Consider the following 57,671-nt stretch of genomic DNA (forward strand, 5'->3'; position numbering starts at 1 on the left):
TATTTTTTTCCCAAATACCGTTCAATTGTCTTCGCCTTTGCGGGCGATTCGACAATCACCAAATAATCCGCCATTCATACTCCTCCTCATAGAGGTCTCTTCAAATTGTGTAAAGAATCACCTGATGCAAAATGTATAACAGTTTTTGGCTGATTGCAAGGCTTTTCGTCGAACCGCCACTTTTCAGCTTCTCAATTGGCGGTATTCTTCCAGCACTTGAGCCCCATTCCAGACAGGTTTTGCGCCTTCCGCAATTAATTTATGCGGACCGGCAGAAAGCGGGGAAAAGATATCCCCAGGGACAGCGAATATATCCTTTCCATGGTCCAATGCGTGCTCAATGGTGCTCCACGTCCCGCTTTTTACTTCTGCCTGTGTGACGATGACCCCTTTTGACAACCCACTGATGATGCGGTTGCGCATCGGGAAATTCCATTTTCTAGGGGGCATATATGGTGGGTATTCACTGATCAGCAATTGAGTTTCTTCTATTATAAAGGACAGCTCATCGTTCACTTTCGGATAGCGATGCAAAAAACCGCTCCCAATAACAGCAATGGTTTTGCCGCCGGAATCAATAGCGCATCGATGCGCCATCGCATCCGCTCCTTTCGCCAATCCGCTAACAATGACGAAGCCTTCTGCCAATAAAGGGGGAAGCAATTGCTGAATAATCGATTGCGAATAGCTTCCGGCTTTTCGCGAACCAATGACCGCTATTTTTTCAGGTGCATCCAGCAAAGCAGAGTCGCCTTTCAAGTAAAGTACAGCGGGCGGATCGATCAAATCGTGCAAAGAGGATGGATAAAGGGGATCGCGATAAACAAGAGGGCGGATTTGCTGTTGGCTGTAGATTTTCAGAAATGGGGTATTTGCATAATGGAGGTAGGAGCGCTTCAAGGCATTCGCTTTCTCCAAGGGGATTTGCATCGTTTCTGCAAGGTCGACAGGGCTTCGAAGATGTAAGTATTCGAGGTTCGGGTCACCTTTCATCAGCATGGATAAACGGTTCAAAGGCTTCGGGTACACATAATGCAGGGCAAGCAAACGTTGAGTGAATTCATCGTTCATAACAGTCCTCCTCCAGTAAAGGTCAGCGCAAAGAAGCTGCGTCTACACTTATCATAGAGCTCCAGGTACAATCCGTAAATATATTTAAAAACGGATTTGCCCTTTATTACGATGTGTATAATGTTTTTGGTAATGTTCATGGAATTGCTCGACTGCTTTCAATTCCACTTCTCCCTGGGCTTCTTTTTCAAATGCTTGAAAAATAATACGGACGAAATTTCCCCGGCGCTCATCGCGCAATTCATCATCCGCCATCATTTCACGGAAGACTCCGACTTCAATTTCTTTCAACACCCCGGCAAAATACGAACTGTGGTGAATCAATTCAAAGACACTGTCTGGCGCATCAGCCTGTAATTCCTCGTAGCAAATACACCACACCGCCAATTGTTTCTCAAGCAGCCTGGCTTCGCGCAGCAACGGGTTCGATTGGGGCAATACATCCTTTAATATGCCGTTCGAAAAATCAAGGTACCAAAACAAGAACTTGAGCAGGCCTTGCTGGCTGCTTTTTGCGCCTTTTACCAGATCCTGCAAGCGGCCCAGCGCTTCATGGCGGTCAAAGCGTCGATATTCTTCGGTGAGACACTGCTGAAAAATGCCGTTCACCAGCTTTTCATTGTCTATAGCTGAAAGCGGATCTCTTCCCAATACTTCCAAATGATAAAACCCCATCACGCCTGGCAGGAACGGCACTACGAATTCATCCATGATGGTCTGTTCTTCGAGTTCCTGCTTCTTGCTTTTCGTTCTTTTGTTCGCCATCTTGACCCCAGATGCTGCAGCGATTGCCCCTGCCGCTATCCCTAAAACCCATTCTGCTTCCATTCCGTGCCCTCCTACTTACGCATCATACTATTCCTTTCATTATAGAGGAGGATGGGCCAAAACCGCTGTAAATTCGCTTGAATTCTTTTTGATTGCCAAAAAAAATCCCCGAAGCATCGGAAAAGATGCTTCGGGGATCCGTGTATTAATGTGTTTTACAAGCGTCGTAAAGGCCTTTTTCTTTGATCACGTTGATCAAAGTTTCGCCAATAACTGAAGGTGTATCTGCAACTTCGATTCCAGCAGCGTTCATCGCTTTAATCTTGTCTGCAGCTGTTCCTTTGCCTCCAGAAATGATCGCACCGGCGTGGCCCATGCGTTTTCCTTCTGGAGCCGTTTGGCCACCGATAAAGCCGACAACAGGTTTCGTCATGTTCGCTTTAACCCATTCTGCCGCTTCTTCTTCAGCGGTCCCGCCGATTTCACCGATCATGACAACTGCGTACGTGTCTTCATCTTCGTTGAATTCTTTCAATACATCGATGAAGTTCGTGCCGTTAACCGGGTCTCCGCCGATCCCGACAGCCGTTGACTGGCCGATACCTTCTTCAGACAATTGGTGAGTCGCTTCATACGTCAAAGTACCAGAGCGTGAAACAACGCCGACGTGTCCTTTTTTGTGAATGTAGCCAGGCATGATGCCGATCTTACATTCGTCCGGAGTGATAACACCCGGGCAGTTTGGTCCGACAAGACGTGTTTTCTTGCCTTCCATATAACGCTTCACTTTGACCATATCCAATACTGGAATGTGCTCAGTGATGCAGATTGCCATATCCAACTCAGCTTCTGTTGCTTCAAGAATTGCATCAGCAGCAAAAGGAGCCGGTACATAAATTACAGATACATTGGCACCTGTAGCTTCTACGGCATCTTGAACTGTATTGAATACAGGTACGCCTTCAACTTCAGTTCCGCCTTTGCCTGGTGTTACACCCGCAACGATTTTCGTTCCGTATTCAAGCATTTGCTTTGTATGGAAAAGGGCAGTTGACCCTGTAATTCCCTGTACAAGCACTTTAGTGTCTTTATTAATGTATACGCTCATTATTGTCCCTGCCCTTCTTTAGCCTACAAGTTCTACGATCTGTTTCGCGCCATCTGCCATAGTGCCAGCAGCTACGATGTTCAGACCTGATTCGTTCAGCAGTTTTTTACCGATTTCTACGTTTGTTCCTTCAAGACGGACGACTAATGGCACTTCCAGGCTAACTTCTTTCGCTGCTTGGATAACACCTTCCGCAATGATGTCACACTTCATGATTCCGCCGAAAATGTTAACGAAGATTCCTTTGACATTCTTATCAGAAAGAATGATTTTGAATGCTTCCGTTACTTTCTCAGCGGTGGCACCGCCCCCAACGTCAAGGAAGTTAGCGGGTGAGCCGCCGTAATAGTTAATCGTATCCATTGTTGCCATAGCAAGGCCGGCACCGTTAACCATACAGCCGATGTTTCCATCCAAAGAAATATAGCTCAAGTCATACTTGGAAGCTTCGATTTCTTTTGCATCTTCTTCATCGTAATCGCGCATCTCCATGATGTCCTGATGACGGTATAGTGCGTTGGCATCGAAGTTGAACTTCGCGTCCAAAGCCACTACTTGTCCGTCGCCTGTAACGACCAATGGATTGATTTCAACGATTGCTGCGTCTTTTTCCACATAAGCCTGGTAAAGGCCTAGCATCAATTTCGCTGCTTTGTTGACAAGTTTAGCTGGGATGTTCATGTTGAACGCCATGCGACGAGCCTGGAAACCAGTCAAACCAACAACAGGATCGATTGCTTCGTAGAAGATTCGCTCCGGTGTGTTTGCTGCTACTTCTTCAATGTCCATGCCGCCTTCTTCAGATCCCATCAAGTTGACTAGGGACGTTTCACGGTCAAGAACTAATCCAAGATAGTATTCCTTCTCGATGTTGCTGCCCGCTTCGATGTAAAGGCGTTTAACTTCTTTGCCTTCTGGGCCTGTTTGATGCGTTACAAGGACCTTGCCAAGCAATTCCTTCGCATATTCACGCACTTCGTCCAAGCTTTTCGCCAGCTTGACGCCGCCTGCCTTGCCTCGTCCACCTGCGTGGATTTGAGCTTTAACAACGACAACATCCGAACCAAGTTCTTTCGCTGCTTTAACTGCTTCTTCAGGTGAAAAAGCAACATGGCCTTCTGGAACTGATACGCCATATTGTTTCAGGACCTGTTTTCCCTGATATTCATGGATATTCATCTGTCATCCTCCAATCAAACATCTGTCTCATAATTTTATTGCCTCTACCATTGTATTAAAGTTGTCATGGAATGTCCACAGCTGACAGCCACTCTGCATAAAACTTCGAATTTTCCGTCTCTTATTATTTTTGGACCATCGATTTCACTGGCTCGAAAGTCTTGCGGTGGATGGGGCAAGGGCCGTGTGCTTCGAGTGCCGCCAAATGATCTTTTGTGCCATATCCTGAATGCTTTGAGAAGCCGTACTGGGGATACAGGCCTGCGTATTCGTCCATTAAATCATCTCTCCTAGTCTTTGCGAGAATTGATGCAGCGGCAATGCATAGGCTCTTTGCGTCGCCTTTAATGATCGCTTCAGACGGCATGGGGACCGTTAGTTTCATCGCATCCGCCAACACGACATCAGGAGCCGCAGCCAAACTGTTGGCCGCGGCTTCCATCGATTGTTTCGTCGCCTGGTAAATATTCAGCCGGTCGATGGCTTCAGGCGGCTGGATATGGACCGACCAGCTGATGGCTTGCTCTTTGATAAGCAGCGCCAATTCATTGCGCTTTGCTTTCGCTATTATTTTCGAATCGTCCAATCCGATGAATGCGCTGCAGTCTTCCGGCAAGATAACGGCCGCCGTTACGACTGGTCCAGCGAGCGGGCCACGCCCCGCCTCATCGATGCCACAGACGAGTGAATCTATCTGTTGCTTAAATTGTCGATCGAAGTCTTGTTTTTCTTCCAATTTCCGCAGCATGACAAGCCTTTTATCGTAACGGCGATGCCAGGAGGCGAGCAATTGCTGGACGCTTTTGCGTGAATCGCTTTTTAACTCCTCCATCCACGGCTGGAAGGTTTCTGCCTGCAGTAATTTTTCTTTGATTGATGCTGTCGTTTCCATGTCGCCACTTCCTTTTCACAAAGAAATAGCGGGCCCTGTTGGAGGACCCGCTGTCTTATGCTAATTCGTCTTGTTCTGTAATCATTTCATCGCGGTAATCGAATGTAATGCGCCCAAGATGCTGGTTGCGGATATCACGCACGATGATCTCGGCTGTCATTTCATAATCAACCTCGTTATCCGGGCCGATCATATAACGTTTTTTTCCGATGTGATCAAAGGTCTTCACCAAATCTTCATCGATATGGTCAATGCCGTAGCGTTCCATCAAACGGTCCGGATAGCGCTCTTCCAGAAATTTCAGCGCATAGATCGCCAGTTCCTGCATTTGAATGACCGAATCCTTGATTGCTCCAGTGACCGCAAGTTTTTGCCCGGTTTCCTGGTCTTCAAATTTCGGCCAGAGAATGCCTGGCGTGTCGAGCAACTCGATTTCTTTGCCGACTTTAATCCATTGCTGGGCTTTCGTGACCCCCGGCATGTTACCTGTTTTCGCCAAACTTTTTTTCGCCAGTCGGTTGATCAATGTCGATTTCCCAACGTTCGGGATGCCGACAATCATGGCACGGATGGCGCGCGGCTTAATACCTTTCGCTTCCATGCGGTCCCATTTTTCTTTAAGGATCTCTTTCGAGGCTTTGGTGACAGTCTGCAGCCCTTTTCCTTCTAAGGAATTAATCGCCACTGCACGGGTTCCTTCATTTTCGAAATGCTGGATCCATTTTTTTGTTTCCCGCTCATCTGCCATATCCATTTTATTAAGGATAATAAGCCGCGGTTTTTGCTGGATCACTTGGTCGATCATCGGATTGCGCGATGACAGCGGCAATCGTGCATCCACCAATTCAAAGATGATATCCACCAACTTCAGTTTTTCTGTTACTTCCCGGCGCGCTTTCGCCATATGGCCAGGAAACCATTGAATCGTCATGCCATCACTCCTTAATTTACAATGCCGGCTTCATCGACCGGCCAAAAAACAAAATTCGTATTGCCAATTACTTCATCAATCGATACCAGCCCGATGTGGCGACTGTCCTTGCTCGCCCGGCGGTTATCTCCCATGACGAAAACATAGCCGTCCGGAATCGTAGAATAGCTGGTAATATCCTCGAGCGTAAAATCTTCTGTCAAGGTACCGGTGATACCTGTCTTGTATTGATCGAGATAAGGTTCTTCTACTGCTTCTCCATTTATTAATAGCTGGTCTTCCTCATAGGCAACATGGTCGCCTGGTAAGCCGATGACCCGCTTGATATAGTCTTTTTGTTCCGGTGCATGAAACACGATGATATCGAACCGATCCGGCTCGCCGATATCGTAGCCGATTTTATTGACGATCATCCGGTCTCCGTGTTCAAGAGTGGGCATCATCGATTCGCCATCCACCACTATAGGCGTGAATAAGAAAAATCGAATAATTGCTGCAAGGCCGAACGCGATCAACAGAGCTTTGGACCATTCCCATACTTCATTTTTCTTTTTCCCTTCAGCTTCCATGCATGTTCCTCCCCGCGCTTAATGCCCTAATTGTACAGCGAAACAAGGTGTTTAGCAAAGAAAAGAACAGCGCCATCACAGCTTTTGACGATTAAAAAAGCATAATAAAAGGCCCAGGCAATCAGCCCAGGCCTTTTGAATGCAAAAGAAGAAGGCGATAAGCCTTCTCCTATCCTTGCAATATTAACGGATTTCTTTGATACGTGCTGCTTTACCGCGTAGGTTGCGCAAGTAGTACAATTTAGCACGACGTACTTTACCACGGCGAGTAACTTCAAGCTGAGCGATTTTCGGCGTGTGTACTGGGAATGTACGTTCCACACCTACACCGTAGGAGATTTTACGAACAGTGAATGATTCACTGATTCCGCCTCCGCGACGGCTGATAACGACTCCTTCGTATACCTGGATACGTTCGCGAGTTCCCTCGACAACTTTCACGTGAACGCGAACAGTGTCTCCTGGACGGAACGCTGGGTGATCCGCACGAAGTTGTTCTTTAGTGATTTCAGTAATGATGTTTTGCATGTTTTTTCTCTCCTTCTACAGATGCTCTTGCAGTTACTGCCTGTTGCAGCGGAACACCGTGATTCGTGTACTTTGCATAAAAGTACATTCTCCATGTTATCACTTTGCACCTATATCTGCAAGAGCTATCTTGATTTATTTTTTTGCTTGTAAGCGAGCCAATATGTTTTTCTGCTTGTCGCTCAGTTCGACATGGTCGAGCAAGTCCGGGCGGCGTTCAAGCGTGCGCTTCAGGCCTTGTTCTTCCCGCCACTCTTCGATTTTTGCATGATTCCCTGAAGTCAATACAGCTGGAACCGGCATATTTCTAAAGTTAGCGGGCCGCGTATAATGAGGGTGCTCCAAGAGGCCAGTCGAAAAGGAATCACGGACTGGGGAATCGCTATTGCCGAGCACACCGGGGAGCAGCCTTACGACGCTGTCGATCACCGTCATGGCCGCCAGCTCCCCGCCGGTCAACACAAAATCGCCAATGGAAATCTCGTCGGTGACCAAATGTTCACGGATGCGTTCATCATATCCTTCGTAATGGCCGCAAATGAACACCAGTTCCTCTTCACGGGCAAGCTCTTCCGCTTTTTGCTGCGTAAAGCGCTCGCCTTGCGGGCACATCAAAATGACACGCGGTTTCTTGCCATCGGTTGTGATGCTCTCAACTGCATTGAAAACCGGTTCAGGCTTCAGCACCATGCCGGCGCCCCCGCCGAACGGGTAATCATCCACTTGGCGCTTATTGTCGGCAAATTCGCGGATGTCGACAACTCCTAAAGTGACCGCGCCTTTGTCCTGCGCTTTTCTCATGATCGAATGCTGGAACACCCCTTCGAACATCGGCGGAAAAAGAGACAACACCTGGATGTTCATCATGATAACAAGCCATCCAATACATCGATGGTGATTTTCTTTTCATCGATGTCGACGTCCTTGACCACGTCTTCGATATAAGGGATATAATGCTTTTTGCCTTTTGCCGGCGTTACTTCCCAGACGTCGTTCGCGCCGGTCTCCAAAATTTCGGTCACTTCGCCAATCTCCTGGCCTTCGATAGAAAACACTTGGCAGCCGAGAATTTCATGATGGTAAAAAGCGCCTTCTTCCAAATCGCCGAGATCGTGTTCAGCGATCTTCAGATAACCTTCCTTGAACGGTTCGACATCATTGATGTTCGGATACCCTTCAAAAGATAAAAGATTGAAGTTTTTATGGGTGCGATGGCTCGCCACTTTCACCATGATCGGCTTTTTCGCACCGGCGGTAAACAAGCCGAGCTTATTGCCGATCGCAAACCGTTCTTCCGGAAAATCGGTACGGGACATCACGCGCACTTCACCGCGGATCCCGTGAGTATTGACTATTTTTCCTACGTTAAACCATTCCACGCATAAACACCCTTCCTGTATTTTTTCCTGAAAAAAAAGGAAGGAACCGGGGCTCCTTCCTTTTCAATCCACAATATCAAGGTACGTTTTCTTCTTATGATAATTTCCTGCTGCTGAATAGACGACAGAGCGTACAGCTTTCGCTACACGTCCTTGCTTGCCGATCACTTTCCCTGTATCGCTTTGATGCACGGAAAGCTTGTAGACGACTCGGTTAGTGTTTTCGTCTTTTTCAATACGAACTGCTTCCGGATAATCAACTAACGGCTTGACGATCGTTTCAATCAGCTGCTCCATAAGAACGCTCCCTTACTTGTTTAGTTTTTCGTTATGGAATTTCTCCATAATGCCATTCTGAGAGAACAAGTTACGAACTGTGTCAGATGGTTTAGCGCCATCATGAAGCCATTTCAACGCCAATTCTTCGTCGATTTTAACTTCAGCTGGAACTGTCAGCGGGTTGTAAGTACCTACTGTTTTGATTTGACGGCCGTCACGTGGAGCACGTGAATCAGCGACTACGATACGGTAAAAAGGAGATTTTTTAGCTCCCATACGTTTTAAGCGAATTTTTACTGCCATTTTATAAAGCACCTCCGAATAGTTTCACACAAGATATTATATTAGCAAGCTTTAAAAGGTTTGTAAAGTATTTTTTCTTAACACTACCAAATTTACTTGAAAAGCGAGTCCAGGCCTGGCATCGACATCTTTTTCTTGCCTTTTTTGCCGGCCATTCCGGACATTTGTTTCATCATTTTCTTCATGTCTTCGAACTGCTTGAGCAGCCTATTGACATCTTGGATGGACGTTCCGGAACCGCGGGCAATCCGTTTTTTCCGGTTGGCATTAATGATTTCGGGAGTCGTCTTCTCCTGGATTGTCATCGAGCGGATAATCGCTTCGACACGCCCCATTTGGCTCTCGTCCACTTTGGCATTTTCGAGGCCTTTGATTTTGTTGGCACCTGGGAGCATCTTCAAAATTTCATCGAGCGGCCCCATTTGCTTCACTTGATCCAATTGCTCCAGGAAATCGTCGAACGTAAACGATGACGTGCGGAACTTCTCTTCCAATTCCTTTGCCTTCGCTTCATCGACGTTGGTTTGTGCTTTTTCGATCAAGGACAACATATCGCCCATGCCAAGTATGCGGGATGCCATGCGTTCTGGATGGAATGGTTCAAGCGCATCCATCTTCTCGCCTGTCCCGATATACTTGATCGGCTTTTCCGTGACGGCGCGGATTGATAATGCTGCACCCCCGCGCGTGTCGCCGTCAAGCTTGGTCAGGACGACGCCAGTGATGCCGATTGCGTCATCAAAGCTTTGCGCTACATTGACCGCATCCTGGCCGGTCATCGAATCGACGACAAGGAAAATTTCATCCGGCTCTTTGATCGACCGGATGTCTTTCAGTTCCTGCATCAATTGCTCATCGACATGCAACCGTCCTGCCGTATCAATAATGACTGTATCGAGATGCTCCGCTTTCGCGTATTCAATCGCTTCACGGGCGATATCAACCGGATTCGCGTCCGTCCCTTTCGAGAACACCGGCAATGATAATTGTTTGCCGATCGTCTCAAGCTGATTGATTGCAGCCGGGCGGTAGACGTCCGCTGCAACTAGCAATGGCTTGCGATTATTCTTCTTGCGCAGCACGCCTGCAAGCTTACCGGTAGTTGTGGTCTTACCGGCCCCTTGCAAGCCGACCATCATGATAACCGTTGGCTGTCGCGTCGAAAAGTCAATTTTGCTTTGCTCTCCGCCCATCAACTCTGTCAGTTCATCTTTGACGATTTTTACGACTTGCTGCCCTGGCGTCAAGCTTTCCATAACTTCGAGGCCAACCGCGCGTTCACTGACTTTCTTAATGAACGACTTGATCACTTTCAAATTGACGTCCGCTTCAATCAAGGCAAAGCGGACTTCGCGCATCATCTCTTTTACGTCTGCTTCGGACAATTTCCCTTTGCCTTTGATTTTGGTCATCGTTCCTTGCAGGCGTTCAGATAATCCTTCAAATGCCACTATATACCGCCTCCTAGTCCCATTCCTTCAACTCGTCCAAAAATTTCTGGACATTGTCATCTGTGAATGGCTGTTTTTCAAAAGTCGAGACGAGTTGCTGACGCCGCTGAAACTTTTCGAACAGCTGCAACTTCTCCTCGTATTCTTCTAGCATCGCTTCGGTTCGGCGGATATTATCGTACACCGCTTGGCGCGTAATTTCATACTCTTCGGCAATTTCACCGAGCGAATGGTCATCCAGGTAATACAAGCTCATATAGCTGCGCTGTTTGGGCGTTAGCAACTCCTGATAGAAATCAAAAAGATAATTCATTCTTGTCGTTTTTTCCAGTCCCATCAATGACGCTCACCCCATTCATACTCCTGTATACCATACTGAATCCCGAAGCCTCCGTCAAGTAATTTTACTTGTCTGAGTTCATTTCTTCCTGCTCTTCCTGGTCCAAGCCTTCGGCAAATAAACCGTAGACGTATTTCTGCGGGTCGAACGGTTGTAGGTCATCGAGTTTTTCGCCGAGCCCCACAAATTTCACCGGGATATTTAGTTTGTTGCGGATCGCCAGCACAATACCGCCTTTTGCCGTCCCGTCAAGCTTCGTCAAGACGATGCCTGTCACTTCCGTCACTTCTTTGAAAGTTTGGGCTTGGATCATGGCGTTTTGCCCTGTCGTTGCATCGAGTGCGAGCAACACTTCATGAGGCGCACCTGGAATTTCACGTGCAATGACGCGGTGGACTTTTTGCAATTCGTTCATCAAATTGACTTTGTTCTGCAAGCGGCCCGCCGTATCGCAGATCAAGACGTCGATATTGCGTGATTTTGCGGCACGCACGGCATCGTACATGACAGCCGCCGGGTCTGAGCCTTCACTTTGCTTGATGGTTTCAACGCCAACGCGCTGTCCCCACACGTCAAGCTGGTCAATTGCTCCGGCGCGGAATGTGTCACCTGCTGCGAGCATAACGGACTTGCCTTCGTTTTTCAGGCGCTGAGCCAATTTCCCGATGGTGGTCGTTTTTCCGACGCCATTGACGCCGACCATTAAAATGACGGTAGGCCCTGTTTCGGCAAAGGTCAATTCGCTCAATTCCTGATCGCCTGCCTCGTAGATTTCAACAAGCTTTTCAGAAATGACCGACTGCACATTGGATGTATCTTTGACATTCTGGCGCTGCACTTCGTAACGCAATTCTTCCATCAGTTCGATGACCGTCTCAAAGCCGACGTCTGCCTGCAGCAGTACTTCTTCCAGTTCTTCAAAAAAGTCTTCATCAACTTTGCGGTAACGGGCGACCAAATCGTTAATCTTCGACGTGAAGCCGGTCCGCGTTTTGCTCAAGCCTTCGCGGTATTTTTCTGTTGATTGTTCCTCTTCTACATTATTGCTGAATTTATCTTTTAACTTTTTAAAGAAACTCATAGACTCACTCCTTATTTGATGTCTTCTTGCAGTTTCACGGAAACCAGTTTGGAAATGCCGGATTCCTGCATCGTGATACCGTACAGCACATCGGCACCTTCCATCGTTCCTTTGCGGTGGGTAATGACGATAAACTGTGTGTCTTCGCTGAATTTTTTCAAGTACTGACTGTAACGCACGACATTGGATTCATCAAGCGCCGCTTCGACTTCATCAAGAACACAGAACGGCACAGGGCGCACTTTCAAGATGGCGAACAATAACGCAATCGCCGTGAGCGCCCGCTCCCCGCCAGATAACAGACTCAAATTCTGCAGCTTCTTGCCTGGTGGCTGGGCGATGATGTCGACGCCCGTCATCAGCAGATCAGACGGCTTTGTCAACACTAAATCTGCAGAACCCCCGCCAAACAATTCGCGGAAGACATGACGGAAATGGCTGCGGATGGCATGGAAGGTTTCGTCGAAACGCAAGGTCATTTCTTCGTCCATTTCTTCGATCAAAGTGCGCAGCGTATCTTTCGCTTCGTTCAAGTCATCACGTTGCTCGGTCAAGAAACGGTGGCGCTCTGCTACATGTTCATATTCCTCAATTGCGCCGATGTTGACGCTGCCAAGTTCTTCAATCGACTGTTTAAGTAGTTTCACTTGTCTCCTGACAGTCGCTTCATCTTTTTCGAGCGGATAGCTGTTGGCCATTGCAAGGTCCATTTCGTAATGTTCCTCGAGCTGCACAAGAAGTCCCTGCAATTGAACTTCAAGACGCGTTGTCTTCACTTCGCAAATGCGGACAGCTTCAGTGAAGCCTTTATGGATACGACTTTGTTCACGTAGCTGCTGCTCTTCTGCGTCAAGTGTATGCTGTAGCTTTTGGCGTTCTTGGCGGGAGGCATCGACAGTTTTATTGGCCGATTGCCGAGCATCGGACCATTTTCGGATTTCCGCTTCGATTTCTTCATCCGAAAAGCTTTTGGACGCTTCTTCCGATTGAATCCACTCGAGTTCACGTTCAAGCTCCCCAAGCCGGTTGAAACTGGCATTGTGGCGTTCCAATAATTCATCCACTTGCGAAGTGAGCTGTTGGATGCGCTCTTTACGGACTGCCATGTCTGATTTAAATTCCGCGAGTGTCGCCAGCAATTCGCCTCGAGCTGTTTCTTTTTGCTGCTTGAAGCCGGTTAATTTCTCGATTTCGCCATTCAATTCTTCTAGTTCGCTTGCGATAGCGTCCATGCGCTCAGCTGCCTCTTGCCTCCGTGAAGCAAGTCCGGAAAGATCCTGCTTTGTTTGCTGTTCAGCACGGAACACAGCAAAGCGGCTGTCGGTCGTTTTCCACACCGCTTCGATTTCGCGCAGATGCATCGCGCTTTCCGCTTCAAGTTCACGGTAGCGCTCTCCATCTGTGCGAAGCTGCTCCAATTGTTCTTTCGCAATTTCTGCACGCGATTGCAATTCACGGACTTTCTGTTCGGCTTCTTCAATGGTGCCTTGAAGTTCAGCTGCCTGTTGTTGCAATTGTTCCAGTTCTGCCTTTCTCGTAAAGAACGATGCCTGATTCTTTGTCGCACCGCCTGTCATGGATCCGCCGGCATTGATGACGTCCCCTTCCAAGGTCACAATGCGATACCTATGGCCGATCGCTTTGGCTATCGCTGTCGCGCCATCGAGATCTTTTGCCACAAGGACATTGCCGAGCAGGTTCTGGAAAATCATCGCGTATTGTTCGTCATAGCTAACGAGCTGTGCTGCGATATCCACAAATGCCGGATGTGCCGAAACCGATTGCACCACTTGCTGGGAGATTTGCCTCGGCTTCATAACTGTCATCGGCAGGAATGTGGAACGCCCTGCGCGTTTTGTTCTTAAAAAGCGGATCGCTTCACTGGCACTTTTTTCATCGCTTGTGACGATATGCTGGCTGGATGCGCCGAATGCTGTTTCAATCGCCTTAGCGTAAGGCTTCTGGACATCTGCAAGTTCTGCCACAGCTCCGATGATGCCGTTGAGTTCGTTGCGCTCCCTTGCTTGCAACACTTCACGCACCCCATGGAAGAACCCCGAATAATCCGCTTCTAAATCCTGCAAGGTCTCAATGCGTGCTGATAGCTGTTTATGGGATTGGTATGCTTGGAACAATAAAGATTTCTTGTGATCATAATCCGCTGCCAATTGCTTTGCTCCGGCTTCTTGTTCTTTAAAATGCTGGCGTTTTTTGTCAAGGTCCTCACGAATTTCTTCGTAAGCTTTTTGCGCTTGCTGTTTCTCTTTCAACAGGCGGGCAAGTTCTTTTTCAAATGATGCTTCTTGCGCGGCGATTCGGCCACTCGATTCCGTCATTTGCTGTTGCTGGAAATCGATGTTTTTCAGTTCGTTCTTCAAACCTGCCTGCTCGTTCATCAATTCGATATAGAGGGATTTCTTTGCTTCAATTTCATTATCGATATCGGCAGGCGTCAAATTCAATTGCCCTTCTAGCTGCTGAATCGACTTGCGGGTCTTCTGCTGATCCATTTTCTGCTGTTCGAGAGAAGCGCCTTGTTCCGCATGGCGCTGTTCAAGCTTGGCAGTTTCTTCGCGCTCAGCCTTGATAGACTCTTCCAATGCATGGCGCTGGCGGTCTGCATTATGCTTTTTCTCGGACATCAGCAATTTGCGGCCTTCCCATTTTTCGAACTCTGAGCTAGCTTCGACCAATGCCGCTTGTGCCGCGTCGATTTTTTGATCCAGCACATGCACCGATCGCTTCGAAGCGGTGATCAATTGTTCCGTTTCCGCGATTTCACCCGCTAGCCGTTGTTCTTGCGCGGCGTGCTGCACGGCCTCTTGCGACAACTCCGAAAGCTGTGCCTTTAATCCTTTTGCATCGTGTGCCAACAGTGCAATATCTGCGTCTTTTAATTGTGCGCTCATGTCAAGATAATCACGGGCTACGGACGCCTGCATCTGTAGCGGCTCCATTCGCCCGTCGAGTTCATGCAGGATATCGAGCACGCGGTTCAAGTTTTCATCTGTTTCGTTCAACTTAAATTCAGCTTTCCGTTTGCGCTGTTTGTATTTCAATACACCAGCCGCTTCTTCAAAAATGGAACGCCGCTCGTCCGCCTTGCTATTGAGAATTTCATCTACTCGACCTTGGGAAATGATGGAAAAAGCTTCTTTCCCCAGTCCCGAATCCATAAACATATCGGTGATATCTTTTAATCGACACGGCTGCTTATTCAGAAGATAGGCACTTTCCCCACTGCGAAAAACCCTTCTCGTTACGCTGATTTCGCTGTAATCGAGAGGGGCTTCGCCGTCCGTATTATCCAAAATTAATGTGACTTCCGCAAAATTAAGCGCTTTTCTTGAATCGCTTCCGGCAAAAATCACATCCTCCATTTTTGCCCCGCGCAGCGATTTCGCGGATTGCTCGCCGAGGACCCAACGGATCGCATCGGTTACATTGCTTTTGCCGCTGCCATTCGGCCCGACCACGGCTGTGACGCCAGGGACAAAATCGATGCCGACACGGTCGGCGAACGATTTAAACCCGATTACTTCCAATCTTTTCAAAAACATGTTCAATCCTCCGCTGTTTCCTGCAATTTAAGGATGGCAAGCTGCGCTGCCTTCTGCTCCGCTTCTTTTTTGGAGCGCCCGTCTCCTAAGCCCAGTTCCTGGTCACCCAAAGAAACGCGCGTTACAAAAATACGGCTATGTGCAGGACCCTTTTCTTCGATGATTTCATAATTCAAGGTACCGGTATTTTTTTGCTGTACCAGCTCCTGCAACTGGCTTTTATAATCCATCGCATGAGAAAAAGCACCGACTTCCACTTTCGGGAAGAGCACTACCTCTAAAAAGGATACAACCTTTTCCAACCCCTGATCCAAATAAAGCGCACCGACAAAGGATTCAAAGACATCCGCAAGAAGCGCCGGGCGTGTTCTGCCCCCTGTCAATTCCTCGCCTTTGCCGAGCAGAATGTATTTGCCAAAATCCAGCTCATTGGCGAAAAGGACAAGAGACGGCTCACAGACGATCGATGCGCGCAGTTTAGTCAGTTCGCCTTCAGCCATTTCGGGATATTTCATATAGAGGAAATGCGATACCGACAATTCCAGTACGGCGTCGCCTAGAAATTCCAGACGTTCATTGTCTGTGAATTGCCTTCTTCGATGCTCATTCACATAAGATGAATGCGTAAATGCCTGCTGCAGAAGGGCAGGTTGTTCAAACTTGACGTCCAGCTCTTGTTGCAATTGTTCAAATGCCTGTTTTGCGCTTTCTTTCAGCGCCAGTTGTTTGGTATGTTTCGGTTTTCGTTTCATCGCCATTTTTATCTGCCTTCCTCTACTGTTCTCTTGTTGATTTTACCTGTTTTTCAGGCATTGTGCAAAAAGAGAATTGACGCACAGCTAGGCTGTGCGTCAATTTTTTGTACTATCAAGCTGGGACGGATCCCGTTTATTCAACTTAAGCTTGTTTTTTTTCGATGTAAGTTACTGCGTCGCCTACTGTTGCCATTCCTTCTGCATCTTCATCAGAGATTTCCATATCGAATTCGTCTTCTAGCTCCATGACCAATTCAACTACATCCAATGAGTCCGCTCCAAGGTCGTTTGTGAAAGATGCTTCAGGTTTCACTTCGCTTTCTTCCACACCAAGACGATCTACGATTACTTTGGTTACACGTTCCAATACTGTTGACAATGCCGTCACCTCCCCTCAAATGAGTATACATAATTATGAACTACATGACCATGCCGCCATCCAGATGCAAAGTCTGGCCGGTTACATAATTTGCTTCGTCCGAAGCCAGGAACAACGCCGCATTCGCCACATCTTCCGGTGCGCCAAAACGGGCGAGCGGAATTTGGGCAAGCATGCTTGACTGCACGTCGTCACCGAGCTTTTCAGTCATGTCGGTCGTGATGAATCCAGGAGCTACTGCGTTCGCGGTAATACCTCGGCTCGCAAGTTCTCTCGCTGTGGTCTTCGTCAAACCGATGACACCCGCTTTCGCTGCTACGTAATTCGCTTGTCCTGCATTGCCCATGACGCCGACAATCGAGGCAATATTAACGATGCGTCCAGCGCGCTGTTTCATCATTTGACGCGTCACAGCTTTCGTGCACAGGAAAACGCCTTTCAAATTGGTATTGATCACGTCATCCCATTCGTCTTCTTTCATGCGCATCATTAAGTTGTCGCGCGTGATGCCGGCATTATTGATAAGGATGTCGATCGAGCCGAATTCCTCCATCGCCGCATCCGCCATCGCTTTCACCGCATCGGCATCTGCGACATTGGCTTTGACGGCAATGGCTTTGCCACCCGCTTGTTCGATCTCAGCTACGACGGCTTCCGCCTTGTCCTGGCTGCCGCTATAATTGACGACGATATTTGCGCCTTCTTCAGCAAAGCGCCGGGCGATAGCTGCGCCGATCCCGCGAGATGCCCCTGTAACGATGGCTGTTTTTCCAGTTAATTTGCTCATGTTGTCAACTCCTCTACCGCTTTTTCGAATGACGCCAGGTCATGGACCGGAATGACAGTGACTGAACGATCGATTTTCTTCACCAAGCCGCTCAGCACTTTGCCAGGGCCTACTTCGATAAAGGTAGTGACGCCAAGGTCGATCATCTTCCGCACCGATTGCTCCCATAGAACTGGCGAGTACAATTGGTGGATCAACATGTCCTGCAATTGCGTCGCGTTTGTTTCCGGTTCGGCTCTAAAATTTGTTACGACGGGAACTTTTGCATTGAGCAAGAATGAATCACTTAGCACTTTTGCCAAGTCATGTGACGCGGAACGCATCAATTCTGAATGGAACGGGCCGCTGACGTCGAGCGGAATGGCACGTTTTGCGCCGCGCTCTTTTGCCAGTTCACACGCTTTTTCCACTCCCGCTTTCGTTCCGGAAATAACGATTTGCCCCGGGCAGTTCAAGTTTGCCAATTGAACGACTCCCGCGCTATTGGTCGCGTCATCCGTCACTTCTTCCAATTTGTCTGCATCCATGCCCAAAATGGCGGCCATTGCGCCTTCACCTGCAGGCACTGCTTCATTCATGAACAATCCACGCTTATGGACAACTTCCACCGCTTTCGGAAATTCCAGGACATTCGAAGCGACAAGGGCACTGTATTCACCAAGGCTATGCCCAGCTGTATAATCCGGTCGGATACCTGCACGGATCAATCGTTCCGTGATCATTGAGCTGACAGTTAAAAGCGCCGGTTGTGCGTGATAAGTCAAGGTCAATTCTTCCTGCGGGCCTTCGAGCATCAATTTCGACAAACCCATTCCAAGCACTTGGTCTGCGCTTTCGTAAAATTGGCGGCTTTTGTCGTCTTCCAGAAAGCTTTCGCCCATGCCCACTGCCTGTGAGCCTTGCCCAGGATAAATAAATGCGATTTGCTTTCTCATGACGATTGTTCCTCCTTCAAGGTACTGTAAATCTTGCCGGCAACGTCGTGCTCGACCATTGTCCGCGCCTGGCGGATGGCGTTATAAAATGCAGTGCCATTAGATGAACCGTGCGCTTTGATGACCGGCGCCTTTAGCCCGAATAATCCTGCGCCGCCGTACTCGCTGTAATCCAGCATGCCTTTTAACGCGCTCAAATCATTTTTCACGAGCATCGCCGCTATTTTAGTTTTAGTCGAAGCCATAAAGACATCTTTGATCATCGCGAATACATTCATCGCCGTCCCTTCGATCGTCTTCAAGACCATATTGCCGGTAAAGCCGTCAGTGACCACTACATCAGCAGCGCCGTTCAGCAAGTCGCGCGACTCTACGTTTCCAATGAAGTTCACTGGCGCTTCTTTAAGCAACGGAAATGCCGCTTTGGTCAGTTCATTGCCTTTTTTCTCTTCTGTTCCAATATTCAGCAAGCCGACTGTCGGATTGCTGATGCCTCTCACTTTTTCGGCATAAATGCTGCCCATGATGGCGTATTGCACAAGATGCTCCGGCTTGGCATCGGCATTTGCGCCGAGGTCCAGCATGAGGAAGCCTTTCCCGTCCATTGTCGGCAAGGTCGGCGCAAGCGCCGGACGGTCGACACCGTCGATGCGGCCGACAATAAATAAGCCGGCTGACATAAGGGCTCCTGTATTGCCTGCAGAAACCGCCGCGTCTGCAGCCCCTTCTTTGACCGCTTCAGCCATGCGGACCATGGATGCATCTTTTTTGCGGCGCACTGAACGGACCGGGTCGTCTTCCGATTCGATTACTTCAGCGCACTGGATAATGGTCAAACGGTCTTGCGGTTTTATGTATTCGGTGATTTTATCCTGTTGCCCGTAAAGCACAATCTCTACGTCGTTAAATGCTTCGAGCGCTTGTTTGACACCATCGATAATTTCCTTCGGGGCGTTGTCCCCGCCCATTGCATCAATCGCTATTTTCACGAATTGTCACCTTCACTTTGTTCAGTCATGCGGTACATTTCAAATGTCCCGATAAAAACTACTGCCTGGTCCACCGTCGACACCACTTTGACGAATGCGCGATGCTTTTGCGGCTGCCTGTCGGTCACTTGCGCTTTCGCAACGACCCGTTGTCCAGCTTTAACCGGCTTCAAAAATTGCAATTCCGATTTCACCGTCAACGCCAATTCTTCATTCATCACTGCCACTGCCAAGGAATTTGCCTGCGCAAACAAATGATGCCCCCTGGCAATTCTATTGCGCTGGAAAACATGTTCCGGTTTGACATCAAAAATCGAAATGGCTTTATTGTCCAATTCTATATCGATAATCTCGCCGATCACTTCGTCAATCGGCAGAGATTTCACTTCATCGTCAAAAGTCTTCTCGGCAACATGCTTTATGCGCTCCCTCAGTTCAGGAATCGAAAGCTCCATTCTGTCAAGACGGATTGTCTGGACACTGACGCCAAACTCTGCCGACAATTCTTCATCGGTCACGAACGGGTTGTCTTTGATTGAGGATTTCAGCGCAGCCTGCCGCTCTTTTTTAGGTTTTCTCACTATGTCACCGCCCGCTATTAGCACTTGGTACTAATATGAGTATATAAACAACAAAAAAAGAATGCAAGGAAAATCGGTCTCCCTGCATTCTAATCTAGTCTTCCGCCTTCAAGAATGCCTGAATCTTCGAGCATCGCCCGCAGGCATTTCGTTTCATCCGAGACCCAAAACGATTCACTTGCGATCAATGCTTCCGCGTCTTTTCTCGCCGCTTCCAGCGCACGGTAATCATGGACCAGATCCGCCATGCGGAATTCCGGAATGCCGCTTTGCTTGCGGCCGAAGAAATCGCCAGGCCCGCGCAGCTCGAGATCCTTTTCGGCAAGGATAAAGCCGTCATTCGTTTCCGTCATCGAATTCATGCGCTCTTTACCAATTTCCGTCTTCGGATCTGCTAGTAGCACGCAATAGGACTGCTCGCTGCCACGCCCAACGCGTCCGCGCAATTGATGGAGTTGGGATAAACCGAAGCGCTCAGCATCATAAATCAGCATGAATGACGCATTCGGGACGTTCACGCCGACTTCAACAACGGTCGTCGACACGAGCACTGCAATTTCTCCTTCCGCAAATTCGCGCATTGTCTGCTCTTTCTCATCTGGATGGAGGCGGCCATGCATTAACCCCACGGTATGGCGGCTTTCAAAATACATCGTCAATTGCTGGTAAAGTTCCACTGCATTTTGGTATTCCAATGTTTCGGATTCTTCAATCAGCGGAGCAATGACATATGCTTGGCGACCAGCCTGCAATTCTTTTTCCATACGGCCAATGATTTTTCCGAACATTTCTTTTTTCATCCAATAGGTTTCGATTTCTTTTCGCCCAGCCGGCATTTCGTCGATAATCGAAACGTCCATTTCACCGAAAGCGGAAATCGCAAGTGTCCGTGGAATCGGCGTCGCGGTCATGAACAAGACATCTGGGTTCAAGGCCTTATCTTTCAAAACACGCCGTTGATCCACGCCGAAGCGATGTTGTTCATCGGTAATGACCAACCCTAAACTTTTGAACAACACTTCTGGCTGGATCAACGCATGGGTTCCGATCAAAATGTCGATTTCGCCATCTACTAAGCGCTTCAACACTTCCTTGCGCCGCTTTCCCTTGACTGATCCTGTCAATAAAGCGACGCTGACATCAAAGGGCCGGAACCATTCCTCGAGTGTATTGGCATGCTGCTCGGCAAGGATCTCGGTCGGTGCCATAAGAGCCCCTTGTTTGCCTGCCGTCACAGCGGCATATAAAGCAATCGCAGCCACGACCGTTTTGCCGGAACCGACATCCCCTTGCAATAAGCGGTTCATCCGGAACGGCTCTTTCATATCACGGCAGATTTCATTGACGACACGTTTTTGCGCACTGGTCAAATCGAATGGCAAGGCATCGATGAATGCTTTCAAACGCACAAGATCGTAATCGATGAATGAACCGCCTTCCGCTTCACGGTTTTTCTTGCGCAACGCTTGCATCTTCAATTGAAACTGCAAGAGCTCTTCGTAGACAAAACGCCGGCGAGCTTGTTTGAGTGATGCCGCATCTTCTGGAAAATGGACAGTCTCAAGCGCTTGTTCAAACGGCAGCAATTGGTATTCCGCCCGGAGAGAAGCGGGCAAACAATCCTGCAAGCCGCCTTTCGTCGCATCCAACGCCTGGCGCATCAACTTTCGAAAAGTCTTCTGGTGCATCGAGCCCTTCAAGCTATAAACCGGCTCGAAATCCGCACCGTCAGTACGTGGCCCAATTGAATGGCTGGAGACGGTGATCAATTGACGGCCACGGTCCCATTTGCCTGTCAAGGTGACGACAGCACCGATTTGCAGTTTGGCTTTCACATAATGTTGGTTGAAGAACACCGCTTTGACGAGGTGGCGCCCGACGAGCACTGTCACGGTCGTCCGCGATTTATTTTTCCCTAAAAAAAGGACGGAAGGCTCATTTTCGACCCTTCCCTCCACCGTTACCCGTTCATTATGGGGCGTTTCAGCCAGATCCTTGAGCTGAAAATCCTCGTGGCGATACGGAAAGGTCATGATCAAGTCTTCTAGACTTTCGATTTTCATGTCCCGCAAGGTTTCAGCCGCTTGCTTCCCGACCCCTTTCAATGAAGAGACGGGTGCTTTATTGTCCACTGCCGACTACCGAGCCACCGAAGATTTTCGATTCAAGCCATTTGCCAGTCGGCGTCGCGGCCAATCCACCTTTTGCCGTTTCACGGAACGCGCTAGGCATTGCTTGCCCGATTTCGAACATCGCGCTGATGACTTCGTCGCACGGGATTCGGCTGGTTACGCCAGCGAGCGCCATATCGGCAGCAACTACCGCATTGGATGCACCCATCGCATTGCGTTTCACGCATGGCACTTCCACGAGCCCCGCCACAGGGTCGCAGACTAGACCGAGCATATTTTTCAAGGTAATAGCGAAAGCTTCAGAACTTTGCTGAGGCGTGCCACCGGCCATCTCGATGATTGCGGCAGATGCCATTGCCGCTGCAGAGCCAACTTCCGCCTGGCACCCACCAGCTGCTCCTGAAATCGAGGCATTATTGGCAACGACAAAACCGAAGGCGCCGGATGTAAATAGATAGCGAATCATCTGTTCGCGCGTCGGATTCAATTTATTCTTCACGGCAAACAATGTTCCGGGCACCACACCTGCAGATCCTGCGGTCGGTGTCGCACATATCGTGCCCATCGCTGCGTTCACTTCATTGGTCGCAACAGCTTTGCTGACGGCATCAAGCAGAAGATCTCCGGATAGGCTATTGCCTTGCTGCATGTATTTTTGAAGCAACACTGCGTCGCCTCCGGTCAAACCGGAAACCGAATGAACGCCTTGCAAGCCTTTCTCAACCGCTTCTTCCATGACGGTCAAATTGCGCTCCATCTGTTGCATGATATCTTCCCGCGAACGATCTGTGATGAGCATCTCCTGCTCGATCATGATCTCGGAAATGAGCTTGCCCTCTTTCTCCGCTCGTTCGACGAGCTCCCTTACATTTCGGAATAGAACATCCATTTCTCTTACCTCCAGTTTAGTCGGCGATGCGCGTGACTTGCGTAATATTCGGCAACTCGCGCAATTCGCCCATCACTTCTTGATCGACTGTCTGATCGACTTCGATGACCATCAACGCCATATCCCCGCGTTCTTTGCGGGAAACTTCCATATGGCCGATGTTGATGTCGTATTTATATAAACAATTCGCTACATTTGCGATACAGCCGGAGCGGTCGTCATGGACGACGAGAATCGCCGGGTGGTTGCCGGATAGCCTGAGTGGGAACCCGTTCAGTTCCGTAATTTCGATCTTGCCGCCGCCGATGGAAATCCCCATCATCGACATTTCGGATTTTTCATCTCCGATGACGATGCGCGCCGTATTCGGATGATCGACATTTCCTGTTTCTGCGATGAATTCATAGCTCATGCCGAGCTTTTCCGCTTCTTCAAAAGCGGTTTTGATGCGTTCATCGAAGGTATCATAATCCAATAAACCACCGACGATCGCAACGTCCGTCGAGTGTCCTTTATAAGTCTCGGCAAAAGAACCGTATAAATGAATCCTAGCCCATTTCGGCTGACGGCCAAATAAATCCCGTGCCACCCTGCCGATGCGTGCGGCCCCCGCTGTATGCGAAGATGATGGCCCAATCATTACCGGGCCGATTATATCAAAAACAGATTTGAACTTCATGCTCAAACCCCTCACTTTCCGTGTCGTATAATTTCATTTTACATGAAAAGCACCGTGGAAACAAAGATAATAAAGCGCATACATTGTTTTAATCGTGGGCTTTTCCAACTACTCATCAAAGCTTTTCTTGTTAGGAGCCATTTTGCACTTTTCTATTGTGGAAAAATAAAAAAGCGGAAGCCCGGTGTCTTGTTCCCGGACCTCCGCCTAACATTATTCAACTGCGAGAATATATGGATAAAGCGGCTGCTTGCCGTTGTGGATTTCCACTTCGACGTCGCCGTTCAAAGATTCGATGAATGAACCGAGCTTTTCGGCATCCGCCTCACTGACATCCTCGCCAAAGAGGATCGTGACAATCTCTGCATCAGCATCGACCAGCTTTTTGCATAATTCTTCTGTGACTTTTTCAAGGCTTTCATCCGACACGACAATCTTGCCTTCTGAAATTCCCATGAAATCGTCTTTCTTGATGGAGACGCCGTCAATCGATGTATCGCGCACTGCAAAAGTCACCGACCCCGACTTGACGTGCTTGATTGCATCCCCCATCGCTTGTTGGTTGTCTGCGACGGCGGCTTCCGGATTGAAAGCGAGAAGTGCCGACATGCCTTGCGGGACATCTTTTGTCGGAACGACGGCTGCTTCGATATCAAGAAGCTCTGCAGCTTGTTCCGCTGCCATGATAATGTTTTTATTGTTCGGCAAAATCAGCACGCGCTCTGCGCCGATCGAACGGACCGCATTGACGATATCTTCCGTTGACGGGTTCATCGTCTGGCCGCCTTCGATGACGTAGGAAGCGCCGATCGAACGGAGCAATTCCGCTACGCCTTCGCCCATCGCGACCGTGACGATCGCATATGGATGCTTCGCTTCTTCAACTGCCGCAGTCTTTTTATGGCCTTCGCCGACAATATCGGTATGCTGCTGGCGCATGTTTTCGATCTTCATGCTGATCAGGCTTCCGTATTCCTGGCCGTATGTAAGGACTTTCCCAGGCTCTTCGGAGTGGATATGGATTTTCGCGATTTCATCATCTGAAATGACCAGAAGTGAATCACCGTAAGCGCTCAAATCTGTCCGGAACGCCGCTTCGTTGAACGAGCGTTTATCGTCTTCGAATTTGACCATGAATTCCGTGCAATAGCCGAATTCGATATCTTCCGTGTTCATGAAGCCAGCGATGTTCTTATGATGCTCAGCGCTGACCAGATCATCCATCGAATTGTCGATATGCTTCTCAGGCAATGCTTCGCCTTTCAATGAGGCAAGGAAGCCTTCATAGACATAGACGAGGCCTTGCCCGCCGCTGTCGACGACTCCAACTTCCTTTAGCACTGGCAATAGGTCCGGTGTTCTTTCAAGCGATGCTTTCGCTTCAGTGACGACTGCTTCGAACAATACAATGATATCGTCCTCACTGTCTGCCAGGCTCATGCCTTTAGCTGCTGCGTCTTTAGCAACCGTCAAAATGGTGCCTTCAACCGGTTTCATAACAGCTTTATAGGCGGTCTCAACGCCATGTTGCAGCGCTTCCGCCAATTTTTTTGCTGATAGTTCAGGTTCATCAGCGATGAATTTTCCGAATCCACGGAACAATTGGGATAAAATGACGCCCGAGTTGCCGCGTGCTCCCATCAGCAGGCCTTTCGATAAAGCGCTTGCTGTTTTCCCGATATGTTCTTGGGCATGGGCCTCTGTTTCTTTAGCGCCCGATGTCATCGATAAATTCATGTTCGTCCCAGTATCGCCGTCCGGCACCGGGAAGACGTTCAATGCATCTACATAATCCGCATTCTGGTATAGATGGTGCGAACCCATCTGCACCATCTCAGCGAATTTCACTCCGTTTAATGACTTCATAACCGATTTTTCCTCCTCTTACGGGTTCGTCACACGAACGCCCTGGACATAAATGTTTACCGCTTTAACCGGCATGCCCAATGTTTTTGTAATTGTATATTTTACTTTGGATTGGACTTGATACGCCACTTCCGAAATTTTCGTTCCGTAGCTGATGATTACGTACATATCAATGACCAAATCGCCATCTTCCTGGCGCACAAGGACTCCTTTGGCAAAGTTTTCTTTGCGGAGAATGTCCGTGAGGCCATCGCGGATCTGGTGTTTGGTTGCCATCCCTACGATGCCGTAGCATTCGATTGCAGCGCCGCCGGCTATTTGGGCTATCACATCATTGGAAATATCGATTTGACCATATTCATTGTTCAACTCAATCGACATTAAAATTCCTCCTCGAGTCCTATTTCACTCTTTTCATTCTACATGAAAGCCCTTTATAAGAAAAGCCAACGTTTTAGCCTGTAAAGGTTTTTTTCTTGAAAGGCTGTGAATTTCACTTGCGCCTGTCTTTTTTCTATGGTAAATTATTAAAGTATGTGAAACGAAAAACGAACTGAAATTCTATTATAATTTTCAGCTTCACTTGTGAGGAGGGACTTACATGCCAAAAGTATGTGCAGTATCTGGACGTAAAGCTCGTGCAGGAAACAGCCGTTCACACGCGTTGAACTCGACAAAACGTACATGGGGAGCAAACCTTCAAAAAGTTCGCATCCTTGTAGACGGCAAGCCGAAACGTGTATGGGTTTCCGCGAGAGCATTGAAATCAGGAAAAGTTGAGCGCGTCTAAACCGCTCATGAATAATGCCAGGTCTGACATTCGTCAGCCTGGCATTTTTTCGTGCGTTCAATCTGAACTTTCGATGACGATTAAATGGCCGCCCGTGAATTCAAGCTTGGCATCGTCCAGCAATTCATTGCTGATAAAGCGTGTCGAGCCGAACGGAATCCGCTCCTCTGTCACTGGATATTTAACCCCATCTATCGTGAAGCCGCCCACTTCTTCTGCGAACGGATAAAAGGAAACGTATTTGAAAGCTTGATCGGCTTCCAGGCGATATGTTCCAGGATCCATGAAACGGATGCGGTTCTGCTTATTCACGATCATGAAATCGATTTTCGGATAGCTTCTTTGGTAGGCAAAGACGATGTGCAAGGCGGCCATATAATGGTCGAGCCTGCCACCGGTCACGCCGGTGACGATGACAGTGTCCGGGTTGTATTGCATCGCTTTATTCAACGCCAATTCTGTATCCGATTCATCTTTTTCCGCCGGCGACCGTTCAAGTGACGGAAAAGCCGAGCGGATTTTTGCATACTCGTTGTCTGTCACCGAATCAAAATCCCCGACTGCTTCCACCGGTTCGATTCCCAAACTGAGCAATGTCATCACCCCTGCATCCACTCCGATATACGATGCCCCTTCATATGAAGAAAGGTCCGGCAATTCGTCTGCCGGACCTCCTGCTGTAACTACCACAATCACGAGATAACTCCTTGCCCCGCTTTTTTGATTGCCTGCAGAGCTTGTGTGCGGTCTTGTTTGCCAAAAATGGCAGAACCGGCCACAAAAATATTCGCCCCTGCTTGAGCGCACGGAACAATCGTTTCTTCATTGATGCCGCCGTCGATCTGGATATCGACAGACAAGCCCTTTTCGTTAATCAGTTGCGACAATGCCGCAACTTTCGGCACCACCGAATGGATGAACTTCTGTCCGCCAAAGCCAGGGTTAACGGTCATAAACAGCACTAAGTCGATATCTTCAAGAACATGCTGAATCGTTTCGATCGGTGTGTGCGGGTTCAAGACGACACCAGGCTTGACGCCGAACGAACGAATCAATTGGATGGTGCGGTGAAGATGTGGGCATGCTTCAACATGAACGGTAATATAATCCGCTCCTGCCTTGGCAAAATCCTCGATATAACGGTCCGGATTCTCAATCATCAAATGGACATCGAGTGGAAGCTCTGTCAATGGGCGCAGAGCACTGACCACAATCGGCCCCATTGTGATATTCGGGACAAAGTGGCCGTCCATGACATCAATATGGATCCAATCCGCTCCAGCTTTCTCTACTTCCTGTACTTCTTGACCCAGTTTTGCAAAATCTGCTGCTAAAATAGACGGTGCGATTTTAATCATGTGAATACCTCGGCTTTCGATTCATTATTTCTTCCAAAAATTTCAAGTAATGCTTATAGCGATATTCCGGGATATCCCCTGCCTGCACCGCTTTTTTAATGGCACATTTCGGTTCGTTTAAATGCAGACATTCGCGGAATTTACAGCCGCCTGCGCGCTCCTCCATTTCCGGGAAGCATGCTGACAATTGTTCTTTCTCCAGCTGTTCAAAATCAAACGAGCTGAATCCCGGTGTATCCGCCAACAAGCCGCCGTTCACTTCAATCAATTCCACATGGCGCGTCGTATGCTTACCACGGTTTAAGGCTTGCGAAATGTCATCGGTCTTTAGCTTCAACGACGGCAAAATGGTATTCAGTAAAGTTGACTTGCCGACACCCGATTGTCCTGCCAGAACACTCGTTTTGCCTTCAAGCACCGGTATTAGCCGTGCCTGCAAGCTCGGATCGTCTATAAACGATTCAATGACCTCGTAGCCGATTGTCCGGTACTCATCCGCATAACGGTCTAGCGCTGTTCGCTCTGATTCGGACATTAAGTCGGTTTTTGTCAGGCAAATAACCGGTTGAATATCGAACGATTCAACCGCTACGAGAAAACGGTCCAAAAGCAATGGATGAAAATCAGGCTGCTTCGCTGAAAATACTAAAATTGCCTGGTCGATATTGGCGATTGGCGGACGCACTAGTTCGTTTTTGCGCTCTTCGATATCGAGTATCGTTCCTTCTCGGTCATTATCCGCTTTATACTCGACGAAATCCCCAACAAGCGGCGTGATTTGGCGGTTGCGGAAAACACCCCGGCCACGGCATTGCACATAACGATGCCCATCTTCATCCAATACATAATAGAATCCGCTCAAGGCTTTTCTGATCTGACCTTTCGGCATAGCACCACCCCTTATCCTTTATTGAAATTTCCTTAATCTGCGTTCTCGTAGTCCACTGTCTTTTCCAGGATAATCGTTGCATCCCTGACAATCCGATAAGAAGCACTGCCACCTTCGACAATCTGCATTTCAAGCTGATGTTCGGTCGTTTCTGTGATGGTGAATTCCTCGACTGGTTCGACCATAGTTTGGTTCTGGTCCTGAATATAGACGCGGATTGTCTGCTCGACTGGGTCTTCGCCTTCTTCTGCAGGCTCTGACGGCTCGTAAGGAATTTCCACGGTTTCGACGTAAGTGTTCACCGGAAGTTCCGCACTGCCAGAAGACAACACGACTTCAATCGTGCTTCCGACTTCGAGCATCTCCCCGCCAGCGACATTCTGTGACAGCACTAATCCTGCTTCCACAGTATCGGATTCTTCTTCACGGACGATGCGGATATTGAATCCTGATGAACGGGCGTATTCGTTCAATTCGGCTTCGCCGTAGCCGCTCAAATCTTCCACTTCGCGCATGTCCGGCCCTTTGCTGACAACAAATTCAATCTCCGTTTCACTGATGACAACTTCGGTTCCCGCTTCAGGAACTTGGCTCAAGATCGTGCCGGGCGCTTCATCGGAAAATTCCTCACGCACATCCGGCGAAGGAAAATTCGTTCCGTCTAGCATACGCTGTGCCTGTTCAAACGAGTCGCCGACATAATCACCAAACTCGGTTGTTTCTTTGCCCATGCTAATGAACAAGCTGATGCTTGACTCTGGATCTCGCATTTTCCCTGCTTCTGGGATGGTGCGGATCACATGATTGTCATCAACTTCTTCTGAGAATTGTTCCGATTCTTCCTCAACGACAAAACCTGCAGCGGTTAGCTCTTCGTGTGCTGCTTCCCGTTCCATGCCGGATACGTCTGGGACAGCTACTTGCCGCGGCTGAAACAATTCAGGAAAAGCAAATGCCAGAATCAAGCCAATTAATACCAAAGCTGCAATAATCGCCAAGACGATCGGTATCTTCTTGCGTTTTTTCTTATCAGCCGGCTTTTTCGGCGCTTGTTGATTTTCTTTAATCGGCAGCGCCATCGTTTTAGTCGCATCTGCCTGTTCGTATGTGCCCGAATCTTTGATGGCCGGCATTGCCCGGGTCTCCCCTTCATCTACAGGCACCGCAAATTTCGGTTCGCTCAGACGTTCTGGTGTCAAGGCTGTCGCAAGGTCTTGTGCCATTTCATCGGCTGATGCATAGCGATACTGCGGATTTTTGGCGGTTGCTTTCAACACGATATTTTCCAAGCTTTGCGGCAGGTCGGGAACGCTAGCCTTTAAAGAAGGCGTATCCGTCTGCAAATGCTTCAAAGCGATCGCTACAGCCGACTCCCCTGAAAACGGAAGCTTTCCCGTCAACAATTCGTACATGACAATGCCCAGCGAGTAAATATCGGACTTTTTATTGGCCATGCCACCTCTTGCCTGCTCTGGCGATAGGTAATGCACGGTGCCGAGCACGGAATTGGTCTGCGTATAGGAAGTAGCGCTCAATGCCATGGCTATACCGAAATCGGAAATTTTAACATTACCATCTTCATCAACCAGCACATTTTGCGGCTTGATATCCCGGTGGACGATATGATTGTGATGGGCATGTGCGAGAGCCGTAGCCAATTGCGACATGATTTCCACTGCACGTTCCGGTTCAACTGGGGAATGTTTGATGATATATTCCTTTAATGTATCGCCCGGTACATATTCCATAACGAGATATGGCAAGTCATTGTCTTCCCCAACATCGAAAATACTGACGATGTTCGGGTGCCCAAGGCTTGTCGAGGACAATGCCTCACGCTTGAAGCGGCGCCGCAATTCTTCTTCATTGTTGAAGTCATAGCGCAGTACTTTAATGGCGACATCACGATCTAGAATCATATCATGTGCTAAATAGACATTGGACATCCCTCCGCTGCCGATCGCTTCAAGTACTTTATAGCGGCCATTGATTCGTTTTCCGATTAACATCGCTACACCTCCTCACCAAGCGCCGTCAACAATACAAATGATATATTGTCTTCTCCGCCGAGGTCATTGGCCAGCGCAATCAAGGCTTTGCCTTTTTGGGAAAGTGAAGCTTTCGAACGTACAATCGACGACATTTCCCGCTCGCTCAACTTATTGCTCAAGCCGTCTGTGCAAATCAGGAAGTAGGAAGTACCCGCGAGAGAAAAATGATGCATTTCCCGCTCGATGTCCGGCTCCGTGCCAAGTGAGCGCAGGATCCAGTTTTTCTTCGGATGGTCTTCCGCCTGCTGTTGGGTAATTTCCCCGTTATCGACGAGCACGTTGACATAGGAATGATCCCGCGTCACTTGCGCCATCGACGGGCCGATGACATACGCACGGCTGTCGCCGATATGGCACAGCACGCAATCATCCTCTTCAATCAATGCTGCGATCAGAGTCGTTCCCATCCCTTTGCATTCGCTATGGGTGATGGAATGTTCATAAACAAGCCGGTTGACTTGCAACACTTGGCCAGATAGCCAAGCTGTCTTTTCTTCTGTCGTCTCGAACGTTTTTTCGTCCGCTTCCATGAACCTTCTGCCGAGTTCATCAACCGCCATCCGGCTCGCAACGTCTCCTGCATTATGGCCGCCCATGCCGTCTGCGACAAGGGCGAGCAATAATCCACCAGGGCGTTTGAGCACAGCGACGCGGTCTTCATTGACTTCCCTTTTTCTACCGGTATCGCTTTCAATTACATACTGAAACAATAGTGGACACCCCGTTTTTTAGCTTTCGGCACGCGTGCCGTCGGTTTTTCTGAAGCTTGCGATAAAAAATCCGTCACTCCCGAAATCCTGCGGGAATACCTGGACGAAGCCCTGGCCTTTGCTTTTGAAAGCGGCAGGCAATTCAGCAGGGATCTGTTCCATTTGCGGATGTGTATTCATGAATTTCTCGGCAGTTCCGCGGTTCTCTTCGGTATCGACCGTACACGTGCTGTAGACGAGAATGCCGCCTGGCTTCAACAACTTCACCGCTTCATCGAGAAGCGCAAGTTGAATCGTCTGCAAGCGCCCGAAATCACCTGGCGTTTTCGTGTATTTGATATCCGGCTTGCGCTTGATGACGCCGAGCCCACTGCAAGGTGCATCCACCAGGATCCGGTCAAATTTTTCTTCGCCGAAACGTTCGCTGCTTTCCCGGCCGTCTCCCACTGTGGTCTCAATGGTCTGGTGGCCCAAGCGTTTTGCGGTTTCTTCAATCAATTTGACTTTATGGGCGTGCAAATCCATCGCCAGTACCGCCCCATGTCCTTCAAGCTTTTCGGCGATGTGGGTCGTCTTCCCGCCAGGCGCCGCGCACATGTCCAGCACTTTCATGCCGGGTTCGACTTGCAATGCGTAAGCTGGCAGCATCGAACTTTCGTCTTGTATAGTGATAAAGCCTTTTTCAAAGGTTTGCGTGCGCACCGGCTGCCCACCCGTGACGATAAGGCATTCCGGGATGATCTTGCTCGGTTCAGCATTCAGTCCTTCCGACTCAAGCATTTCAATCACTTCATCAGGACTCGCCTGGACGGTATTGACGCGCACCGTCTGAAGTGGCGCTTTGTTATTCTCAAGTGCCATTTCACGCGCTTTTTGCATACCGAATTGTTCAGACCAGCGCTTGATCATCCATGCAGGGTGGCTTGTTTCGATGGAAATCTTTTCGATCGGATCGGCGATTTCATTAAATGAACGCACGCCAGATCGTTGGACGGAGCGCAAAATACCGTTGACAACAGACGCAATGCCCCCGTGTCCGCGCCGTTTGGCGATTTCCACCGCTTCGTTGATAACGGCATGGAAAGGGATGCGGTCCAGATAAACGATCTGATAGAGCGATAAGCGCAGAAGCGTCCGCACCCATGGGTCGAGTTTGCCTTTAATATACGGTTCTAAATAATAATCCAAGGTCATTTGATGCTGCAGCGTACCATAAGTGATTTCCGTCAATAAACCCTTATTTTTGGCGGAAATGCCATAGCTGTCCATTGTCGTATTCAATAAGAGGTTGCTATATGCCTGTTTGTTTTCCACGGCATAGAGAATCGACAACGCCGCATCTCTTACATTGCCGTGGATTTTTTTGTTTTTCATTCGAATCGGTCCCCTGCCTGTAATTTCGGCCCACGAAGATGATCTTCAGCCGTCATGCGTTTTTTCCCGGCCGGCTGCAATTCCTTGATGGCAAGTGTGCCTTCGCCGGTTTGGACGATAATGGCATCCTTTGTCAATTCGACGATTTCACCCGGCGCGCCGGTTTTTTTGCTGTCGGCGATTTCCGCCCACCACACTTTAACATTGGCGTCTTCCAACGTAGTGAACGCGACCGGCCATGGATGCAACCCGCGCACTTGGTTATAGATATCGTGTGCGGATTTGTTCCAATCGATGCGTTCCTGTTCTCTTGAAATATTGCGCGCAAACGTGACGTGCTCCTCGTCCTGCGGAATCCGCGGATTGGTCCCGTCAATGATCGACGGCAAGGTTTCTTTCAATAATTCCATTCCTGCCGCACTCAATTTTTCGAACATACTGCCTGTATGGTCCGTTTCTTCGATTGGCACCGATTTTTGCGAAATGATATCCCCCGCATCCAAACGGTCTACCATGTACATGATCGTCACACCGGTTTCTGTTTTGCCATCGATGATTGCCTGGTGGATCGGCGCACCGCCTCGGTATTCTGGAAGCAGCGAAGCATGTACATTGATAGCACCGAGTTTCGGGGCTTCGAGTATGGCGGTTGGCAAAATCTGGCCGAAAGCTGCCGTCACGATCAAGTCTGGCTGCAGGTCAAGAATTTTTTGCGCTTGTTCGGGATCTTTCAGTTTTTCCGGTTGGTATACCGGCAAGCCGAGTTCTAACGCTTGTTCTTTCACCGGCGTCGGCGTCAGGATTTTCTTCCTGCCGACAGGGCGGTCTGGCTGTGTGACGACCGAAACGATGTCGTATCCTTCTTCTGCAAGCATCTTCAGGATTGGAGCCGAAAATGCAGGCGTTCCCATGAAAACAATTTTGGTCAAAGCAAATCCTCCTCTTCCTGCTGGCGGATCATTTCATCCAATTCTTCCTGAGTGACATATTTCTCGATTTTGCTCGTGAACAGCACGCCGTCCAAATGGTCCATTTCGTGAAGGATGGCGCGTGCTTCGTAGCCTTCCGCCTCCAGCTCATACCAGGAGCCATCGCGTTCCTGGGCTTTAATTTTAATGTGGCCGTGGCGTTCGACTTCACCAAAAATACCCGGGAAGCTTAAGCAGCCTTCGATATCCGTCTCTTTTCCTTCAAACAGTGCGAGTTCCGGGTTGATCATTTCGATCGGCTCTTGCCCTTCCTGAAAATCAACAATCGCGACGCGCTTCAAAACGCCTACCTGCGGCGCAGCAATGCCGACGCCGTCCGCCTCGATCATCGTCTCGTGCATATCATCCAACAAGACAGCAAGCTCGCGGTCAAATTCGGTGACCGTCTTGCACGGGGTTTCTAATACTTCATTGGGGTGTTTCACTATTTCACGGATTGCCATTTCTATTCCTCATTTCTGTTACATGACTGCTGTCGGATTCATGTCGATGGACAAAGTCGCACCCGTTTTGATCCAGTCGCTACGGTAAATTTTAATCAATTGCTGCAGTACTTCAGCCAGCTTCGGTTCATTTTTGTATTTTATCAAACATTGATAGCGATATCTATTGTTCACACGGGCGATGAGCGATGCGGAAGGCCCGATAATAATGGTTTTTGGCGACAATCGGTGGCGCAGATATTCGGTCATCTGCTCGGCATAGCCAGACACCGTCATCAAATCCTCATGGGTAAACTGGATATTGACGACATAGTAGTATGGAGGATATCCGCTAGCCCGCCGCATGGCCATTTCTTGCTCATAGAACGGTTCGTATAATTGGTCTTTGGCTAGCGTGATCGCATAATGCTCTGGCGTATAAGTCTGTACGTACACTTCTCCTGGCAGTACATCGCGCCCTGCACGCCCGCTCACTTGTGTCAATAATTGATAGGTTTTCTCGGCTGCGCGGAAATCCGGCAAATGCAAAGTCGTATCCGCCGACAAGACTCCGACCAATGTGATATTCGGAAAATCAAGGCCTTTGGCGATCATTTGCGTACCGAGGAGAATATCGGCTTTGCCCTCGCCGAACGCTGACAAGATCTTTTCATGCGCGCCTTTATTGCGGGTCGTATCGACATCCATCCGTAAGACACGGGCATCCGGCACGAGCTTCGCCAGTTCCTCTTCGACTTTTTGGGTTCCTGTGCCAAAAAAGCGAATGTGGTCGCTTTCACATTCCGGGCAGGTTGTCGGCACGGGTTCATCATAGCCGCAATAATGGCATTTCATACGTTCGCTCGCTCGGTGATAAGTTAGCGAAATATCGCAGTTCGGGCATTGCAAAACGGTTCCGCAATCGCGGCATAAGACGAATGACGAGTAGCCGCGTTTGTTCAAAAACAGCACAACTTGCTCTTTGCGTGCCAGGCGCTCGCGTATCGCTTCTGCCAATTCCACGGAAAACATCGACCGGTTGCCGGTCCGCAGCTCTTCGCGCATATCGACAATATGAACTTCAGGCAATGGCTGGTTTTTCGCCCGGTTTTTCAAAGCGAGTAATTCATAAACGCCTTTTTGGGCGCGCGCATAAGATTCCAGCGATGGCGTCGCGCTCCCAAGAATAACGGGGCATTGATGTTGCTGGCTGCGCCAAATCGCCACATCGCGTGCGTGATAGCGGGGCGAGTCGTCTTGTTTATAGCTCGATTCGTGCTCTTCGTCGAGGATGATCAAGCCGAGATTTTGAAACGGCGCAAAAATTGCAGAACGCGCCCCTACGACGACTTTCACTTCCGCACGTTGGATTTTTCGCCATTCATCGTATTTTTCCCCGGCCGATAAGCCGCTATGCAGAACTGCGACCAAATCGCCGAAACGTTCCTTGAAGCGGATCGTCATCTGCGGCGTCAAGGAAATTTCCGGAACGAGCATGATCGCTTCCTTGCCATCTTCAAGCACTTGGGCGATCGTCTGTAAATAGATCTCCGTTTTCCCGCTGCCAGTAATGCCATGGAGCAAGAAGGTCTTTTCTGTATTGAGCGAGGATTGGATGGCATTGAATGCAGTCTGCTGCTCGGCCGTCAAATCCAAAGCATGCTTTTGTTCAATAGCTGTTAAGAGGGACGGATCCCTGTACGATTCCATCGACGAAAAACTGGCCATGCCTTTTTCCGCCAGTGCGTTGACCGTCGGAAGCGATACGCCCGCTAGTTTTTGCAGTTGCGAGGATTCAAAGCTTTGGCCAGCGTGTTTCTGGAAAAACTCCTGAAGCTTCAATTGCTGTTTGGCATTTGCTCTTATGGAAATTTCTTCTATATTCTCTAAAGAATCTGTAATATGGACCATCCGCACTTTTTTCACGCCGGTTTTTTGCTGGATATTTGTCTCCGCCAATACGGTGCCTTTGTCCATTTCCTTTTTCATCAGACCGTATACGGCTTCCGCTTCCTGTGCACGGACAAAGTCACGCGTGCCGAAATACGGATGCAGCTCTTTCGGCAGCTCTTCAATAGGCGCATTCAACACGAACCGCTTCTCGTATTTGGCGCGAAGTGCTGCTGGCACCATGACTTGCAAAGCATCGATTTCAAAACACACCGTATGGCGTTTCATCCACTGTGCAAGCTCGAGCATTTCACCATTCAATACGGGGACGACATCCATCAATTCATGGATCGGCTTCAGCCGTTTCGGGTCAAATTCGGATGTTTCTTTGATAGCTGTAATAAAGCCGAGCACTTTGCGGTTGCCAAAAGGCACTTTGACACGCATGCCCGGCTCAGTTAGTGCTTGGAATTTTTCCGGCACTGCATAATCGAACGGCCGGTCAATCGGATGTGCGGCAACATCGACGATGACTTCGGCAATCATTTTGCAAATTCCTTTTCGGTAATGAGTGTCAGCAACTCGAGTGCAAGCGCTTTTTTCGGCATGACCGGGAAGGTCTTTTCGAATGCCTCGCGACCGTATACCGTCACCGCATTCGTGTCATGGTCAAAACCAGCTTGGTCTGCGCTGACGTCATTAGCGATGATGTAATCGGCGTTTTTCCGCTCGAGTTTGGCTTTGGCGTATTGCGCTACGTGATCGGTCTCTGCCGCGAAGCCGACCAGGATTTGGCGGTTCTTCAGGTGGCCGAGCTGCTGCAAGATATCCGCTGTGCGCTCCAGCTCAAGAACCGAATTGCCTTCTTTTTTCTTTACCTTCTGCCCCGCGATGGCTGACGGGCGGTAATCTGCGACAGCGGCCGTCTTCACGACCATATCTGCGCCGTCGTATTCACTAAGTACTGCTTCTAGCATTTGCTGTGCGCTTTCTACTTGAATGCGCTTGACGCCGCTTGGCACCGGCAAGGATACCGGCCCGCTGATCAAAATCGTATCGGCGCCGAGTTCCGCTGCAGCTTCTGCCATCGCATAGCCCATCTTGCCGCTTGAAAAGTTCGTCAAAAAACGCACCGGGTCGATCCGTTCACGCGTCGGGCCTGCCGTCACGACCACTTTTTTGCCTTTTAAAGGCTTGTTTTTCGTAAAATGATTGGCCACCAGTTCAGTGATTTTTTCCGGCTCTTCCAAACGCCCTTTGCCGACATACCCACAGGCCAAAAAGCCTTCAGACGGTTCGATGAAACGGATGCCGTCATGGTGCAAACGGTCGATGTTGCGTTTAACTGCCGGATGATCATACATATGGACATTCATCGCAGGCGCAACCCAAATCGGCGCAGTCGTAGCAAGCAGCACCGTCGATACCATATCATCGCCTAAGCCATTGGCCATTTTTGCGATCATATTGGCGGTTGCCGGTGCAACAATCACAAGGTCCGCCCAGTCTGCCAAATCGATATGGGCAATGACTGAAGAATCTTTTTCATCGAATGTGTCAAAATAGACATCGTTTCTGGACATCACTTGGAACGATAAAGGCTGGACGAATTGCTTCGCTGATTCGGTCATGATGACTTTTACATCCGCCCCTGCCTGTGACAACTTGCTGACGAGGGCGACCGCTTTATAAACGGCGATGCCGCCGCTTACACATAATAGGATTTTTCGATTTGCCAACACCGCTAAACACCCTTTCTAAACAACAAACTCCCAAAGAACAGATTCGCTCTGGGAGTCGTCAATTGAGATCATAAGTTAAATTTCGTCTTCGTAAATCGCGGATGCATCTTGCTGAACCGGCGTCAATGAGCCAGCTGCAATCTCTTCAAGCGCTTTTCCAACCGCTTTTTGTGATACGTAGGAACCTAATTTTTCATCGCCATGTTCGTGCAATTGGCGGGCTCTCTTGGACGCCAGAGCGACCAGGGAGTATTTCGAATCGATGCGGCTTTTCAGTTTGTCAACGGATGGGTATAACATCAGGCATTCTCCTTTAGCATATCTAAGTATCTTTTTTCAACGCGTTCGCGCTTGCAATGTTCTGCGATGATGATGGCATTGATGCGGTCGCATGCATGTTCAACTTCATCGTTTTCGACGACATAATCATACAAGTTCATCATTTCGAGTTCTTTCCTCGCAGCATGGATGCGTGAAGCGATCACTTCATCCGATTCTGTGCCACGGCCGACCAAGCGCTCTTCGAGTTCTGAGAGGCTAGGTGGTGCGAGAAAGATGAACAAGCCATCCGGCACTTTATCGCGCACTTGCGCAGCCCCTTGCACTTCGATTTCCAGGAATACATCACGCCCGGCATCGCGCATTTTGTTAACGTATTCGAGCGGTGTACCGTAATAATTGCCGACATACTCGGCATATTCAAGCAATTGCCCTTGGTCGATCAGTTCTTCAAACTCATGACGGGTCTTGAAGAAATAATCGACTTCGTCCACTTCCCCTTCACGCGGCGAGCGTGTCGTCATGGAGATGGAATATTCATAATTTGTATCCGGCTGTTGGAACAGCTCTTTTCGCACCGTGCCTTTGCCGACGCCCGAAGGCCCGGACAGCACGATGAGCAGTCCACGATGTTTTCTCATTTTATCCCTCGCTTGCCTCATCATCTTTTTCTTCAATCCGCGCAAGTGCCGTCTCGACCGACAAAGCGGAAATGACCACATGATCGCTATCCATGATAAAGATCGACTTGGTCTTCCTGCCGCCTGTCGCATCGACGAGCAAGCCTTTGCTGCGCGCTTCCTGCATCAAGCGCTTGGAAGGCGCCGAGTCCGGCTGGATCATCGAAACAATGCGGTTCACTGACACCGCATTGCCCGCTCCGATGGATATGAACTTCGGCTTTCTTTTCATCTTCCTCACCGCCATCGATGCTCAAGTTAATATATTCACGCTTAAAACTAACTGTCTTATTATATCATATTCTTCTATGAAAATGATAAGATGGAACAAAACGATTTGAAAGAGGGATTTTTCATGGCATTTGATGGATTATTTACGAAAGCGATGACGAGCGAATTGCAACAGCTCATCACCGGAAGGATTTCAAAAGTTCATCAGCCTAATCAGCTCGAACTGCTCCTCCACATACGCGCACAAGGCAAAAACCATAAACTTCTTATCTCGATCCACCCGTCCTATTCACGGATCCATTTGACGAACACGGCAAATATTAACCCGTCAGAACCGCCGATGTTTTGCATGCTGCTCCGCAAGCATATCGAAGGCGGCGTCATCACAGCCGTCGAACAGCATGGCTCGGACCGGCTGATCATCCTGCGCATCCGCGCCCGCAATGAAATTGGTGACGAGATCGAACGCGAGCTCCATGTCGAAATGATGGGCCGGCACTCGAATATCATTTTAGTCGACGCTGGGCGCGACATGATTCTCGACAGCCTCAAACATTTGCCGCCGAGCGTCAACTCCTACCGGACGATTTTGCCGGGCCAGGATTATATTTTCCCGCCTTCCCAAGATAAACAAGATCCATTTGCGGCGGATGCAGATTTTAGCGGGCTCACTGACAAGGAAATCGTTTCAACATTTGCCGGCTTTTCACCACTGACAGCGAAAGAACTGAATTACCGGCTCCAACAGGACCCACAAAGCGCAGCGGCCTTTTTGCAGGATTTCACTGCTCCTGAACCGGCCGGCTATTACGTCGAACAGCAAGGAAAAAGCTATTTTTCCGCGACTGAATTGACGCATCTCGGACAGGACAATATGCGTTTTGACAATTTGTCCGAATTGCTCGACCGGATTTATTATGCCAAAGCCGAACGCGACCGCGTCAAACAGCAGGCGGGCGATTTGGAACGCTGGCTGCAGAACGAAATATCCAAGCTGAAACTGAAGTTAAAAAAATTGCAAAAAGAGCAGGACCAGGCACAAAAACGCGATCAATTGCAATTGAACGGCGAATTGATCATGGCCAATCTGCACACCATCAAAAAAGGAATGAAACAAGCGGAAGTCGTCAATTATTATAATGAAGAAACAGTGACGATTACACTCGATCCGCGTAAGACACCGATTGAGAATTCACAGAAATACTATTCGCGATACCAAAAAGCCAAAACGGCTGTCGTCAAAACGCATGAGCAAATCGAAAAGACCGAAGAAGACATCCGCTATTTTGAATTGCTCATGCAACAAGTACAACAGGCCGGGCTCTCCGATATCGAAGAGATCCGCGAAGAATTGGCGGAACAAGGCTATATGAAAGCACAGAAATCGAAGAAAAAGAAAAAGCCGCAAAAACCGAATGTCGAACATTATGTATCGAGCACCGGCATTCCGATTTCAGTCGGCAAAAATAATAAACAAAACGATTATGTGACCTTCAAAGTCGCATCGAAATCCGATACCTGGCTGCATACGAAAGACATCCCGGGGTCCCACGTCATCATCCATTCGCAAGAGCCGGATGATGGCACCATCCTAGAAGCTGCCAGCATCGCCGCTTATTTCAGCAAAGCGCGCGAATCCGCTTCAGTGCCGGTCGATTATACCGACGTCCGACAAGTGAAAAAACCGAGCGGCGCTAAACCCGGTTTTGTGATTTATTTCGAGCAGAAAACCGTTTACGTGACACCTGATGAAGACCTAGTATTGAAATTAAAGAAATGAGAGTTAAAAATACCCGCACTGGTCATCCGCCAGTGTGGGTATTTTTAACAAAAAATTTTGTTTACATAATAATATTATAATAAGTATTTTGAATTCTAAAGCATTGCCCCAAGTTATAGTTAATGCTATCTTTTTATAGGACATATTTTGAGGGGGCCAATCATTGAATATTTTTACGAAACGAACATACATAACTGCGGCCTTGTTCAGCACGGCAGCAATTGCACTATCAGCTTGCGGAAATGATGCTGCAGAAACTGAACAGCCATCGGAATGGGACCGCATCCAAGAGGAAGGCGTCTTGACTGTCGGTACTTCTGGCACGCTGTTGGCGACTTCATTCCGCGACGAAGAAAGCGGCGAATTGACGGGCTTTGAAGTAGAAGTCGTGCGGGAACTCGGCGAACGCCTCGATTTAGAAATCGAATTCCGCGAACTTGGATTCGACGAAATGCTGACCAGCGTCAGCACAGGACAGCTCGATATGGCAGCGAACGATATCGAAGTGACTGAAGAAATGACCGATCAATTCCTGTTCTCTACACCAATCAAGTATTCTTATGGGACAGCGGTCGTCCGTAAAGATGACTTGTCCGGAATCGAATCACTGGAAGATTTGGAAGGCAAAAAAGCAGCCGGTGTTTCGACATCTGTTTATATGCAAATCGCCCGGGAGTATGGAGCGGAAGAAGTGACATACGACAACGCGACGAATGAAATTTATTTGCGCGATGTTTCGATCGGCCGCACAGACGTTATCTTGAACGATTATTATTTATCGACTTTCGGGGTGGCAGCTTTCCCGGAGCTTAACATTACTATCCACCCGGACATCAAATACTTGCCGTCTGAAGTTGGCCTTGTCGTCAACGAAGACAGCGAAGAATTACTTGAACAAGTAAATACGACACTCGATGAAATGTTATCGGACGGCACCATCAGCGACATTTCAGCTGAATTCTTTGGCGGGGCCGATGTATCGATCGAACCCGACATTGAAGAAGAAAACTAAAGGAGGCCATTTTCATGAGCGATATCGAATGGGGACTGTTATTCGATCCTGAACTTGCGATCAATTCCCTGCCCTATGTGCTCGAAGGCATTTGGTTGACGCTACTGATATCGATGGGCAGCATGCTGGGCGGACTGGTCATCGGCTTTTTCATGGCGCTCGCCAGAACCTCGAAACAGCCGCTGCTCCACTTGCCGGCGCGTCTCTATATATCCTTCATGCGAGGCGTGCCGATACTCGTCATCTTGTTTTTACTGTATTTTGCACTGCCGGTCATCGGTCTCGAATTTACCGCCTTACAGGCAGCGCTCATCGGCTTCACCATCAATAGCGCGGCCTATATCGCAGAAGTGTTCCGCTCGGCATTAGCGTCCGTGGACAAAGGGCAATGGGAATCTTCCACCGCACTCGGCCTAAGCTATTGGCAGACGATGCGGCGGATCATCTTGCCGCAATCAATACGCATTGCGGTGCCACCCTTATCGAATGTCTATCTGGACCTGATCAAGGCCTCATCGCTCGCTGCGATGATCACAGTCCCGGAGATTTTTCAAAAAGCACGGATTGTCGGCGCACGGGAATACGATCTATTGACATTGCTCATCCTGGTTGCACTCATCTACTGGGCTATCTGCACAGTCATGACCGTATTGCAGAACTATTTGGAAAAACGCTACGCCGAATACCTATAAACCTAAAACCGCACCGGAACTTTATCCGGTGCGGTTTTTTTATTCGAAGGCCTCGTCTTCCATATACATGACTTCCCATAAATGGCCGTCCGGGTCATAAAAACTCGAGGAATACATGAACTTATTATCCATCGGCTCGTTCGCGGAACTGCCGCCGGCTGCCATCGCTTTTTTCACCCATTCATCCACCTCAGCTCGGTTAGACGCCGACAATGCGATGATCGTTTCAGCGCTCTCTTTTGTATCGGCGATGTCTTTATGGGTAAAGCTTTTGAAGAAGTCTTCCACCAACAGCATCGCATACATATTGTGGCCGATGATCATACAGGTGGCATTGTTATCCGTCATGCGCTCATCGAAATCAAATCCCATTTCGCCAAAAAACTTCATCGATTTCTCCAAATCCCTCACCGGCAAATTAACGAAAATCTGGTTTGCTTGAATGGCCATGTCTCCGCTTCCCTTCTTTTTCGTTTATCGTTCATTCTTCTATTCGTTGAATAGACCCAAAATCCTGCTTAAGGTTTCAGTTTCTTCAATCCTCTTGCATAAAATCCAGCCATCTCTTCTTCAGGCACTAGCGCCCCTCCTGTCAACCAGGCGATATGGGTTGCTTTTTCTAGTTTGATATCATGTTTTTCGGCGTAGTTTGTCGCTGCCATAATGAACGGCCCGGCAAACCCGGCTGCTGAGGAAGGTTCGATCTTGATGCCTTCGCTATCTTTCAGCATGGCAAGCAGCGGGAATAATTGCTCATCTTCGACCGTCCCAATGCCTGAAATCAATTGTTCAGAACACGTTGAAGCGAAGCTCGATGCTCTGCCGACTGCGAGTCCGTCCGCTTCCGTCCTATTGTCGATGCCGATGTCCTGGACGCAGATGCCGCTCTTCAAGCCCGTCATAAGACCGAGCAAGACAGCCGGCGAATGAGTCGGCTCGATGAACACCGGGTGGACGTGATCGCCAAACAATTGGCTCAGCCCGAATGCGATGCCTCCAGGCGCCCCGCCGACACCGCACGGCAAATAGACGAACAGTGGATGTTCGTGGTCGACTGGTATGCCCCGCTGCTCCAATTGGTGTTTCAGCCGAATTGCAGCTACGCTATAGCCGAGAAACAATTCGCGGGATTTCTCATCATCGACGAAATAACCATTCGGCAAATGCAGCGTTTCTTCGCGCCCTGCAGTGACCGCTTCACTGAAGTCACCACTGAATTCGACGACGCGTACGCCTTTTTTCCGAAGCAACACTTTTTTCCACGCTTTGGCGTCCGCTGACATATAAACCGAAACCTTAAAGCCGAGTTCAGCGCTGATGATGCCGATGCTCAGCCCCAAATTCCCGGTCGAGCCGACGCCAATAGAATAGCTTTCGAAGAATGTTTTTGCTTGTTGCGTTGCAAACCATTCATAGGAATCCTCACGGGTGACGAGTCCTTCTCTAAGCGCCAGCGTTTCTGCGTAGCGCAGCACTTCAAAAAAACCACCGCGTGCTTTTACCGATCCTGCAACAGGCAGTTCGTTGTCACATTTGACGTATAGTTTTCCTGGCAGCTGCTCGCCGTAATATGTTTCCAGTTGACTTTGCATGTGCCCGGCTTCCCGTAATTCCGATTCGATGATGCCTTGCGTTTCAGGAAACACCTTCATTAAATACGGGATAAAGCGCAGCCATAATTGCTCCGCCTCCCCCAAATCATCGATTGTCACCGGCAAGCCTTGGACTTGATCCATTTCCCTGCGTTTCGGATTCAGCCAGATAACTGGCTTCAAGTCGAGCATATCCGCTAAAAGCGGGTACTCTTCAGTCCATTCGCTGATTTTTTGTTGCGTAACACTCATGTCCTACCGCCTCCTTATCGTTAGTTGTACCATACCCTTTTTCACTTTCTTTACTTAACTATAAAGCGGAAAAAACCTACGCACATCGACATGATGTGCGTAGGTTTTTTAGGAAGTCAATGCGCCGGCTTTCAGTTTTTCGTGCCATTCACTGAGCATAGGCAAATCTTCTGCGGCTATCGCTCCGCCTTCCCTAGCTTGTTGAACTAGTGCCGGGAAATCCGTCAAGGTGTGGAAAGTGAATCCTGCTTCCTGTATCGCCTGCTCTGCCTGTGGCAATCCGTAAGTGAAGATCGCCGCAATGCCAGCCACTTCAAATCCAGCATCTTGTAAAGCTTGTGCCGCCTGCAGCACCGAGCCGCCTTTGGAGATCAAGTCTTCGATGACGACCGCTTTTTGACCTGGCTCAATTTTGCCTTCGATCAAATTCGATTGTCCGTGGCCTTTCGGTTTCGAACGCACATAGACCATCGGCAAATCAAGGCGCTCTGCAACCCACGCCGCGTGCGGGATACCCGCTGTCGCAGTTCCTGCAATCACTTGTGCATCCGGATACTCGCGCCGAATCGTTTCCGCGAGCCCATCCGCGATCGCCTTGCGAACTTCCGGATAGGACATCGTCAGCCGGTTATCGCAATAAATCGGCGATTTGACCCCGGATGCCCAAGTAAATGGGTCGTTCGGGCGCAACTCGACTGCGCCGATGGACAATAACTGTTGTGCGATTTGCTTTTTCATGAACGACCGCTCCATTCTCCGTTGATGTAATCATAGCTTTTTTGTGGGTTTTCTGAGCGGGTGATGGCCCTGCCGACGACGATATAGGTCGAACCTTGCGCTTTTGCATCGCTTGGTGTGGCGATGCGCTTTTGGTCATGGCTTTCCGATGCAGCTGGGCGGATCCCTGGCGTGACGCGCAGGAACTCTTCGCCGCATGCCTCGCCAATCGCTTTCGCTTCATGAACCGAACAGACGACGCCGTCAAGCCCTGCCTGTTTGGCGAGTTTCGCGTAATGCAAGACCGACTCTTCTAGGCTCACAGCAATCAATTGTTCTTGTTGCATCTGTTCTTCGCTCGTCGAAGTCAATTGCGTCACAGCAATCAGTTTTGTCCCGCTGCCGGAGAGTCCACGTTTTGCGGCTTCCATCATGGCAAGGCCGCCCGCTGCATGGACATTGACCATATCGACGCCAAGTTCCGCGATGCGGCGCATGGCAGATTCGACAGTATTCGGGATATCGTGCAATTTCAAATCCAGGAAAATGTCGTGTCCGTAGTGATTCAATGTATGAATGAGTTCTGGCCCTTCCTGATAGAACAATTCCATTCCGACTTTCAGAAACAACGGTTCCGTGAACTCGGACAAGAATTCTTCCACATCAAGCTTGGACGGGAAGTCGAGTGCAATGATTGGTTTGGTAGTCATAAGCGGTGGCTCCTTCCAGTGAGTTCTTGTACAGATTCATAGCCCAGTTCATGCAAGCGTTCCGGTAGCTTGTCGATCAGTTCAGGGCAGGCGAATGGATTGACAAAATTCGCCGTGCCGACCGCGACAGCATTCGCTCCAGCTGACAAAAAGTCGATGACATCATCCACTTCCGCGACGCCGCCCATCCCAATGATCGGCAACTTTGTATGGCGCCTCACCTCGTACACCATGCGAAGTGCGACCGGTTTGATCGCGGGGCCTGACAAGCCGCCTGTGATATTGGCGATGACCGGGCGTCCCGTTTTCGGGTCAAGCCGCATGCCGAGCAGTGTGTTGATCATTGTAATGCCATCTGCGCCGCCTTCTTCGACCGCTTTGGCGAGCTGGACGACATCGGTGACGTTCGGCGATAACTTCACGTAAACCGGTACGTCCGATACGTCTTTTACCATGCGCGTCAGTTCTTTTGCGACGTTCGGGTCCGTTCCGAATGTAATGCCGCCTTGCTTGACGTTCGGACAGGAAATATTCAACTCCAGCGCGTGGACATTCGGTGCCTTGGAAATGGTTTTTGCCACTTCGACATAATCTTCTGCAAGTGAACCAGCCACATTGGCGATAATGGGAACATCAAATTGTTCTAGCCAAGGCAATTGTTCATCGACTACTTTTACAAGTCCGGGATTTTGCAGACCGATGGCATTGAGCATGCCGGATGAAGTTTCCGCAACGCGGGGCGTTGGGTTTCCAAGACGCATCTCGGCAGTCGTCGCTTTAATCATGATCGATCCGAGTTTCGATAAATCATAGAGCTTTGCGTATTCTTGTCCGAAGCCGAAGCAGCCGGATGCGGGCATAATCGGGTTTTTCAAATCGAGGCCTGGCAATTTCACGCTTAAATCCGTCATGAAATCACCACCCCTGCTGGAAATACGGGGCCATCTGAACATACTTTGATGTAATCCGTTTCGCTTCTAGTCGTCCGGCAGACGCACGCAAAGCATGCCCCGATGCCGCAGCCCATGCGCTGTTCATAAGATAAAAACCCTTTTTTCTCTGGGTACGCCCATTGCACTGCTTCAAGCATCGGCGTCGGCCCGCAAGAATAATAGGTATCAAAATCGTTCGGCAAGCCATTCAAAATATGGGTCACGAAACCTTCCGTCCCGTGCGAACCGTCGACTGTCGCAATATGCGTATCGCCGAGAGCCCTGAATTTATCTTCATAAAACACCGCTTCACTGCTTTCGAAGCCGAGAATGTGGACGGTTTTTACACCTCTCGCATTGAGCTGCAATGCGAGTTCGTAAAGTGGTGGCACGCCAATCCCCCCGCCGATTAAAAAAGCTTTCTTTCCAGCTTCATCGACCGGGAAACCGTGGCCTAGAGGACCTAACACATCCAGCGTGTCGCGTTCTGTCTTTTGTGACAATAAACTGGTCCCTCGCCCTTCTGAACGGTAGATCATCGTAAAGCATGATGCTTCCTTGTCGATCTTCGCGACAGAAATCGGCCGGCGCAATAACGGTTCAAAACTATCTGCCACACGCACGTGGACAAATTGGCCCGGCTCGTTCATTTCCTGCGCCAAAGAACCCCTGACAGTGAGCTCGAAAATGTTCTTGGCGATTTCAGTTTGGGAGACAATCGCCATTTTCTCCTGTTTGATCATACACCTGCCCCCATTTCCTCTGCCTGGAATGTCATCGATTCGATGACTCTGAGCATCGCTTCCGCCGTATCCAGTGATGTTAAACACGGCACGCCGTTTTCGACCGATTCCCGGCGGATGCGGAAGCCGTCACGTTCTGGCTGTTTGCCTTTGGTCAATGTGTTGATGACGATCTGTGCGTCGCCGCTTTGGATAACATCGAGTAAGGTACGCCCCTCAGCACCAATTTTTCCAACTTCCGCAACGGCAATGCCTGCTTCAGTGAACGCTTGTGCCGTTCCACCTGTTGCCATGATTTGGTATCCGATATCCCGGAAGCGCTTCGCCAGTCCAACTGCTTCTTCTTTATCTTTATCCGCTACTGTCAGCAGTACAGTACCGTGATCTTTCACTTCCATACCAGCTGCTGCTAAGCCTTTATACAGCGCTTTTTCGAGCGTGATGTCTTTGCCCATTACTTCGCCGGTCGATTTCATTTCTGGTCCTAAGGTAATATCGACGCGGCGCAGTTTCGCGAATGAGAACACCGGCACTTTGACGTAGACGCCTTTTTTCAGCGGCGCTAAGCCTGTTGTGTAGCCTTGCTCGACAATGCTTTGACCGAGTATTGCTTTCGTTGCGATATTCGCCATCGGAATGCCGGTGATTTTGCTGAGGAACGGCACCGTGCGGCTTGAGCGCGGGTTGACTTCGATGACGAATACTTCGCCTTTCGAGATGACGTACTGGATGTTCAATAAGCCGACGATGTTCAAGCCTTTGGCGAGCCGTGTCGTATAATCCGTCAAAGTGTCGATTTGCTGCTGCGAAATGTTTTGCGGCGGATAGACCGCAATTGAGTCACCGGAGTGCACGCCTGCCCGTTCGATATGTTCCATAATGCCCGGGATTAAGACATTTTCCCCGTCGCAGATCGCATCGACTTCAATTTCTTCTCCTGTTAAATAGCGGTCGACCAGTACCGGATGTTCAGGGCTTGCTTCGACGGCGTGTTCCATGTAATGAATCAAATCGCTTTCGTTATAGACGATTTCCATCGCGCGTCCTCCGAGTACATAAGACGGACGAACGAGCACCGGATAGCCGATATCGGATGCGATGACTACCGCTTCTTGTGTCGACACGGCCGTCTTGCCGAGTGGCTGCGGGATGCCGATTTCATGAAGTGCCGCTTCGAATTTATTACGGTTTTCTGCGCGGTCGATGTCTTCAAGCGTCGTGCCGAGAATCTTCACACCGTTTTTCTCGAGCTTATCTGCCAAATTGATCGCTGTCTGTCCGCCAAACTGGACGACAACGCCTTTTGGCTGTTCAAGGTCGACGATGTGCATGACGTCCTCGATTGTCAGCGGTTCGAAGTAGAGCTTGTCGGAAATGGAGAAATCGGTCGACACTGTCTCCGGGTTATTGTTGATGATAATTGCCTCGTAGCCGGCTTCTTTGATCGCCCAAACGGAGTGGACGGTTGCGTAATCGAATTCGACGCCTTGTCCGATGCGAATCGGGCCAGAGCCGAGTACGATGACACTTTCTTTATCAGTGCGGATTGATTCGTTTTCATCTTCATAGCTGGCGTAGAAATAAGGCGTTTCAGATTCGAACTCCGCAGCGCAAGTGTCGACCATTTTGTAAACCGGTATCAAGCCTTGCTGTTTGCGCCATTCGTATACTTTTGCTTCTTGCGTATCCCATAGTTTCGCAATCGTTCTGTCAGCAAAGCCCATGCGTTTCGCTTTTCTTGCTGTCTCATAGTCAAATGACTGTTGCTGCAGCACGTTTTCAAGACGGACGATTTTGTCGAATTTTTGCAGGAAGAACAAATCGATTTGGCTCCAGTCTTGGATCGTGTCAATCGTCACGCCGCGGCGGAGTGCTTCGCCGATAAAGAACAACCTTTCGTCTCCCGCTTTACGGATGCGTTTTTCGATCCATTCGTCGCTCATGTCCGTGCCGTTTTTCAGCTCCAGATGGAATTGCCCGGTTTCCAGTGAACGCACCGCTTTTAGCATTGATTCCTCGAATGTCCGGCCCATCGCCATAACTTCACCGGTCGCTTTCATTTGCGTGCCAAGGTTGCGTTTGGCCGCTTCAAATTTATCGAACGGCCAGCGCGGGATTTTCGAAACGACATAGTCAAGTGCTGGTTCGAAGGCGGCGTATGTGCGCCCAGTCACTGGATTCATCATTTCACCAAGCGTTAAGCCCACCGCGATTTTCGCTGCTAATTTGGCAATTGGGTAGCCCGTCGCTTTGGATGCAAGCGCAGAAGAGCGGCTAACACGCGGGTTCACTTCGATAATGTAATAGTCAAAGCTATGAGGGTCGAGCGCGAGCTGAACGTTGCAGCCGCCTTCGATTTTCAAGGCGCGGATAATTTTCAGCGACACATTGCGCAACATTTGGTATTCACGGTCGGATAAAGTCTGGCTCGGGGCGACGACGATCGAGTCGCCGGTATGAATGCCGACCGGGTCGATGTTTTCCATATTGCAGACGACGATGGCGGTATCTTCTACATCGCGCATCACTTCGTATTCGATTTCCTTGAAGCCCGCGATTGATTTTTCCAGCAAGCATTGTGTCACGGGGCTGTATTTCAAGCCGCTCGCAACGATTTCGTGCAATTGCTCGTCGTTATGGCAAATGCCGCCACCCGTTCCGCCGAGTGTAAAGGCCGGGCGGACGATGACTGGGTAGCCGATCCGTTCCACAAAGCGCTTAGCTTCTTCCATGTTATGAATGATGTCGGAATCCGGTACCGGTTCGCCGAGTTCATTCATCAAGGTGCGGAACAAATCGCGGTCTTCTGCTTTATGGATAGCGTCCAGCTTAGTCCCCAAGATTTCAATATTCAATTCGTCCAAAATTCCGGATTCATCCAGTTCGATCGCCATATTGAGACCGGTCTGCCCGCCAAGTGTCGCAAGCAGTGCATCCGGGCGCTCTTTTCTTAAGATGCGGCTGACAAACTCCAATGTAATCGGCTCGATGTACACTTTATCGGCGATTTCGGTATCGGTCATGATCGTCGCCGGATTAGAGTTGATCAAAATGACGCGGTAGCCTTCTTCTTTCAAAGCGAGACAGGCTTGTGTGCCCGCATAGTCGAATTCTGCTGCTTGGCCGATAACGATCGGACCTGAACCAATAACGAGGATGCTTTTGATATCTTGTCTTTTAGGCATGTTGTTGCTCCTTCCGTTGTGCGTGCATCATTTCCAAAAATCGATCGAATAAGTAATTCGAGTCTTCCGGGCCAGGCGAAGATTCCGGGTGGTATTGCACGGTGAAAGCTGGGTAATCGAGATGCGCCAGCCCTTCATTGGTTCCATCATTGAGTGCTGTATGCGTTACTTTCAGTCGCGTGCCTTGCAAGGTTTCTTCATCGACTGCGTAGCCGTGGTTTTGTGAAGTGATTTCGATCTTGCCCGTGACAAGGTCTCGTACCGGATGATTGCCGCCGCGGTGGCCGAACTTCAGCTTGAATGTCTCAGCACCGCACGCTCTTGCGAACAATTGGTGGCCGAGGCAAATTCCGAAAATCGGTACTTGGCCGAGCAATTCGCTGACAACGTCCACACATTCGGGAACGTTTTTCGGGTCTCCTGGGCCGTTCGACAACATGACGCCGTCCGGTCCCCAAGCGAGGATTTCCTGCGCGCTTGTATTATGCGGAACGACGATAACATCACATTTGCGTTTGTTTAATTCACGTAAAATTCCGTGCTTCATGCCGTAATCGATTAACACGACACGCTTGCCGCGGCCAGGACTCGGGTAAGGGCGCGTGATCGATACTTGGGCGACTTGGTCAGTCGGCAAAGTCGTTTCGTTCAATTTATTGATTACCTGCTCTACATCCGGTTCTTCTCCGGCAGCCGATAAGATGCCCTTAATCGATCCGTTGACGCGAATTAGCCGGGTCAGCTTGCGAGTGTCGATTCCGGCGATGCCTGGAATGCCTTTTTTCTCAAGTAATTCACTTAAAGTCATCGCATTCCTAAAATTCGTGGGAAAATCCGCCGCTTCCCTTACGACCATCCCTTTAACGGCAGGATCAATCGATTCGAAATCATCGCTGTTGATGCCGTAATTGCCTTGCAGCGGGTAAGTCATCGTGACGATTTGTCCGCAATAGGATGGGTCGGATAAGATCTCTTGGTAACCGGTCATGCTGGTGTTAAACACCACTTCCCCGAACGATGCCGATGGTGCGCCGAATGCTTCCCCTGCGAATACTGTGCCGTCTTCTAAGATCAAATAACGTTTCATCAGTTTTCCTCCTGCCATACGATGTCACCGCCGAAAATGGTCATCACTGGCCAGCCGGTGCAAGTTTGTCCGCCAAATGGCGTATTTATTCCTTTGGAAAGAAAGTCTTCCGTGCGGATTTCTTGCTGTTTATCCAAGTCGAGCAGCACCAGGTCGGCTGCTTGCCCTGCCTCAAGCGTCCCGTAAGGCAGTCCGAACACATCTGCCGGCTTTTTGGTCAGCCAGCCAATTAATTGCTGGAGTGTCCATTTGCCACTCTGGACGAATTCTGTGTACAGAAGCGGAAACGCCGTTTCGAATCCGACGATGCCGAATGGCGCTTTTTCCATGCCGTTCGCTTTTTCTTCCGCTGCATGAGGTGCGTGGTCTGTCGCAATAAAATCGAGTGTGCCGTCGAGCAGCCCTTCACGAAGCGCTTCGTAATCTTCTCGTGCGCGAAGCGGCGGGTTCATTTTGTAATTCGCGTCGTAGCCTGGGATGTCATCTTCCGTTAGCAATAGATGATGGGGCGTCACTTCCGCCGTGACGCGGACGCCTGCCCGTTTTGCGTCGCGGATGACGCGAACCGACTCTTTCGTGCTGACGTGGCAGACGTGATAATGGGCGCCAGCCGCCTCAGCGAGCAGGATGTCGCGTGCGATATGCACTGATTCCGCAACAGACGGGATTCCAGGCAAGCCCAGCTCGCGGCTTCGCTTGCCGTCGTGCATGACCCCTCCGTAGATCAAGCTATTGTCTTCGCAATGTGCGACGACCGCCATATCGAGTTCGGCCGCTTCTTTCATCGTCTCAAGCATCATTGCCGCTTCCTGTATACCGACACCGTCGTCGGTGAATGCAAACGCGCCGTGTTGTTTTAGTTCTTTTAGATTGGTCCGTTCTTTGCCCGCTTCGCGGATCGTGATGGAGGCATACGGCAAAACCCGAATGAGCGCATTTTTTTCGATCAAGCCGTTGACGTGATCAAGATTTTCCTTCGTGTCGGGTACTGGCCGCGTGTTCGGCATGGCGCAGATGGTCGTATAGCCTCCGCGTGCTGCTGACTTTGTACCGCTTTCGATGGTTTCTTTTTTCTCTCCACCTGGTTCACGCAGATGGACATGGACGTCCACAAATCCTGGTGCGATCATTCGGCCTTTGCCGTCGATTTCCGTTTCTCCTTGCGCTTTCAGGTGAGTACCGATCTCTTCGATGCGGCTATCTGTAACGCGAATATTCGTTTCCTCTAGTTGTTCCCCGTTCAACATATTTACGTTCTTAATGAATAATCCCATCTCAATCTCTCCCTTTCATTGCATATTCCAGTATGGCCATACGGACGAACACGCCGTTTTCCATTTGCTTGAAGATTCTCGAACGCTGGCATTCTACGAGTGAATCCGCGATTTCCACGCCTCGGTTGATCGGCGCCGGATGCATAATGATGGCGTCTTTTTTCATTTTCTTCTCGCGCGCTTCTGTTAAGCCAAACTCTGTATGGTAATGTTCTTTGGAAAACAAGGCCGAGACCGCGTGGCGTTCATGCTGTACCCGGAGCATCATGACGACATCCGTTTCGCCGATCACGTCATCTAATTGATTCGTCGTGTCGTAGTCGCCGCTCCATTCTTCCGGACACACAAAGCTGACTTTTGCGCCGAGCTGTTTCAGTGCAGCGGCATTCGATTTGGCAACACGGCTATGGGCAATGTCCCCGACGATCGTCACGTGGACGCCGTCGATGCGGCCGAATTCTTGATGGATGGTGTACAAATCAAGCAATGACTGTGTCGGGTGTTGCCCCGAACCGTCACCGCCGTTGATGACTGCGAGCTCGCAGCCTTCTAGCTGCTGGTAATACGCTTCTTCTTCGTGTCGGATGATGACCGCTTTGACACCGATTGCTTCCATCGTTTTCACGGTGTCGTAGAGCGTTTCGCCTTTTAATATGCTAGAAAAGGCTGTTTCAAATGGTAGTACTGACAACCCTAGCCGGTGTTCGGCCATTTCGAAACTCATTTTTGTTCGTGTGCTCGGTTCGAAAAACAGGTTGGCTACCGCCCCTTCAAGTGTGGCTTTCTCTCCTTTTTCAAACTGCTCGGCACGCTTCAGCAAGTTCATGATTTTTTCATTTTCGAGATTATCCATTGTTAACAGATTCGGCAATTTGCTCACGCCCTTTCGTTGACTGTACAAAAAACCCCTTCCCAGGGGCAGGAAGGTGTAAGGAAATAAGGGTAGACTGCACCCCTAACCATAACCCTTTCCATGCCTCTCTGGACATTCCTTAAAAGGTAAGTTTATTCAGTTCCATCATCCAATTCCTGTTTATCAAGTCCAGGCAGGATCAAGTTCAAAATTACGCCGACGATGGCGGCTAGCGCCATTCCTTCGATGGCAAACGATTCGCTGAACTCGAGTTTCGCGCCGCCGATTCCGATGACCAAGATGACCGACGAGATGACCAAGTTGCGGTTGTTGCCGAAGTCGATGCCGTTATCGACGAGCATGCGCAGTCCTGACGAGGCGATGATGCCAAACAGCAGGATCGAGATGCCCCCGAGCACCGCTGTCGGAATCGTGTCGATGACCGCCATCAGTTTTCCGAAGAAGGAGAACAAGATCGCGAACACCGCAGCACCGAGAATGACATAGACGCTGAACACTTTCGTGATGGCAAGTACGCCGATGTTCTCGCCGTAAGTCGTTTTCGGCGGGCCTCCGACAAGCGAGGAAATGAAGGTCCCGATACCATCGCCTAAAATCGAGCGATGAAGGCCCGGGTCTTTTATGTAATTGCGGTCGACAATTTTGCCGAGGACCAGCTGGTGCCCGATATGCTCAGAGATCGTGACGATGGCGATTGGCACCATGACGAACAACAAGGTTGGCGTCACTTGGAAAGAGTAATCGATTCCCGGCAGCAAAAATTCTGGTACTTGGAACCAACTAGCCGCTGCTACTGGGGCAAAGTCGATAATGCCGATCAGTGTAGAGTAAGCGTAGCCTGCAATGATACCGATTAAAATCGGCATAAGCGAGATGATGTTCTTAAAGTAAATATTGCAGATGATAGCCGTAGCGAGTGTGACAAGTGCGGCTGAGAAATGCAGCAGGCTGTATTCAGAGCCGCCATCAGCTGTCGGGATGTTCATGGCCATATCTACCGCTGTTCCGGATAATGCCAGCCCGATAACGATTATGACTGGGCCGACAACGATTGGAGGCAAGAGTTTCATAAGCCATTTATAGCCGGTCTTCCAAATAATCAATGACACGAGCGCGTAAACTAGCGAGACGAACATGGCGCCGATCATTGCCGATCCGATGCCGCCTGTATCCGTGGCGATCTGTATCGGGACGATAAAGGCGAATGAAGATCCGAGATAAGCCGGTACTTTGAATTGCGTAATGAGGACGAAGATGATGGTGGCGATACCGCTCGTCAATAGCGCGATCGCGGGGCTCAAGCCAACTAGCTGCGGCACCAGGATCGTTGCGCCGAACATGGCGAACATGTGCTGCAAGCTGAGGGAAATCCATTGCCCCGTTTTTGGTTTATCGTGTATGTCTAAGATGGCATTGCTCAAGTTGTTTCTCCCCTGTCTATCTAGTGATTAGTCGTTAATGGTAACGCGGTCGGTGCTGTCGCTTTCTGTCATCTCGACAACGATTCGTTCTTCGCTCGATGTCGGGATGTTTTTTCCGACATAATCGGAGCGAATCGGCAACTCCCGGTGTCCCCGGTCGATCAGGACGGCGAGTTGGATCTGTGCCGGCCGCCCGAGGTCCATGACCGCGTCCATCGCTGCACGGACAGTGCGGCCCGTGTAGAGAACATCATCGACCAGGATGACTTTCTGGTCTTTAATGCTGTGTTCAATATCGACTTGTTGGACGAGCGGCTCTTGCCCCGGGTTTTTCTGGCTCAAGTCGTCGCGGTACAGCGTGATGTCGAGTTCTCCAGTCAAAATGGCCTTGCCTTCGATTTGTTCAATTTTGTCTGCCAAGCGCTTGGCGATGAACGCGCCGCGCGTTTTAATGCCGACCAAGATACAACCGTCGATTCCTTTATTGCGCTCGATGATTTCGTGGGCGATCCGTGTGATCGCACGCCCGATCGCCTTGTCATCAAGAATGACCGCTTTTTCTGCCATGTGTTCCACTCCTTTATGATTGATCGAAATTTCTGCATGAAAAAACCCTCCGCCAGAGAGGCGAAGGGTGCGTAAGCGCAGAAAAAAACCTTCCGGAAGACACACTTCCGGCTTTGCGAATATCCCTTTTCAGCCTCTCTGGACTGTTCTTAAAGGTGATGCGTATTCAGTTGACTGGTCTAAGTATAAAGAACAGCTCTTTCGTTTGTCAACCCCCCTCAGCGGAGAGTCTCGAGAAGTTCTTCGAATTCAACCGGCAAAGCCGACGAGAATTCCAAGTATTCTTTCGTCCGTGGATGGATAAAGCCGATGACTGCGGCATGCAAAGCCTGGCCGCCAATATCCATCGTTTTTCTCGGGCCATATTTCGGATCCCCTGCAAGCGGGAAGCCGATATAACGCATGTGTACACGAATCTGATGCGTACGGCCTGTTTCAAGACGGCATTCCACTAAAGTGAAATCCCCGAAACGCTCGAGTACGGTAAAATGAGTCACTGCGTGCTTGCCTTTGTCGACGACCGCCATTTTTTGGCGCTCTTTCGGGTCTCTCGCAATCGGCGCATCAATAGTGCCTTTGTCGTGGGCGATATGCCCATGGACAAGCGCAATGTATTTGCGTGTCACAGATTTTTCGACCAATTGGTCCACCAATGACGCATGGGCGAGATCATTCTTTGCCACCATCAACAAGCCCGATGTATCTTTATCGATACGGTGAACAATACCGGGACGGACGATGCCATTGATGCCCGATAAGTCCGTGCAATGGTACATCAAGCCGTTAACCAGTGTCCCGTTCGCGTGTCCTGGTGCCGGATGGACGACCATGCCTTTCGGTTTGTTGACGACGAGTACATCTTCATCTTCATAAACGACATCAAGGTTCAGGTTTTCCGGTTCAGCGTCTAATTCCTCTAATAACGGCGGATTGATAGCGATTTCGTCTTCAAGCCGCACTTTGTAATTCGGTTTGACCGCTGTGCCATTCACTTTAATATGGCCATCTTTGACCCAGTTGCTAATTTGTGAACGCGACCATTCTTCATCGATAGCCGAAATGACTTTATCGATTCGCTCGCCTTTTTGTTCTTCTGTAATGTGTATCATCAGTTCTTCCATTAAGACACCTTTTTCTTTTGTTGTTTTTCATCCATGATCACGTAAATGACCATTAAGACGACACCAATGGTCAATGCAGCATCCGCTACATTGAAGATCGGAAAGTCATAATTGATTACTGGAATCAGCACATCGACAAAATCGACCACTTCACCACGGTACATCCGGTCGATGAAATTACCGATTGCGCCTCCCAATAGCACCATCAGCGCCAATTGAAACAGTGGCTGCCCTCCGGCATGCTTATGGAAGTAATACAGAATCGCCACGATCACCACAACAGTGATAAGGGCGAACAACCACATCTGCCCTTCCAGCATCCCCCATGCCGCTCCGCGATTGCGGTGGGAAAGCCAACCGAGATACGGTTCGAGCACAGGAATCCGTTCCCCGAGCTCCATATTTTTGACGACCAGCCATTTGGTCCATTGATCCAATGCAATAATTAGTAGAGCAATCCCATAATAAATCACTTGTATTTCCTCCGTCATTCATCAGTCTATTCATTTTAACACAGAGCGGGCGAAAAAAGAAAAAAGTCCGAAAACCGGATAACCGGTTTTCGGACCGTTCAAACTTAAGCGTATTCGATTTCGACTACTTCCGCACAGCGCGGGCATAGTTCAGGGTGTGCTGCTGATTCGCCAACATGTTTGGAAATCGTCCAGCAACGACCGCATTTTTCGCCTTGCGCTTTTTCGACAACGACCGACACTTCATCGAGCGTTAAAGCATTTTCCGGCGCTTGTTCTTTAGCGCCGCCGAATTCATATTCGGAAACGATAAACAATTGCGCCAGATTCGAATCGATCGCTGGCAATAAGTTCGCCAATTCTTCACTTGCATAGACCGTTACTTTCGCTTCCAGCGATTTCC

The 57,671-nt window shown here is 49.4% G+C and carries 60 protein-coding genes (2 of these 60 cut by a window edge); 4 read left to right on the plus strand and 56 right to left on the minus strand.

Annotated features, from left to right (window positions below; all coding sequences use genetic code 11):
* The 28 genes from topA to KTG14_RS01565 form a co-directional block, all read right to left on the minus strand.
* Window positions 1-74 carry the start of a type I DNA topoisomerase gene (gene topA / locus KTG14_RS01430; RefSeq protein ID WP_216968708.1) on the minus strand. It extends 1,996 nt beyond the left edge of the window, so only the first 74 of its 2,070 coding nucleotides appear in the window; the start codon lies at window positions 72-74; the stop codon falls past the left edge of the window.
* Between the two features lie 109 nt (window positions 75-183).
* Window positions 184-1,071, minus strand: a complete 888-nt coding sequence (gene dprA, locus KTG14_RS01435; protein ID WP_216968710.1) for a DNA-processing protein DprA — start codon at window positions 1,069-1,071, stop codon at window positions 184-186.
* 84 nt (window positions 1,072-1,155) lie between these two features.
* On the minus strand, window positions 1,156-1,899 hold the full coding sequence (locus KTG14_RS01440; RefSeq protein ID WP_216968712.1) for a hypothetical protein: 744 nt from the start codon (window positions 1,897-1,899) through the stop codon (window positions 1,156-1,158).
* A 145-nt stretch (window positions 1,900-2,044) separates the two neighbouring features.
* On the minus strand, window positions 2,045-2,947 hold the full coding sequence (sucD, locus tag KTG14_RS01445) for a succinate--CoA ligase subunit alpha (RefSeq protein ID WP_211654452.1): 903 nt from the start codon (window positions 2,945-2,947) through the stop codon (window positions 2,045-2,047).
* 18 nt (window positions 2,948-2,965) lie between these two features.
* The gene (gene sucC, locus KTG14_RS01450) at window positions 2,966-4,126 is read right to left on the minus strand and encodes an ADP-forming succinate--CoA ligase subunit beta (protein ID WP_216968714.1); all 1,161 of its coding nucleotides are present in this window, start codon (window positions 4,124-4,126) and stop codon (window positions 2,966-2,968) included.
* Between the two features lie 124 nt (window positions 4,127-4,250).
* Window positions 4,251-5,018: a ribonuclease HII gene (locus tag KTG14_RS01455; protein ID WP_216968716.1), complete on the minus strand. Its 768-nt coding sequence runs from the start codon at window positions 5,016-5,018 to the stop codon at window positions 4,251-4,253.
* 55 nt (window positions 5,019-5,073) lie between these two features.
* Window positions 5,074-5,949 carry a ribosome biogenesis GTPase YlqF gene (gene ylqF / locus KTG14_RS01460; RefSeq protein ID WP_216968718.1) on the minus strand — a complete coding sequence of 292 codons (876 nt, stop codon included), beginning with the start codon at window positions 5,947-5,949 and terminating at the stop codon, window positions 5,074-5,076.
* 11 nt (window positions 5,950-5,960) lie between these two features.
* A complete protein-coding gene (gene lepB / locus KTG14_RS01465) occupies window positions 5,961-6,518 on the minus strand; it encodes a signal peptidase I (protein WP_216968720.1) in 558 nt (185 codons plus the stop codon).
* A 183-nt stretch (window positions 6,519-6,701) separates the two neighbouring features.
* Window positions 6,702-7,046, minus strand: a complete 345-nt coding sequence (gene rplS / locus KTG14_RS01470; protein WP_216968722.1) for a 50S ribosomal protein L19 — start codon at window positions 7,044-7,046, stop codon at window positions 6,702-6,704.
* A gap of 135 nt (window positions 7,047-7,181) precedes the next feature.
* A complete protein-coding gene (gene trmD, locus KTG14_RS01475) occupies window positions 7,182-7,910 on the minus strand; it encodes a tRNA (guanosine(37)-N1)-methyltransferase TrmD (protein WP_216969102.1) in 729 nt (242 codons plus the stop codon).
* Window positions 7,910-8,425 carry a ribosome maturation factor RimM gene (rimM, locus tag KTG14_RS01480; RefSeq protein ID WP_216968724.1) on the minus strand — a complete coding sequence of 172 codons (516 nt, stop codon included), beginning with the start codon at window positions 8,423-8,425 and terminating at the stop codon, window positions 7,910-7,912. The genes trmD and rimM overlap by 1 nt, the downstream gene beginning before the upstream one ends.
* 63 nt (window positions 8,426-8,488) lie before the next feature.
* The gene (locus KTG14_RS01485; RefSeq protein WP_101190532.1) at window positions 8,489-8,722 is read right to left on the minus strand and encodes a KH domain-containing protein; all 234 of its coding nucleotides are present in this window, start codon (window positions 8,720-8,722) and stop codon (window positions 8,489-8,491) included.
* 12 nt (window positions 8,723-8,734) lie between these two features.
* A complete protein-coding gene (rpsP, locus tag KTG14_RS01490; protein WP_058383567.1) occupies window positions 8,735-9,007 on the minus strand; it encodes a 30S ribosomal protein S16 in 273 nt (90 codons plus the stop codon).
* A gap of 92 nt (window positions 9,008-9,099) precedes the next feature.
* Window positions 9,100-10,458 (minus strand): signal recognition particle protein, encoded by a 1,359-nt coding sequence (ffh, locus tag KTG14_RS01495; RefSeq protein WP_216968726.1) that lies wholly within the window; start codon window positions 10,456-10,458, stop codon window positions 9,100-9,102.
* A gap of 13 nt (window positions 10,459-10,471) precedes the next feature.
* Window positions 10,472-10,795 carry a putative DNA-binding protein gene (locus KTG14_RS01500; RefSeq protein ID WP_058383565.1) on the minus strand — a complete coding sequence of 108 codons (324 nt, stop codon included), beginning with the start codon at window positions 10,793-10,795 and terminating at the stop codon, window positions 10,472-10,474.
* Window positions 10,796-10,862: 67 nt separating this feature from the next.
* Complete coding sequence (gene ftsY, locus KTG14_RS01505) at window positions 10,863-11,879, minus strand: signal recognition particle-docking protein FtsY (RefSeq protein ID WP_216968727.1); 1,017 nt, start codon at window positions 11,877-11,879, stop codon at window positions 10,863-10,865.
* Between the two features lie 11 nt (window positions 11,880-11,890).
* Complete coding sequence (gene smc / locus KTG14_RS01510) at window positions 11,891-15,439, minus strand: chromosome segregation protein SMC (protein ID WP_216968729.1); 3,549 nt, start codon at window positions 15,437-15,439, stop codon at window positions 11,891-11,893.
* 2 nt (window positions 15,440-15,441) lie between these two features.
* Window positions 15,442-16,197, minus strand: coding sequence for a ribonuclease III (gene rnc / locus KTG14_RS01515; RefSeq protein ID WP_216968731.1), 756 nt, complete (start codon window positions 16,195-16,197; stop codon window positions 15,442-15,444).
* Between the two features lie 139 nt (window positions 16,198-16,336).
* A complete protein-coding gene (locus KTG14_RS01520) occupies window positions 16,337-16,573 on the minus strand; it encodes an acyl carrier protein (protein ID WP_216968733.1) in 237 nt (78 codons plus the stop codon).
* A 40-nt stretch (window positions 16,574-16,613) separates the two neighbouring features.
* Window positions 16,614-17,360 (minus strand): 3-oxoacyl-[acyl-carrier-protein] reductase, encoded by a 747-nt coding sequence (gene fabG / locus KTG14_RS01525; protein WP_216968735.1) that lies wholly within the window; start codon window positions 17,358-17,360, stop codon window positions 16,614-16,616.
* Complete coding sequence (gene fabD, locus KTG14_RS01530; protein WP_216968737.1) at window positions 17,357-18,295, minus strand: ACP S-malonyltransferase; 939 nt, start codon at window positions 18,293-18,295, stop codon at window positions 17,357-17,359. Before fabD ends, fabG begins: the two co-directional genes overlap by 4 nt.
* Window positions 18,292-19,284, minus strand: a complete 993-nt coding sequence (gene plsX / locus KTG14_RS01535) for a phosphate acyltransferase PlsX (protein WP_216968739.1) — start codon at window positions 19,282-19,284, stop codon at window positions 18,292-18,294. Before plsX ends, fabD begins: the two co-directional genes overlap by 4 nt.
* Complete coding sequence (gene fapR / locus KTG14_RS01540; RefSeq protein WP_211654464.1) at window positions 19,281-19,865, minus strand: transcription factor FapR; 585 nt, start codon at window positions 19,863-19,865, stop codon at window positions 19,281-19,283. Before fapR ends, plsX begins: the two co-directional genes overlap by 4 nt.
* 89 nt (window positions 19,866-19,954) lie before the next feature.
* Window positions 19,955-21,997: an ATP-dependent DNA helicase RecG gene (gene recG / locus KTG14_RS01545; RefSeq protein WP_216968741.1), complete on the minus strand. Its 2,043-nt coding sequence runs from the start codon at window positions 21,995-21,997 to the stop codon at window positions 19,955-19,957.
* Window positions 21,987-22,886, minus strand: a complete 900-nt coding sequence (gene sdaAA / locus KTG14_RS01550) for an L-serine ammonia-lyase, iron-sulfur-dependent, subunit alpha (RefSeq protein WP_058383555.1) — start codon at window positions 22,884-22,886, stop codon at window positions 21,987-21,989. Before sdaAA ends, recG begins: the two co-directional genes overlap by 11 nt.
* A 16-nt stretch (window positions 22,887-22,902) precedes the next feature.
* Entirely contained in the window at window positions 22,903-23,565 is a 663-nt protein-coding gene (gene sdaAB, locus KTG14_RS01555; RefSeq protein ID WP_216968743.1) for an L-serine ammonia-lyase, iron-sulfur-dependent subunit beta, read from the minus strand.
* 213 nt (window positions 23,566-23,778) lie between these two features.
* On the minus strand, window positions 23,779-25,431 hold the full coding sequence (locus KTG14_RS01560; RefSeq protein WP_216968745.1) for a DAK2 domain-containing protein: 1,653 nt from the start codon (window positions 25,429-25,431) through the stop codon (window positions 23,779-23,781).
* Between the two features lie 18 nt (window positions 25,432-25,449).
* Window positions 25,450-25,812 (minus strand): Asp23/Gls24 family envelope stress response protein, encoded by a 363-nt coding sequence (locus KTG14_RS01565; RefSeq protein ID WP_101190542.1) that lies wholly within the window; start codon window positions 25,810-25,812, stop codon window positions 25,450-25,452.
* Between the two features lie 220 nt (window positions 25,813-26,032).
* Here KTG14_RS01565 and rpmB point away from each other — a divergent pair, with 220 nt between their 5' ends.
* Complete coding sequence (rpmB, locus tag KTG14_RS01570; RefSeq protein ID WP_058383551.1) at window positions 26,033-26,221, plus strand: 50S ribosomal protein L28; 189 nt, start codon at window positions 26,033-26,035, stop codon at window positions 26,219-26,221.
* Between the two features lie 57 nt (window positions 26,222-26,278).
* On the opposite strand, the gene KTG14_RS01575 is transcribed toward rpmB, so the two are convergent.
* The 13 genes from KTG14_RS01575 to KTG14_RS01635 form a co-directional block, all read right to left on the minus strand.
* The gene (locus KTG14_RS01575) at window positions 26,279-26,917 is read right to left on the minus strand and encodes a thiamine diphosphokinase (RefSeq protein ID WP_216968747.1); all 639 of its coding nucleotides are present in this window, start codon (window positions 26,915-26,917) and stop codon (window positions 26,279-26,281) included.
* On the minus strand, window positions 26,914-27,579 hold the full coding sequence (gene rpe / locus KTG14_RS01580) for a ribulose-phosphate 3-epimerase (protein ID WP_216968749.1): 666 nt from the start codon (window positions 27,577-27,579) through the stop codon (window positions 26,914-26,916). Before rpe ends, KTG14_RS01575 begins: the two co-directional genes overlap by 4 nt.
* Window positions 27,572-28,468, minus strand: a complete 897-nt coding sequence (rsgA, locus tag KTG14_RS01585) for a ribosome small subunit-dependent GTPase A (protein WP_216968751.1) — start codon at window positions 28,466-28,468, stop codon at window positions 27,572-27,574. The genes rpe and rsgA overlap by 8 nt, the downstream gene beginning before the upstream one ends.
* A 32-nt stretch (window positions 28,469-28,500) precedes the next feature.
* The gene (gene pknB / locus KTG14_RS01590; RefSeq protein ID WP_216968753.1) at window positions 28,501-30,477 is read right to left on the minus strand and encodes a Stk1 family PASTA domain-containing Ser/Thr kinase; all 1,977 of its coding nucleotides are present in this window, start codon (window positions 30,475-30,477) and stop codon (window positions 28,501-28,503) included.
* 2 nt (window positions 30,478-30,479) lie between these two features.
* The gene (locus KTG14_RS01595) at window positions 30,480-31,229 is read right to left on the minus strand and encodes a Stp1/IreP family PP2C-type Ser/Thr phosphatase (RefSeq protein WP_216968754.1); all 750 of its coding nucleotides are present in this window, start codon (window positions 31,227-31,229) and stop codon (window positions 30,480-30,482) included.
* 18 nt (window positions 31,230-31,247) lie between these two features.
* Window positions 31,248-32,603 (minus strand): 16S rRNA (cytosine(967)-C(5))-methyltransferase RsmB, encoded by a 1,356-nt coding sequence (rsmB, locus tag KTG14_RS01600; RefSeq protein WP_216968756.1) that lies wholly within the window; start codon window positions 32,601-32,603, stop codon window positions 31,248-31,250.
* Complete coding sequence (gene fmt, locus KTG14_RS01605) at window positions 32,600-33,532, minus strand: methionyl-tRNA formyltransferase (RefSeq protein WP_216968757.1); 933 nt, start codon at window positions 33,530-33,532, stop codon at window positions 32,600-32,602. The genes rsmB and fmt overlap by 4 nt, the downstream gene beginning before the upstream one ends.
* Window positions 33,529-34,035 (minus strand): peptide deformylase, encoded by a 507-nt coding sequence (def, locus tag KTG14_RS01610; protein ID WP_216968760.1) that lies wholly within the window; start codon window positions 34,033-34,035, stop codon window positions 33,529-33,531. The genes fmt and def overlap by 4 nt, the downstream gene beginning before the upstream one ends.
* Before the next feature lie 18 nt (window positions 34,036-34,053).
* On the minus strand, window positions 34,054-36,450 hold the full coding sequence (priA, locus tag KTG14_RS01615; protein ID WP_216968762.1) for a primosomal protein N': 2,397 nt from the start codon (window positions 36,448-36,450) through the stop codon (window positions 34,054-34,056).
* Window positions 36,447-37,646 (minus strand): bifunctional phosphopantothenoylcysteine decarboxylase/phosphopantothenate--cysteine ligase CoaBC, encoded by a 1,200-nt coding sequence (gene coaBC / locus KTG14_RS01620; protein ID WP_216968763.1) that lies wholly within the window; start codon window positions 37,644-37,646, stop codon window positions 36,447-36,449. The genes priA and coaBC overlap by 4 nt, the downstream gene beginning before the upstream one ends.
* 75 nt (window positions 37,647-37,721) lie before the next feature.
* Entirely contained in the window at window positions 37,722-37,946 is a 225-nt protein-coding gene (rpoZ, locus tag KTG14_RS01625) for a DNA-directed RNA polymerase subunit omega (protein WP_216968765.1), read from the minus strand.
* On the minus strand, window positions 37,946-38,566 hold the full coding sequence (gene gmk, locus KTG14_RS01630) for a guanylate kinase (RefSeq protein ID WP_058383539.1): 621 nt from the start codon (window positions 38,564-38,566) through the stop codon (window positions 37,946-37,948). The genes rpoZ and gmk overlap by 1 nt, the downstream gene beginning before the upstream one ends.
* A gap of 1 nt (window position 38,567) precedes the next feature.
* Entirely contained in the window at window positions 38,568-38,837 is a 270-nt protein-coding gene (locus KTG14_RS01635; protein ID WP_216968767.1) for an extracellular matrix/biofilm biosynthesis regulator RemA family protein, read from the minus strand.
* A 123-nt stretch (window positions 38,838-38,960) separates the two neighbouring features.
* On the opposite strand from KTG14_RS01635, the gene KTG14_RS01640 reads away from it, so the two are divergent.
* From KTG14_RS01640 to KTG14_RS01650, 3 genes are all read left to right on the plus strand, one after another.
* On the plus strand, window positions 38,961-40,616 hold the full coding sequence (locus KTG14_RS01640; protein WP_216968769.1) for an Rqc2 family fibronectin-binding protein: 1,656 nt from the start codon (window positions 38,961-38,963) through the stop codon (window positions 40,614-40,616).
* 163 nt (window positions 40,617-40,779) lie between these two features.
* Complete coding sequence (locus tag KTG14_RS01645; RefSeq protein WP_216968771.1) at window positions 40,780-41,628, plus strand: transporter substrate-binding domain-containing protein; 849 nt, start codon at window positions 40,780-40,782, stop codon at window positions 41,626-41,628.
* 14 nt (window positions 41,629-41,642) lie between these two features.
* Window positions 41,643-42,320, plus strand: coding sequence for an amino acid ABC transporter permease (locus tag KTG14_RS01650; protein WP_216968772.1), 678 nt, complete (start codon window positions 41,643-41,645; stop codon window positions 42,318-42,320).
* A 39-nt stretch (window positions 42,321-42,359) separates the two neighbouring features.
* Here the strand turns inward: KTG14_RS01650 and KTG14_RS01655 are convergent, their stop codons facing one another.
* The 15 genes from KTG14_RS01655 to ileS all read right to left on the minus strand — a co-directional run.
* Window positions 42,360-42,770, minus strand: coding sequence for a VOC family protein (locus KTG14_RS01655; protein WP_216968774.1), 411 nt, complete (start codon window positions 42,768-42,770; stop codon window positions 42,360-42,362).
* Between the two features lie 68 nt (window positions 42,771-42,838).
* Window positions 42,839-44,164 (minus strand): D-serine ammonia-lyase, encoded by a 1,326-nt coding sequence (locus KTG14_RS01660; protein ID WP_216968776.1) that lies wholly within the window; start codon window positions 44,162-44,164, stop codon window positions 42,839-42,841.
* A 108-nt stretch (window positions 44,165-44,272) separates the two neighbouring features.
* Window positions 44,273-44,902, minus strand: coding sequence for an orotate phosphoribosyltransferase (gene pyrE / locus KTG14_RS01665; RefSeq protein WP_216968778.1), 630 nt, complete (start codon window positions 44,900-44,902; stop codon window positions 44,273-44,275).
* Window positions 44,899-45,591: an orotidine-5'-phosphate decarboxylase gene (gene pyrF, locus KTG14_RS01670; protein WP_216968780.1), complete on the minus strand. Its 693-nt coding sequence runs from the start codon at window positions 45,589-45,591 to the stop codon at window positions 44,899-44,901. Before pyrF ends, pyrE begins: the two co-directional genes overlap by 4 nt.
* Window positions 45,588-46,502 (minus strand): dihydroorotate dehydrogenase, encoded by a 915-nt coding sequence (locus KTG14_RS01675; protein WP_216968782.1) that lies wholly within the window; start codon window positions 46,500-46,502, stop codon window positions 45,588-45,590. The genes pyrF and KTG14_RS01675 overlap by 4 nt, the downstream gene beginning before the upstream one ends.
* A complete protein-coding gene (locus tag KTG14_RS01680) occupies window positions 46,499-47,266 on the minus strand; it encodes a dihydroorotate dehydrogenase electron transfer subunit (RefSeq protein WP_216968784.1) in 768 nt (255 codons plus the stop codon). The genes KTG14_RS01675 and KTG14_RS01680 overlap by 4 nt, the downstream gene beginning before the upstream one ends.
* A complete protein-coding gene (gene carB, locus KTG14_RS01685; RefSeq protein WP_216968792.1) occupies window positions 47,263-50,451 on the minus strand; it encodes a carbamoyl-phosphate synthase large subunit in 3,189 nt (1,062 codons plus the stop codon). Before carB ends, KTG14_RS01680 begins: the two co-directional genes overlap by 4 nt.
* Window positions 50,444-51,538 carry a carbamoyl phosphate synthase small subunit gene (locus tag KTG14_RS01690; RefSeq protein WP_216968794.1) on the minus strand — a complete coding sequence of 365 codons (1,095 nt, stop codon included), beginning with the start codon at window positions 51,536-51,538 and terminating at the stop codon, window positions 50,444-50,446. Before KTG14_RS01690 ends, carB begins: the two co-directional genes overlap by 8 nt.
* Window positions 51,538-52,812 carry a dihydroorotase gene (locus KTG14_RS01695; protein WP_216968797.1) on the minus strand — a complete coding sequence of 425 codons (1,275 nt, stop codon included), beginning with the start codon at window positions 52,810-52,812 and terminating at the stop codon, window positions 51,538-51,540. Before KTG14_RS01695 ends, KTG14_RS01690 begins: the two co-directional genes overlap by 1 nt.
* Before the next feature lies 1 nt (window position 52,813).
* Window positions 52,814-53,683, minus strand: coding sequence for an aspartate carbamoyltransferase catalytic subunit (locus KTG14_RS01700; RefSeq protein WP_216968799.1), 870 nt, complete (start codon window positions 53,681-53,683; stop codon window positions 52,814-52,816).
* Between the two features lie 134 nt (window positions 53,684-53,817).
* Window positions 53,818-55,107, minus strand: a complete 1,290-nt coding sequence (locus KTG14_RS01705; protein ID WP_216968801.1) for a solute carrier family 23 protein — start codon at window positions 55,105-55,107, stop codon at window positions 53,818-53,820.
* Window positions 55,108-55,134: 27 nt separating this feature from the next.
* Window positions 55,135-55,674, minus strand: a complete 540-nt coding sequence (gene pyrR, locus KTG14_RS01710; RefSeq protein WP_216968803.1) for a bifunctional pyr operon transcriptional regulator/uracil phosphoribosyltransferase PyrR — start codon at window positions 55,672-55,674, stop codon at window positions 55,135-55,137.
* Window positions 55,675-55,892: 218 nt separating this feature from the next.
* Window positions 55,893-56,795: an RluA family pseudouridine synthase gene (locus KTG14_RS01715; protein ID WP_216968805.1), complete on the minus strand. Its 903-nt coding sequence runs from the start codon at window positions 56,793-56,795 to the stop codon at window positions 55,893-55,895.
* A complete protein-coding gene (gene lspA, locus KTG14_RS01720) occupies window positions 56,795-57,268 on the minus strand; it encodes a signal peptidase II (RefSeq protein WP_216968808.1) in 474 nt (157 codons plus the stop codon). Before lspA ends, KTG14_RS01715 begins: the two co-directional genes overlap by 1 nt.
* Window positions 57,269-57,372: 104 nt before the next feature.
* Window positions 57,373-57,671 carry the final stretch of an isoleucine--tRNA ligase gene (ileS, locus tag KTG14_RS01725; protein WP_216968809.1) on the minus strand. 2,464 nt of this gene lie beyond the right edge of the window, so only the last 299 of its 2,763 coding nucleotides appear in the window; its start codon lies off the right edge, out of view; it ends in the stop codon at window positions 57,373-57,375.

This window comes from Planococcus sp. CP5-4_YE, from assembly GCF_019042655.1.
Taxonomy (GTDB): Bacteria; Bacillota; Bacilli; order Bacillales_A; family Planococcaceae; genus Planococcus.

What these genes read in the sequence shown, in the direction of transcription:
- dprA (WP_216968710.1), bottom strand. Translation starts at nt 1,071, where the DNA reads ATGAACGATGAATTCACTCAACGTTTGCTTGCCCTGCATTATGTGTAC.
- KTG14_RS01440 (WP_216968712.1), bottom strand. Translation starts at nt 1,899, where the DNA reads ATGGAAGCAGAATGGGTTTTAGGGATAGCGGCAGGGGCAATCGCTGCA.
- sucD (WP_211654452.1), bottom strand. Translation starts at nt 2,947, where the DNA reads ATGAGCGTATACATTAATAAAGACACTAAAGTGCTTGTACAGGGAATT.
- sucC (WP_216968714.1), bottom strand. Translation starts at nt 4,126, where the DNA reads ATGAATATCCATGAATATCAGGGAAAACAGGTCCTGAAACAATATGGC.
- KTG14_RS01455 (WP_216968716.1), bottom strand. Translation starts at nt 5,018, where the DNA reads ATGGAAACGACAGCATCAATCAAAGAAAAATTACTGCAGGCAGAAACC.
- ylqF (WP_216968718.1), bottom strand. Translation starts at nt 5,949, where the DNA reads ATGACGATTCAATGGTTTCCTGGCCATATGGCGAAAGCGCGCCGGGAA.
- lepB (WP_216968720.1), bottom strand. Translation starts at nt 6,518, where the DNA reads ATGGAAGCTGAAGGGAAAAAGAAAAATGAAGTATGGGAATGGTCCAAA.
- rplS (WP_216968722.1), bottom strand. Translation starts at nt 7,046, where the DNA reads ATGCAAAACATCATTACTGAAATCACTAAAGAACAACTTCGTGCGGAT.
- trmD (WP_216969102.1), bottom strand. Translation starts at nt 7,910, where the DNA reads ATGAACATCCAGGTGTTGTCTCTTTTTCCGCCGATGTTCGAAGGGGTG.
- KTG14_RS01485 (WP_101190532.1), bottom strand. Translation starts at nt 8,722, where the DNA reads ATGGAGCAGCTGATTGAAACGATCGTCAAGCCGTTAGTTGATTATCCG.
- rpsP (WP_058383567.1), bottom strand. Translation starts at nt 9,007, where the DNA reads ATGGCAGTAAAAATTCGCTTAAAACGTATGGGAGCTAAAAAATCTCCT.
- KTG14_RS01500 (WP_058383565.1), bottom strand. Translation starts at nt 10,795, where the DNA reads ATGGGACTGGAAAAAACGACAAGAATGAATTATCTTTTTGATTTCTAT.
- ftsY (WP_216968727.1), bottom strand. Translation starts at nt 11,879, where the DNA reads ATGAGTTTCTTTAAAAAGTTAAAAGATAAATTCAGCAATAATGTAGAA.
- smc (WP_216968729.1), bottom strand. Translation starts at nt 15,439, where the DNA reads ATGTTTTTGAAAAGATTGGAAGTAATCGGGTTTAAATCGTTCGCCGAC.
- rnc (WP_216968731.1), bottom strand. Translation starts at nt 16,197, where the DNA reads ATGGCGATGAAACGAAAACCGAAACATACCAAACAACTGGCGCTGAAA.
- fabG (WP_216968735.1), bottom strand. Translation starts at nt 17,360, where the DNA reads ATGAGCAAATTAACTGGAAAAACAGCCATCGTTACAGGGGCATCTCGC.
- fabD (WP_216968737.1), bottom strand. Translation starts at nt 18,295, where the DNA reads ATGAGAAAGCAAATCGCATTTATTTATCCTGGGCAAGGCTCACAGGCA.
- sdaAA (WP_058383555.1), bottom strand. Translation starts at nt 22,886, where the DNA reads ATGGATGTTCTATTCCGAAATGTAAGGGAGCTCGTCGAACGAGCGGAG.
- sdaAB (WP_216968743.1), bottom strand. Translation starts at nt 23,565, where the DNA reads ATGAAGTTCAAATCTGTTTTTGATATAATCGGCCCGGTAATGATTGGG.
- KTG14_RS01560 (WP_216968745.1), bottom strand. Translation starts at nt 25,431, where the DNA reads ATGAAGTCATTAAACGGAGTGAAATTCGCTGAGATGGTGCAGATGGGT.
- KTG14_RS01565 (WP_101190542.1), bottom strand. Translation starts at nt 25,812, where the DNA reads ATGTCGATTGAGTTGAACAATGAATATGGTCAAATCGATATTTCCAAT.
- rpmB (WP_058383551.1), top strand. Translation starts at nt 26,033, where the DNA reads ATGCCAAAAGTATGTGCAGTATCTGGACGTAAAGCTCGTGCAGGAAAC.
- rpe (WP_216968749.1), bottom strand. Translation starts at nt 27,579, where the DNA reads ATGATTAAAATCGCACCGTCTATTTTAGCAGCAGATTTTGCAAAACTG.
- rsgA (WP_216968751.1), bottom strand. Translation starts at nt 28,468, where the DNA reads ATGCCGAAAGGTCAGATCAGAAAAGCCTTGAGCGGATTCTATTATGTA.
- pknB (WP_216968753.1), bottom strand. Translation starts at nt 30,477, where the DNA reads ATGTTAATCGGAAAACGAATCAATGGCCGCTATAAAGTACTTGAAGCG.
- rsmB (WP_216968756.1), bottom strand. Translation starts at nt 32,603, where the DNA reads ATGAAAAACAAAAAAATCCACGGCAATGTAAGAGATGCGGCGTTGTCG.
- def (WP_216968760.1), bottom strand. Translation starts at nt 34,035, where the DNA reads ATGGCAATCCGTGAAATAGTGAAACACCCCAATGAAGTATTAGAAACC.
- priA (WP_216968762.1), bottom strand. Translation starts at nt 36,450, where the DNA reads ATGATTGCCGAAGTCATCGTCGATGTTGCCGCACATCCGATTGACCGG.
- rpoZ (WP_216968765.1), bottom strand. Translation starts at nt 37,946, where the DNA reads ATGTTATACCCATCCGTTGACAAACTGAAAAGCCGCATCGATTCGAAA.
- gmk (WP_058383539.1), bottom strand. Translation starts at nt 38,566, where the DNA reads ATGAGAAAACATCGTGGACTGCTCATCGTGCTGTCCGGGCCTTCGGGC.
- KTG14_RS01635 (WP_216968767.1), bottom strand. Translation starts at nt 38,837, where the DNA reads ATGAAAAGAAAGCCGAAGTTCATATCCATCGGAGCGGGCAATGCGGTG.
- KTG14_RS01640 (WP_216968769.1), top strand. Translation starts at nt 38,961, where the DNA reads ATGGCATTTGATGGATTATTTACGAAAGCGATGACGAGCGAATTGCAA.
- KTG14_RS01650 (WP_216968772.1), top strand. Translation starts at nt 41,643, where the DNA reads ATGAGCGATATCGAATGGGGACTGTTATTCGATCCTGAACTTGCGATC.
- KTG14_RS01655 (WP_216968774.1), bottom strand. Translation starts at nt 42,770, where the DNA reads ATGGCCATTCAAGCAAACCAGATTTTCGTTAATTTGCCGGTGAGGGAT.
- KTG14_RS01660 (WP_216968776.1), bottom strand. Translation starts at nt 44,164, where the DNA reads ATGAGTGTTACGCAACAAAAAATCAGCGAATGGACTGAAGAGTACCCG.
- pyrE (WP_216968778.1), bottom strand. Translation starts at nt 44,902, where the DNA reads ATGAAAAAGCAAATCGCACAACAGTTATTGTCCATCGGCGCAGTCGAG.
- pyrF (WP_216968780.1), bottom strand. Translation starts at nt 45,591, where the DNA reads ATGACTACCAAACCAATCATTGCACTCGACTTCCCGTCCAAGCTTGAT.
- KTG14_RS01675 (WP_216968782.1), bottom strand. Translation starts at nt 46,502, where the DNA reads ATGACGGATTTAAGCGTGAAATTGCCAGGCCTCGATTTGAAAAACCCG.
- KTG14_RS01680 (WP_216968784.1), bottom strand. Translation starts at nt 47,266, where the DNA reads ATGATCAAACAGGAGAAAATGGCGATTGTCTCCCAAACTGAAATCGCC.
- carB (WP_216968792.1), bottom strand. Translation starts at nt 50,451, where the DNA reads ATGCCTAAAAGACAAGATATCAAAAGCATCCTCGTTATTGGTTCAGGT.
- KTG14_RS01690 (WP_216968794.1), bottom strand. Translation starts at nt 51,538, where the DNA reads ATGAAACGTTATTTGATCTTAGAAGACGGCACAGTATTCGCAGGGGAA.
- KTG14_RS01695 (WP_216968797.1), bottom strand. Translation starts at nt 52,812, where the DNA reads ATGGGATTATTCATTAAGAACGTAAATATGTTGAACGGGGAACAACTA.
- pyrR (WP_216968803.1), bottom strand. Translation starts at nt 55,674, where the DNA reads ATGGCAGAAAAAGCGGTCATTCTTGATGACAAGGCGATCGGGCGTGCG.
- KTG14_RS01715 (WP_216968805.1), bottom strand. Translation starts at nt 56,795, where the DNA reads ATGGAAGAACTGATGATACACATTACAGAAGAACAAAAAGGCGAGCGA.